The organism is Ochrobactrum sp. 19YEA23 (assembly GCF_029909865.1).
Taxonomy (GTDB): domain Bacteria; phylum Pseudomonadota; class Alphaproteobacteria; order Rhizobiales; family Rhizobiaceae; genus Brucella; species Brucella gambitense.
This window is the reverse complement of record NZ_JASAMQ010000002.1, coordinates 228845-286515: the sequence shown is the minus strand read 5'-3', so window position 1 is coordinate 286515 and position 57671 is coordinate 228845. Positions and strand designations below refer to the sequence as shown.

Sequence of the window (57671 nt, the reverse complement as noted above, 5' to 3'; positions counted from 1 at the left end):
ATGCGGCCATAGCCGAGGATAAGCAGGTTCTTGCCGGATATTTCCCGCTGTTGCAGCTTGTTGCGCCAGTCCCACTGGCCTGGCTCGCGCACGGCGCGGTCAGCGCGGAGCGCCCGTTTGGCCCCGGCCAGAAGCTGCATCATTGCGTGTTCGGCGACCGACACCGAATTGACGTCGCCGACGATGGTGAGTGCGATGCCGCGCGCATTCAGCGCCCCAAGATCGACGGCGTCATAGCCGACGCCGTGGCGCGACACCACCTTGAGATGCTCGGCCCGCGCGATGGTAGCAGCGGAAAGCGGCTGCGTGCGCAGCACCATCGCATCCGCCCTGGCGATCAGTGGCGCATAGGAGGCTTCCGACACTTCCTCGACGTAATCGACGGTGAAATCCCGGCTTTTCAACTGCTCTAGCAGCGCCTCGCCGGACGGGTGAAGTTTTCCCGCCACCAGAAGATGCGGCATCAATAGGCTCCTTCCGTCGCCTTTGTGAGGGTCGCGCCGGTTAGTTCGCGCCATCTCGCGACGGAGGCGGCAGCGGCGGCGGCGAGCAGGCGCGTGTCGCCGGAGACGGTGGTGAGATCGAAACCCCATTCTACTGCGCGGGCGGCATATTCGGCCGTTCCGCAATGCAGGCAGGCGCGGATATCATTCTTTCTGCAGACGGCGACAATATGCTGGATTAGTTCAATCATTTCCGGCTCCTCTCGATCGAAACCGGGCGGCAGACGACCTTCCTGCGTGCCGAGTGTCAGATCGGCCGGGCCTACGTAGATGCCATCGAGGCCCGGCGTCGCGGCGATCTCCTCTAGATTGTCTACGCCCTCGCGGGTTTCGATCATGGCGAGCGCCACGACCTCGTCATTGGCAGCCACGCCATAGCTTCCATAGGCGAAGGCGGCACGGGTGGGGCCGAAACTGCGCTGGCCCTTCGGCGGATAGCGCATATAGCTGACGAATTCCGCAGCCTCCGCTGCCGAATTGATCATCGGGCAGATGATCCCCTGCGCCCCGGCGTCGAGCGCCTTCATAATGACGCCGGGCTCGCGCCATGGCGCGCGCGCCATGACCGTGACGCCCGAAGCGCGCATGGCCTGCAGCATCGGCAACGCCGAATTATAATCGAGCGCACCATGCTGCATGTCGATGGTGATGGAATCATAGCCCTGCGCCGCCATGATTTCGGCGGTGAAAGGATTGCCGATGGAAAGCCAGCCATTCATGGCTGGCTGGCCCTCGGACCAGAGTTTCTTGAGCCTGTTGGTGAACATGCGGCCTCCTCAGAACACGATCTGCGCTAGTTTGGTATCGAGATAGTCCTGTATCCCCTCCAATCCCCCTTCGCGCCCCATGCCGGAATGATTGGTCCCCCCGAAGGGCGCTTCAGAAGCGGCGAGCGCGAAGCTGTTGATCCCGACCATGCCCGCCTTGAGCGCGGCAACGGTGCGCCGGGCGCGATCCGGCGAGCGGGTGAAGGCGTAGGCCGATAAGCCCATATAGGACGCGTTGGCACGGGCCAACGCCTCTTCTTCGCTCTTGAAGCGGGTGATTGCGGCGATGGGGCCGAAATTTTCCTCCGCGAATACTTTCATGTCATCGGTCACGTCGGTGAGAACTGTCGGTTCGAAAAAATATCCGGCGTTGAACTGGGCCGGGCGCTTGCCACCATGGGCGAGCGTCGCCCCGGCGGCGATAGCGCTCGCGACGATGGCGTCGATTTCCGCGAGCCGGTTGGCGTTGATTAGCGGCCCCATGCCGGTTTCGGGATCGAGTCCGTCGCCGAGCCGGATCTTCTTTGTTCGTTCGACGAAGCCTTCGACGAAGGTGTCATGCAGGCTCTCATGAATGAAGAAGCGGTCCGGCGTGACGCATACCTGCCCGCAGTTGGCGAATTTGGTCGGCACGGCGAGATCGAGCGCCGTTTCCAGATCGGCGTCGTCATAGACGATCAGTGGCGCGTTGCCGCCGAGCTCCATCGAGACTTTTTTGACCGTATCCGCGGCGTCACGAATCATCTGCTGGCCGATGCGGGTCGAGCCCGTCAGCGACACTTTACGTACGCGGTTGTCCGCCATGATCGGCGCATAGGTCGAGCCCGTGTCGCCGACCACCAGATTAAAAGCGCCGTCAGGCAGGCCCGCCGTACGCAGGCAATCCACCATGACCATGGCGACGCCCGGCGTCTGCGACGAGGGGCGCAGCACGACGGAACACCCGGCGGCGAGCGCTGGCGCGAGCTTTCGCGCCGGCAGCGCCGCCGGAAAGTTCCAGGCGGTGAAGGCGCCGACGACGCCGAGCGGTTCATGCGTGACCTCGAAGCGCCCGCCCGCCACGCGGCTGTCGACGATACGGCCATAGATGCGCCGTGCCTCCTCCGCATACCAGCGGAACTGGTCGCAGGCGAGGCCCCATTCGCGTCCCGCCTGCGCCGCTGGTTTACCGGTTTCGGCGGTTATCATTCGCACGGCTTCGTCCGTGCGGCGGATCATTTCGTCGGCGGCCTTGTGCAGCGCGTCGGCGCGCGCGAAGCCGCCCATGGCGCGCAACGGCTGCAAACCCGCGGTGGCGGCGTCGAGCGCTCTGCGGGTGTCTTCGAGCGTCGCCAGCGGCACGGAGCCGAGCGGCTTTTCGGTGACTGGCGAAACGACCTCTCCCAAGGCCGAACCTTTCGACCAATGGCCGCCAATAAAGAGTCCAAAATTCGTATACATGATCTATCCAATATCGCGGGTGGGAATGGTGCGTCCTTCGGTCAGAGAGCGGATCGCCGCTTCGGCCAGAATGAGTGCCTGCCTGCCGTCCTCGAAGCTGACTTCCGGTTGACTGCCCTGTTCGACGGCGTCGACAAAGGCGCTGATCTCGGCGGCGAACGCTTCGGCGTAGCGGTCGATGAAGAAGTTCATCAGTGCCGGCTTGCGGTCGGTGAAATCCGCGCCGTATAGGCTGAGTTTGGTGAGGGTGCGGTTTTCCGAAATCGCCATGCCGCCGCTGCCGAACGCCTCGACGCGCTGGTCGTATCCGTAAACGGCTTGGCGAGAATTATTGATAATGCACTGCCTGCCGGACGCGGTTTTCAGCAACACCGTGACCGTATCGTAATCATTGCAGTTTTCCATCAAAGCTGGATCAACCAGCCTAGAACCGGTAGCGAAGACCTCCTCGATTTCCTCGCCCAGAATAAAGCGCGCCATATCGAAATCGTGGATAGTCATGTCGCGGAAGATGCCGCCCGACACCTCGATATAGGCCGCGGGAGCCATGCCGGGATCGCGCGAGGTGATAAAGACCTGATGTACGTCGCCGATCTGGCCGTTTTCGATGGCCTGGCGCACAGCGCGGTGGCCGCTGTCGAACCGGCGCACGAAACCAAGCATGATCGGCAGTTTGCTGCCCGAGATCGCTTTCGCACAGGCGTTGACGCGGGTGAGCGACAGGTCGATCGGCTTTTCGCACAGGACAGGCTTGCCAGCGGCGACGGCCTGCTCGATAAGGTCCGCGTGGGTGGCCGTGGACGTGGCGATCAGCACCGCGTCGACGGCGTCGGAGGCGAAGATCGCCTCAGCCGAATCGAACAACGGAACGCCGAATTTCTGAGCTATTTCCTGCGCAGCCGGGACATGCAGGTCAAAAACGCCTGCCAATCCGGCGCGCGGATGCGCTGCGATATTTTCGGCGTGCATCCGTCCAATGCGGCCGACGCCGAGCACTGCAATATTGAGCATGAAGTCTCCTCCCGGAATTTTGTGCAATAATCATTGCAAGATTGTTGCATTGTCAATATGTATTCCGTAATCTTCAGAAATACCCATCCGCAGGAGGAGGCGAGATGACCAGAAACACAGTGCGTCTGACCATGGCTCAGGCTCTTGTCCGTTACCTTTGCAACCAGTTCACCGAGATTGACGGTGTGCACGTGCCGCTGTTTGCCGGCGTATTCGGTATTTTCGGCCATGGCAACGTGACGTGCCTTTCGGAAGCGCTGGAGCCGGTTCAGGACCAACTGCCGACATGGCGCGGCCAGAACGAGCAATCTATGGCCCTGGCCGCCATCGGCTTCGCCAAGGCGAAGCGCCGCCGACAGATCATGATCGCGGCGACCTCCATCGGGCCAGGCGCGGCCAATATGGTGACGGCAGCGGGCGTGGCCATGGCCAACCGCCTGCCGGTGCTACTTCTGGCCGGCGATACTTTCGCCAACCGCCTGCCGGACCCGGTCCTGCAGCAGGTCGAGCACTTCGGCGACCCGACGATCACGGTCAACGACGCTTTCAAGACAGTCGTGCGCTATTGGGACCGCATCACCTTACCGGAGCAGATCATCCATTCGTTGCCCCATGCGATTGCGACCATGCTTGATCCCGCCGATTGCGGGCCGGCCTTTATCGGTCTGGCGCAGGACACGCAGGAAATCGCCTTTGATTATCCCGAAATCTTCTTCAAGCCGAAAGTCTGGAAAATCCCGCGACCGCGCCCCGATCGTGACGCGGTCACAGCGGCTGTGGAGCTGCTCAAATCGGCCAAACGCCCGCTGATCATTTCGGGCGGTGGCGTGCGCTATTCGCTGGCCGAAAACGAAGTGGCCGACTTCGCGCTGAAGCGGGGGATCCCAGTCGTCGAAACCATCGCCGGCAAGGGTGCGATGACGCACGAGCATCCCGCGCATGCGGGGCCGCTCGGCATCGTCGGTTCGACCTCGGCCAACGCGCTCGCCAAAGAGGCGGACGTCATTCTAGCCATCGGCACGCGCTTGCAGGATTTCACCACCGGCTCATGGACCGCCTTCGCCGAGGCCGCGCAATTTATTTCGGTCAACGCGGCGCGCTTCGATGCGGTCAAGCACCGGGCATTGTCCGTAGTCGGAGATGCGCTGGAGACAGTGCGGGAACTGGACGCGGGACTTGGCGATTACAAGGCTGACGCCGGCCTGATGAAGCAGGCCAAGACGCTGTTCGCCGACTGGAACAAGGTGCTCGACGAGCACCAGATGCGCACTAACGCGCCAGTGCCGTCATATGCGCAAGTGGTTGGTGTGCTCAACGCGGTGGCGAAGCCGGAAGATACCCTGATCGCGGCGGCGGGCGGCACACCCGGCGAGGTGGTCAAGGGCTGGCGGGTCAAGAATCCAAACACGTTCGATTGCGAATTCGGCTTTTCCTGCATGGGGTATGAGATTTCGGCGGGCTGGGGCTGTGCCATGGCGCAAGAGGGCCCAGGAGCAACCGGCGGCACGCCGATCGTCATGCTGGGCGACGGCACCTATATGATGATGAATTCCGATATCTATTCGGCAGCGCTCACCGGCCACAAGATGATCGTGGTGGTGTGCGACAATGGTGGCTATGCGGTGATCAATCGATTGCAGCAGGCTAAGGGCGTGCCGGGCTTCAACAATCTCCTGACCGATTGCCGCGTACAAAATCGCCAGAATCCGCTTCATGTCGATTTCGTCAAGCACGCCGAGGCCATGGGCGCTCAGGCTCGCAAGGCCGACAGTCTCGCCGACCTGGAGGAGGCGATGAAATGGGCGCAGGGCAATGACGGAGTGACCGTCATTTCCATCGTGTCCGACGCATGGAAATGGGTGCCGGGCGACGCCGACTGGGATGTAGGCGTGCCCGCTGTCTCAACCTTCGAGAAGGTTCGCGCCGCCCGCAAGGCACAGGAAAAAATTCGTGAAGCGCAGCGGACAGGTGTTTGATATGAAAGCCAAACTGGGGATCGCCCCGATAGCCTGGTGGAACGACGATCTGCCGGAACTCTCGGATGATGTGAGTTTGGAAGAATGCCTGCGTCAGGCCTCCATTGCCGGTTTCACCGGCATGGAGACGGGACGCCGCTTTCCGATGGATATGGGGGAGCTCGGGCCGGTTCTGGATAAATACGGAATTTCCGTCTGCGGCGGCTGGTTTTCAGGCCAGTTGCTCGACGGCGATATTGAGGCGGAGAAAGACCGTATCTCCCAGCAAATGGCGTTCTTCATCGCCGCGCGCGCGCCCTGTATCGTCTATGGTGAGACGGCGCGGTCAATTCAGGGCGTGCGCTCTGCGCCGCTTGCAACCAAACCAAAGCTGGACGAGGCCGAAATGGCGGCTTATGGGCGCAAGATGTCGGATTTTGCCGACTGGTGCGCCAGGCAGGGCATGCCGATTTCCTATCACCACCATATGGCGGCAGCAGTCGAGACGGAAGTCGAACTTGACCTGTTCATGAAGCATTCGTCAGTGCCGCTGTTGTTCGACGCCGGGCATATGGCTTTCGCTGGCGGCGACGTCATGCGCGTGATCGACAATCATCACGAGCGCATCAGCCATGTTCACACCAAGGACATACGCTGCGCGGTGGTGGACGGGCTCGACCGAACCCGGGAAAGCTTTCTCGACGCCGTCATCAAGGGCGCGTTCACGGTTCCAGGCGATGGTGATTTGGACTTTGAAGCCATCGTTGGGGCTTTGATGGGCAAGAATTATGAGGGATGGTTCGTCGTCGAAGCGGAGCAGAATCCGGTTGCCAATCCGCCATTGGAGATGGCGCGTAAGGGTCACATGGAGTTGCAGCGCGTTATGGCGGCGGCGGGATATGAGGTTGTAAAATGAATAGGATCGAAGGAAAGGTCGTCGTTGTCACCGGTGGCACGCAGGGACTTGGCGCGGCTGTTGCCCGGCTCTTCTCGCAGGCCGGCGCGGCGGGTATCGCCATTATCGGGCGCGGCGTCGAAAAGGGACAGGCGGTCGCAAAAGAGATCGCCGAAGGCACTGGTGTTCCTGTCGAGATGATTGCAGCCGATCTGGCTGATATCAACGATGTGCGCGGCATCGTTCCCGCCGTTGACGAGCGGTTTCGTCGGGTAGACATTCTGGTCAACGCCGCTGGCCTGACCGATCGCGGCAATCTGCTCAACACCACACCCGAACTTTTCGACCGCATGTTCGCGGTTAATACGCGCGCGCCATTCTTTTTGATGCAGGATGCTGCCAAGGTCATGATCCGCGAAGGGATCGAGGGCCGCATTGTGAATATTGGTTCGATGTCTGGATTGGTTGGACAGCCATTTCTTGCTCCCTACGCCGGTTCCAAGGGCGCGCTGGCCACGCTGACGCGCCATGCCGGCTTCGCCCTGATGCGCCACCGCATCCATGTCAACCAGTTGGATATCGGCTGGATGAACTCGGACCATGAGCGTGCGCTGATGCTGTCGGAAACCGGCGACCCGGATTTCATCGACCGTGCGGCCACGCAAAAGCCGTTCGGTCGTATTCTCGATCCTGCCGAGGTCGCCCGCGCTGTCCTTTGGATGGCGTCGGACGATAGTGGCATGATGACCGGCGCAGTGGTTCCCTTCGACCAATCGGTCCATGGCGGTTACGACGACGCGCCGGTTCCCGCCAGCAAGCTGGAGGCATGATGATGCGCACCATTAAGGGCCCCGGCGTCTATCTGGCGCAGTTCGCGGCGGACGACGCTCCCTACAATACGCTTCCTGGACTGGCGAGATGGGCCGCGGACAAGGGTTTTAAGGGCGTGCAGATTCCCACATGGGACACGCGCCTGATCGATATGAAAAAGGCGGCAGAAAGCGACGCCTATTGCGACGAGATCAAGGGCATGCTTGCCGATTTCGACTTGCAGATCACCGAATTGGCATCGCATATCACCGGGCAGCTTGTCGCTGTGCATCCGGCGCACGACACGATCATGGACAGTTTTGCACCTGAGCATGTACGGGGCGCTCCGGCGGCACGGCGCGCGTGGGCGGAAGAACAATTGCGCTTTGCCGCCCGGGCCTCGAAGCGGCTCGGCATTGACCGGCACGTCACCTTTTCCGGCGCGCTGCTCTGGCCTTATCTCTATCCCTATCCGCAATGGCCCGAAGGGCTGATCAAGGAAGGTTTCGATGAACTGGCGAAACGCTGGACGCCGATCCTGAATGACTTCGACGCACATGGCGTCGACGTCTGCTACGAGATTCATCCGAGCGAGGACCTGCATGACGGCCATAGCTGGGAGTTGTTCCTCGACAAGGTTAAGGAGCATCCCCGCGCTAATTTGATGTATGATCCGTCGCACCTCGTTTTGCAGGCGCTGGATTATCTGGCATTCATCGATCATTACCACGACCGGATCAAGACGTTTCACGTCAAGGACGCGGAGTTCCGCCCCGATGGAAAGTCGGGCGCTTACGGCGGTTATCAGCCTTGGTCGAAGCGGGCGGGCCGGTTCCGTAGTCCTGGCGACGGTCAGGTCGATTTCGGCGCGATCTTCACGAAGCTGACGACCTACGGTTTCGACGGCTGGGCTGTACTGGAATGGGAATGCTTCGTCAAAAACCCCGAGGACGGCGCCGCTGAAGGCGCGAAATTCATCGCCGATCACATCATCCGCGTCTCCGACCGCGCCTTCGATGATTTCGTCAAATCAGGTGCCAATCGCAGCGCGAACCGGGCTATGCTCGGATTGGAGGAAAAATGAGTAATCATCGAGTTTTGCGTCTTGGCATGATCGGTGGAGGGCAGGGGGCCTATATCGGCAACATTCACCGACTGGCATCGCGGCTGGACGGCCAGTGGCAACTGACTGCCGGAGCCTTCGACGTTGATCCCGGCCGGGGACGTGAATTCGCAATCGCCGAAGGGCTTGATCCGGTGCGCAGCTATGGAACCTATCAGGAACTAATCTCCGGCGAGACGACGAGGGACGGCCGGGTGGACGCAGTTGCCATCTGCACGCCGAATTTCACGCATTACCCGATTGCCAAAGCGCTGATTGAAGCGGGCTTCGACGTCATCTGCGAAAAGCCGTTGACGGCGACGTTGGACGACGCCATGTCACTGGAAAAGCTCGCGCGCGAAAGTGGGCGCTTTGTCGGTGTGACCTATACCTATTCCGGCTATCCGATGGTGCACGAGGCTCGCGTGCGGGTGGCACGCGGCGAGATCGGCGACATCCGCACGGTGCAGGTGGAATATCCGCTGGAATGGATGGCGACGGCCATTGAAAAACAAGGAAACGCGCAGGCCGCATGGCGTACAGACCCTAAGAAGAATGGCCGCGGTGGCTCAATCGGTGACATTGGTACCCATGCCTATCATCTCGCAGGCTTCGTAACCGGGTTAAAGCTACAATCGCTGACGGCGGATCTCGCAACCTTCGTCGAGGGCCGCGCGCTGGACGACAATGCCCATGTGATGATGCGCTATGAAGGCGGTGCGCGCGGACTCCTATGGTCGTCGCAGGTTGCGCTCGGCAATTCGAACGGCGTACGTCTGCGCGTGTTCGGATCGAAGGGATCCTTTGCCTGGTTTCAGGAGCAGCCCAACGAACTCGTCTATTCGCCGCTCGACGGTCGCGTTCAAGTTATCAAACGCGGCGCTGACGATTTGTCTGAAGACGCTAAATTGCGCAGTCGTACACCTCCTGGTCATCCGGAGGGGTATCTGGAAGCCTTCGCCAATCTGTATGCGGGCTTCGCCGAAGCAATCCTGGCGAGGAGGGAAGGCCGAGAGCCCTCCCTGCTTGGTCAAAATCTGCCGCTTGCTTATGATGGGCTGAAGGGTGTCGCCTTTGTAGAGGCCGTGGTCGATAGCAGTGAAGCCAAGGATTGTCACTGGATCACGCCAGTTGCGATTTAAGAGGATGGACTGATGGGTATCAAGCGATGTTCGATCTGAACGATGCACGTTTCAAGCCGCTCTGGTTGCGGGTAGTGTTGGTTGCCATTTGCTTTGGCTGGGCTGCATTTGAATTGGTTAGCAGCAGCCCGGGATGGGCCGCCATCTTTGCTGTGATAGGTGCATGGGCCGTCTGGGGTTTCTTCATTAATTTCCATCCGGATGGGAAGAATGCGCCGGAATAGCGAGATCGTATCAAGGCAGCAAACACACGATAGAATGCGCCAATACGGGTATATTTGAGTTATTATCTGCAACCTCCGCTGCGTGAATGACTGCAATCTTGAGGTGATTTTTCTCCGAAGGTCGGGTGTCGATTTGTGCGACTTAACGTCAGGGACCGGATCAGTGAATAAGGTTTCCACCTGAGCTCTATCGATGGACTTGCTAAGCACCGAGCCGCAAAGGATCGGTGCTCAGCCGTTCGGGGATGCTTTAATATCTCACTCAAAATCGATCGGCAGCACATCCGCCGGGATGTTCTGATAACTGACAGGGCGCAGGAAGCGACGGATGGACATGGTTCCGACGCTGGTTGCGCCGAAATTCGTGCTGGCCGGGTAGGGGCCGCCATGAACCATCGAATCAACCACTTCCACTCCGGTCGGGAAACCGTTGGCCAAAACGCGTCCGGCCTTGCGCTCCAGAACCGGCAGAAGCTTGCGCGCGTCTGCGGCGTCGTCCTTGTCCATATGCAAGGTAGCGGTCAGCTGGCCTTCAAAGCCCTTGGCCAGATGCACCATGTCATCGACTGACTTGACGCGAACGACAACGCCGAGCGGACCGAATACTTCCTCACCAATGGTGTGGTCGCCAAGGAAAGCTTCACCAGTCGTCTCATAGAGATTGGGTGAGGCTTCGCGGCCCTTGCTTTCGGTGGTCAGCACGGGCTTGACGGAGTTGCGGCTGTCGAAATGTGCCTTACCGTCCTGATAGGCCTTGGCGATACCATCGGTGAGCATGACCTGCGGCGCAACCTTTTCCAGAGCGTTGCGGGTTGACTGCACAAAGCTGTCGGCTTCCGAACCATCGATAACCACGGCGATGCCCGGATTGGTGCAGAACTGACCGGCACCCATGGTCAACGATCCAGCCCAGCCTTCGCCGAGCGACGAGGCGCGTGCCTTCATGGCTTCCGGCAGCAGGAACATCGGATTGACCGAGCCAAGCTCGCCGAAGAAAGGAATCGGTTCCGGACGCTGTGCGCACAGATTGAACAGAGCGCGACCACCGCCGAGCGAACCGGTAAAGCCGACTGCCTTGATGAGCGGATGCGTGACGAGTGCTTCGCCGACCTTGCGGTCACCGCCCTGAATGAGGCTGAACACGCCCTTCGGCATGCCGGTCTTGGCGATGGCGGCCTGAATGGCGTCAGCGACGATTTCGCCGGTGCCGGGATGGGCGGAGTGGCCCTTCACAACCACCGGGCAGCCTGCGGCAAGGGCGGCTGCGGTGTCACCGCCCGCGGTCGAGAAAGCGAGCGGAAAGTTGGAGGCGCCGAAAACGGCGACTGGGCCGATCGGGCGCTGCATCAGGCGGATTTCCGGACGCGCTGCAGGCTTGCGGTCGGGCAGGGCCTCATCAACGCGACGGTCGAGATAATCGGCCTTGCGAATATGGTTGGCAAAAAGACGCAGCTGGCCGGTGGTGCGTCCGCGCTCGCCTTCAAGACGGCCGGTCGGCAGGCCGGTTTCCTGCGTGCCGATTTCTGTGATGGCCGCGGCACGGGCTTCAATTTCGTCGGCAATGGCTTCAAGGAAGAGGGCGCGTTCTTCGCGGCTTGTATAACCATAGGTCCAGAAAGCGTCTTCCGCTGCTTCACAGGCGCGCGCTACCAGAGCGGGCGTGCCAACCGCGAATTCATGCGATGGACCTGTTGCCGGTGTTGAAGCGAACGTTGTCTCCCCCGCAACCCACTCGCCAGCTATCAGGTGTTGTCCATGGGGTGTCCAGCTCATCTCAATTCCTTTCCGTAGTAATCACCGCATTGCGATCTGTATTTTCACATCCGTCGGATGAGCCATATCCGCCCGCTTGAATGCTTCAACGCTATCCTTGAAGTCATATGTCGCAGAGATCAATGGCTTCACATCAATCTTGCCTTCTCCCAATAATGCAATTGCGCGTTCATAGACATTTGCGTAGCGAAAGACCGTGACGAGGCGGATTTCCTTGACCTGCAATGAGACGATATCGATAGGTACCGCTTTTTCAGGCATGCCCACACAAGCCAATGTACCCCCTGGACGAATGCAATCGGCAATGCCATCAAATGCTTTGGCAGCGCCTGAGCATTCATAGACAATATCGACGCCCCAGCCATCGGTCAGACATCGAACCTGGTCCCTCATGGAACCATCACCTGCATGAAGTGGCTGGATGCCTGTATAGCAAGCAGCAATATCGAGCTTTTGTGACGCAGGATCGAAGATCAAGACGCGCGAACACCCGGCGGACAATGCGCTCAGTGCCACAAGAATGCCGATCGGGCCCGCTCCGAGGACAAGAGCGACATCGCCAGCCGCCACGCCGGTTTTATGAACCGCCTGCAGGCCCACCGCCAAAGGTTCGATCATTGCGCCTTCGGCGAAAGAGACATTGTCGGGCAGTTTATAAGTCAAGTTAGCTGGGTGCACGACGTCTGGTGTCAGACATCCGTGAACCGGCGGAGTGGCCCAGAAAGTGAGGGACGGATCAAGATTATAAAGTCCGATGCGGCTCGGCCGGCTCGCAAAATCAGGGACGCCCGGCTCAACGCAGACCCGGTCGCCCACCGTAAGATTGTGAACATTTGCACCACAGGCAATGACAGTGCCAGCTCCCTCATGGCCGAGGATCATCGGTTTCTTAACGATGAATGGACCGATGCTGCCATGCCGATAATAGTGAACATCGCTGCCACATATGCCAACGACATCCATCGCGATGCGCACATCGCAATCGCCAAGCGTCAAATCGATATCGATATCGCGCAAAGCCAGTTCGCGTGTCTTTTCCAGAACAAGTGCGAGAGCCATGTTGATCCTAGATACTTGTATAGCCTGCGTCTGCAGTGACAATCGAGCCAGTCATCAGGCTTGAGGCGTCTGAGGCAAGGAACTGGACGATGGAGGCGATCTCCTCCGGTTTGCCCATGCGACCAGTGGGGGTCAGGTCGAGCCAGCGCTCAACCAGCCCAGGCTGATTTTCAAGTCCATGCAGCAATGGTGTTTCGATATAGGTTGGCGCAACCGCATTCACCCTGACACCTCTTTTGGCCCATTCGACTGCGAGTGAGCGTGTGAGGTGGTGTACCCCGGCTTTCGAGGCGTTGTAGTGGCATTGTGGCTGCGGTACATTAACGATATGTGCCGACATCGAACCGATATTGATGATTGAACCCTTGCCTTTCTCTAACATTCGACGACCAAAGGCTCGACAGGTGCGGAATACGCCGCTGAGATTGACCTCAATGACACGATCCCATTGATCGTCCGTCATGTCTTCAGCGGCGACATTGTTGACGATACCTGCATTGCAGACGAGCACGTCAAGTGGCTGTATGTCATTCGCCAGCGCGTTCAACTGAACGCTGTCAGTAACATCGAGCTGCCGGGCGCTTGCAGACCCACCGATTTCTCTTGCGGTGGTCTCGGCGCGTGACAGATCAATATCGGTGCAGACCACCGTCGCCCCGGTTTGCGCCAGGGCTTGCGCACATGCTGCACCTATTCCCTGACCGGCCCCTGTTACCAGTGCCAGCCGACCGCTCAAATCCATTCTTGCACGATAGGACATTTTTGTTCTGCCGTTCCTAAATCAAACCGCGTTTGGCCATGTCTCGCATCAGCGAGCGCATACCGTAAGCCCATGGACGCGCCTTGTCCGACGTCGTGACGACATTGCGCAAGGTTCCAAGTGTTGGCGTCGAAATCTCGACGACGTCACCTTCTTTGTGGGTGAAGCCGCTGCCTTTTTCCGCACGATCCTGCGTGGGAGCAAACATGGTTCCCAGAAATAGCAGGAATCCATCAGGATATTGATGGCTGGCATTGATGGTCTGTGCGACCAGATCGGCAGGTCTCCGGCTGATCTCGGCCATATTGGAGCGCCCTGACATTTCAAAGCCGTCTTCTCCTTTGACGGACATTTCAAGTGTTGTATTCTCAATGTCACCGAGCGTAAATCCAGCGTCAAACAGGCGGATGAACGGGCCGATGGCGCAGGAAGCATTATTATCCTTGGCCTTGCCGAGGAGGAGCGCTGATCGACCTTCAACGTCGCGCAGATTGACGTCATTTCCAAGTGTAGCGCCACGTATATTGCCGTTTTTGTCTACCGCGAGCACGATTTCGGGTTCGGGGTTGTTCCACTTCGAAATCCGGTTGACGCCGACTTGCGCGCCATGGCCAACGGCAGACATGGGCTGCGATTTGGTGAAGACCTCAGCGTCAGGTCCAATACCCACTTCAAGATATTGCGACCAAAGCCCTTCTTTCTCCAAGGCAGTCTTTACCTCAACGGCCTGCTCAGAGCCAGCGCGTATGTTGGACAGGCTTCCGCCGATCAGTTCACCGATGCGCTTGCGGATCGCGTCGGCTTTTGCCGGGTCGCCTGACGTCCGCTCATCGATGACGCGCTCGATCATGCTTTGCGCAAAAGTGACCCCACATGCCTTAAGCGCCTGGAAATCACAAGGGGCAAGCCATGAATGGCGAGGTGATCCGTAACCAGTTTCGTACGGAGAAAGAACGAAATCATCAGGCTTGCCGAGCTTTTCGCCCTGTAGACCATCAAAGCGTACTGCGGGATCATTGTCGAGGAAGTCGCTAACTGAGATCACCGAGTTTGTGACATCAATCACTTCACCATCGCGAATGATGACGACACTGGGCGCTGACAGATCGGCGCGCCATACACGCCCGACCAAGCGGGCCTTTTCATGAGAATCGGGAAGCATGCTTCTCCTCCTTTTATGTAGTAAAACTATTAAGCTTGTTACCGCTTCGTCAAGGTGTAATCAGCCTTTGCTGCCGACAGTCTTGCCGGTTTGACCGAAAACCACGGCGAATCTCGTCGAAAAGTAGCTGTGTTCGTTTGTTTTTGTCGCTTAAACTGATTTCCTGCCGCCGACTACCTTTTTCGGATTGGCAAACCAGATGCAACGAGATATGTAGTTATGCTATATCAACGATCCTTGTGAACGTTGACGGCTCGGAATTGGGTGGAGAAAATCATGACCGATGCGATCCTATCGCGGCTTGATGGCAAGCTGTTCATCGACGGAAAATTCATAGAAGGACGCGGCGCGCGTATCGACGTCGAGAATCCGGCGCGTGGCGAAGTCATTGGGCAGATTGCGGCAACGACGCCCGAAGAAATCGAGCAGGCAGTCGCCAGCGCGCGGGTTGCATTTCGTTCTTGGTCCAAGGTTCCGGCCAGGGAGCGGTCACAAGCTCTCCACAGGCTCGGCGACCTGATATCCGCCGATGCCCCGCGCATGGCCCAGATCATGACGCTGGAACAGGGCAAACCGCTCAATGAAGCCAAAGGCGAAATCCTCAAACTGGCCGAAGCCTGCCACTTTTATGGCGAGGAGGCGGTGCGCGTCCTGGGCGAAATCGTACCCAACGATCAGAACGGTTATCAAAGCCAGGTCATCCGCGAACCGATCGGCGTGGTCGGTGCAATTACACCCTGGAATTATCCTGCTGAGCTTGTTGGGTGGAAACTTTGCGCAAGCCTTGCTGCTGGTTGCACGATCATCATCAAGCCGGCAGAAATCACACCCTTTACCGCCCTGGCCATTGCTGAAAAGGTGACGGAGGCCAAGATCCCAGCGGGCGTCGTCAATGTCTTAACCGGCAAGGGCTCGCTCGTTGGCCAGGCACTCGTCGAGCATCCTGACGTTGACAAGATCGCCTTTACCGGTTCAAGCGCGGTTGGCCTTCATATCCAGAAGTCCTGCCCAACCGTAAAGCGCCTTTCATTGGAGCTTGGTGGCAATTGTCCGCTCATCATAGCCGCCAGCGCCGACATTGATGCGGCAGTGAAGGGGGCCGTGCGCCGTTCCTTCCGCAATATGGGGCAGATTTGCATTGCAATTAATCGTATCTATGTGGCGCGCCCGCTGTACGAGACTTTTCTCGAAAAATTCGCGGTTGCCGCCAACGCATTGACCATCGGCGACGGTCTGCTCGAACCGGCCGCCGATATCGGGTCCATGGCTTCGCTTGCGCCCCTTGAAAAAACGCACGAGCACCTGGCCGATGCATTGCAAAAAGGTGCAAGGCTCCTCGCCGGCGGCAAGGCGCCGGAAGGTGAAAAATTTGCCAGGGGATTCTTCTTTTGTCCAACCATTGTCGCCGACTGTACTCATGAAATGAAGGTCATGAGTGAGGAAACCTTTGGTCCGCTTGTCGGTGTGGCGCCTTTCGACGGGCTGGAAGAAGCCGCGGCCCTAGCAAATGATACGCCTTATGGGCTTGCCTCTTATGTCTATGCGCGCGACTTGCAGGAAATCTATCAGCTTTCAAACGACCTCGATTACGGTAATGTCGCCGTCAACAACGTCGACGCGGGCATCATGAACGCGCCTTACGGCGGTCGTAAGCAAAGTGGCATCGGCTATGAGCATGGCCGGGAAGGCTTGCTGGAATATTTCAATTTCAAGCATATCCGCCTGCATCACGGCGTCGGAGCCTGACTTCATGACAACCGCACTTCTAGGTATCGACATCGGAACGTCGGGTTGCAAAGCGCTGCTAGTGTCCGTCGAAGGCGATATTCTGGCCTCCAGCACCGCCACCTACGCGCTGTCGCAGCCTCGTGCCGGTTGGACCGAACAAGATCCCGCCCTTTGGATCGAGGGTGCGCGCAAGGCAGTGGCAAGCGTGATGGCGCAATACCCGGAGATTGAACTTCTCTGTGTCGGCCTTTCAGGGCAGATGCATGGCCTTACACCGCTCGACCAAAATAGAAAAATTCTGCGTCCGGCAATCTTGTGGAACGATCAACGCAACGCCGCTGAAGTGGAGGAAATCACAACAAAGGCTGGCGGGCTGGATGCTCTGATCGGCCAGACAAGCAATCGCATGCTGGTCGGTTATACCGGGGGCAAAATCGTCTGGATGAAAAATCATGAGCCGGATTTGTTTGCAAAACTGCATCATGTGCTCAACCCCAAAGATTATCTGCGTCTGGTTTTGACGGGAGAACTTGCAACGGAAGTATCGGATGCGTCTGGCACCGGGCTTTTCGATGTGCGACAGCGCAAATGGGCATCGGGGCTGATCGAGACGCTCGATATTGACCCTTCTTTCTTACCCGACTGCCATGAATCTCATGAGATTTCCGGTCGCATCAACGCTTCTGGCGCAGCACTATTCGGGCTTCCGGCAGGGGTACCAGTGGCGGGCGGCGGCGGTGACAGTGTCATTCAAACCATTGGTTCAGGCGTCATCGAACCCGGTCAGTTGCAAACAACAATCGGTACTGCTGGGATTCTGGCAGCGGCCCTGGATAAGCCCGTTCCAAGCGCGGACGGTCGCATCCAAATGTTCTGCAATGTCGCTCCTGCCAAATGGCATGCCATGGGCGTATCACTGAATGCAGGCGGAGCAATGGGCTGGTTCCGGTCAATCCTTGCCGATACCGGGCATGGTGACGATCTTACCTTCGATGCGGTAGCAAAAGCTGCTGCCTCCAGCACACCAGGTGCGCGCGGACTATTATTCCTGCCTTATCTCAACGGTGAACGTTGTCCGCATCCAGATCCCGCAGCACGCGGCGCTATCATCGGTCTCACAGCACGCCACACACTTGCCGATGTTTCACGCAGTGTCATGGAAGGTGTTGTTCACGCCTTTTATGACATGCATGCGCTGATGAAATCTATGGGGATCGAAGGGCGGGTGATTAAGGCATCTGGCGGTGGCGCCCGATCACTATTGTGGCGACAAATTCAGGCCGACATGTTCGGTTGTGATGTGGTGACGACAGAAGGTGCTGCGGAAGGCGGGGCTTTTGGCGCGGCACTGGTGGCGGGAGTGGGAGTGGGCGTCTGGAAGGACGCGACTGAGGCAGCTGGCATCTTGCGCGAATTGACGTGTCAGAAGGCTGATCGTGCTGATAGTGCCGTCTATCACAAGGCACATGAAATCTATCGAGGGCTTTATCCTGCACTCTCCCGGAGCTTCCACGCTCTAGGCGATCCCGTTTTTGCTGACTGACTGTCGAACACGCCCAACCAAAGGATTTTTCGAATTATGAAACAATATTCAGCTTTGATCTTCGATCTGGATGGAACGCTGATCGATAGTGCTCCGGACATCACCGCAGCGGTGAATGTCTATATGGTGTCCAAGGGCTGGCCAGCACTATCCGTCGACTATGTCGAAACCTTTATCGGCAATGGTCCACGCCGCCTGTTGAAGGACATATTCATTGATCAGGGTCTGCCCTTTGACGATGCAACGGTGGATGCTGCGGTTCAAAGCTATATTGAAAACTATCATCGCAACCCAGCCGAGAAGACACGTTTCTTCAGCCACGTTCGCGAAGATTTGCAAAGCCTGCATGCTGCCGGTTTTAGGTTGGGCATCTGCACCAACAAGCCCCACGCCTTAACTCAGGAAATTTTGAAAATCCTCGAGCTCGATCGCCTCATTGAGGTGGCGCTTGGTGCAGACGCGGTGCCAGCCTGCAAGCCAGATCCTGGCCATCTGCGCGCCGTTGTCGAGCGCATGAATCTTAACGGTGCCAACTGGGCCTATGTCGGCGACACCAATGTCGACAAGGCAACGGCGGAGGGCGCGGGGGCCACTTTCTTCGTCGTGCCGTGGGGCGGTGGAGCGGATGTAAATGTCGAGCCGCATCAACGACTTGCGCGTATCGCCGATCTCATGGAGTATCGCTCTCATTAAATAGTGGGACGACGAAGGAACCAATTTCATGACGGTCAGCCTGTTACAGCGCATATTCCATGAAACAGACGGAATGGGGGCCGCCGAACGGCGTATCGCCGAATTTGTGAGCACGTCTCCAGGCGAGGTCATTCATATGAGCATGGCCAAATTGTCCGAGCGCTGTTCGGTCAGTGATCCGACCATCATGCGCTTTTGCCGCCGATTCGGTTTCGATGGCTATCAGGATTTCAAGCTGCATCTGGCACAAAGCCTCGTTCCTTCTGCACCCTTCGCCTATGAACAGATCATCCCCAATGACGGCATAGAAAATATTGTCCGCAAGACCTGTCGCAATTCCCTCAACGCCATCCAGCGTGCTCTGGAGGATCTCATTCCCCAGCAGGTTGAACAGGCTGCCCTGCTTTTGCGCGATGCCGCATGGACAGGTATCTACGCCAGCGGTATTTCCGAAGTCACAGCGATTGATGCCGAACACAAGTTCCAGCGCCTCGGGATGCGGTGTGCGGCGGTCATGGGGCGCAAGAAGCAGTGGATGCATGTCGAAGGTTCGCGACCGCACGAAGTCGCGCTGATCTTTTCGCAGTCTGGTCACACCAAGCAGATGGTGGAGCTGGCCATTGCAGCAAGAGCAGGGGGCGCGCGTGTCGTATCGATCACCGCAGCCGAAAGTCCGCTTGCCCGTGTCACGGACGCGCTGATTGCCGTTCGTCCCTACGATCAGACCGAGTTGATGACACCGCTCGCATCGCGCCTCAATCATCATCTCGTCGTCAACATGCTCGTCACGGCAATTGCAGTGTCGAGCGGCAGCGAATTCCCCGATCAACTGCCAGCTCTCGATTCCTGGCTGACAGACAAGATACGGGACTAATGATCTAAACAACCGCCGCAGTCGTCCACAACGGCTCCGGCCAATCGGCAGGAAAGACAAATGTCCGCAGAGCAAAATGAAGCCAAGAAAGTCGCAGGTCGCCGGGTCATTGAGGAATTTGTGCGAGACGGCATGAAGCTTGGCCTTGGATCGGGAACCACCTCGCATTTCTTTGTGCGTGAGCTAGGGAAATATGTGGCTGATGGCATGAAGCTGACCTGCACCACGACGTCACGTTCGACGATTGACGTCGCGCGGGAAGTGGGTATCGCCATTACGGATCCAAACGAAATTGGCGAGATCGATCTCACCATCGATGGGCCGGACGAGATCGACCGCCAGTTCAACATGATCAAGGGCGGCGGTGCGTGCCTCTTGTGGGAAAAGATCATCGCCCATGCATCAAAGCAGATGATTACAGTTTGCGATGAAACAAAAATCGTCGACACGCTCGGGGCCTTTCCTCTCCCCGTGGAGGTTGTGCAGTTTGCGTGGAAACAGACTGAACGGATGGTGAATCGCATTTTGCACGAGCATGGTATTACTGCCCAGATCGCCCGCCGTATGCGTGACGGTCAGCCTGTGGTAACCGATAGCGGCAATTTCATCCTTGATTGCAAATGTGGCGCGATCACCAAACCGGCTCCCCTCGAAACTGAACTCAACCGTATACCCGGCGTCGTCGAAAATGGCCTGTTTACAAGAGAATCCGCCGGTATGGTGGTAGGTTGTTTCGACGGCACGTCCTACGTCAAGTTGCGATAATCTAGTAAAACTTCAAATGGACTGATGTGGCTGGATCTTATCTGGGCTCCAGTTAATCCTAATTTGCGCTGAAAATTGGCATAAGATGACGATTCTTCGGTCTAGGAGGTGCCGTTTAACCTGAATTTTTCTGAATCAGCTTGACAAGCTTGTTGCACATGTAGTGAAACTATATCAACGCACTTTGGGAGGTGAATATGGGTATCGATCTTAAACTCAACCGGCGCCACGTTCTAGTAGGGGGGCTCGCACTTGGAGCGGCGGCATTTGCCGGCCGCGAGGCATTCGCGCAAGACCGCGTCTTTCTGCCGTTCAGCAACAAAAGTCTTGACTACTATTTTTTCGTTATCGAGGAAGAGGCGGTAAAGCGTGCTGTCGAAAGCCGCAAATGGTCGTTCCAGGCAACCAATGCCAATTTCGACAATACAAAGCAGCTCGAACAATGGCAGAGCCTGATGCTGTCCCAGCCTGTCGGTCTGGTTGCCGATCCGATTGATAGCCAGGCGATCGTCAGCGCGATCCGCCGCTACAATCAGAAAAAGATACCCGTCGCCATCATCGATACGCCTGCAGATGGCGGGGATGTCGCTATCACCGTCAGCTTCGACAACTATCAGGGCGGTGTCATGGCCGCACGCGAGATCATCGATCGGTTGACCAAAAAGCACGGTAGCCCGCGCGGCAAGGTCCTCAATTGCTATGGAGCACTTGCGAGCGTCGCCTGGCGTCAACGCAAGGAAGGAATGGACGCCGAATTCGCCAAGTATCCTGACATAACCTATATCAGCCGACCCACCGAAGGTCAGCTTGATCAAATGCTTTCCGTAACGTTGTCGACGCTTTCCGAACATCCCGATCTTGATGCCGTTCATGCTCCCAGCGACTCGCCCGCACGCGGCATCACAACTGCCCTGCAGCAAAAGAATCGCTGGAAAAAGGTCGGTGAGGAAGGCCACGTGATTTTCGTCACCATCGATGGCGAGCCTGTTGCAGTCAGAGGCATTCAGGACGGTTACATGGACGCCTGCGTGTCCCAAGACCCTATTGCCTATGGTGAGATTGCCGTGGAACTCTTGGAAAAGCACGCAATGAAGGGCGAGGAAGTGCCGCTTGGCGCGTATGAAAATAAGAAATATTTTTGGGAGAAGGGCGAGATCGTCAAGGGTGATACCGGTCCAACCCTCATCATTCCACCTTTCGTCATTAATGGCGACAATGCTGCCGACAAGCGCCACTGGGGCTACGTCGCAGAAAAGGAATGGGGCGTTCCTTATACCTGATCGTGACATACGACGCCCGCGCAACAAGGGTGGGCGTCGTTTCGCATGTGATTGGCGTGCGGTCGCAGGCGGCGGAGGAGTATCATGACAAATATCCAGACAAATGGGCGCGAAAAGGATGCTGGCAAAAGCAACATTGCCTTGCGTGTCGACAACGTTACCAAACGATATGGAACCTTTACGGCGTTGCGCTCCGTTAGCCTCGATATTAATCGCGGCAGTATCCACGGACTGCTCGGCGAAAACGGCGCCGGCAAAAGCACGCTAGTTGGTATCATCTCTGGGCAGCGCGCACCCAGTAGCGGAACGATCTATCTCGATGATAAACCGGTGCAGGGCGCAGACGTTAAGGCCATGGAAGAAGCCGGCGTGTTTCTGGTCACGCAAGAGCCTATGATTATCGATCACATCTCTGCCGCCGAGAATCTGATGCTAGGCATTTGGCCTTCCCGAGGCGGCTTTGTGCGTTGGAAGAAGCTGAAGACAGATGCCGCACGAATGTTGAAAGATTCGGGAATTGATCCAGCCGTCAATGCCGGCAGGCTCAACGCTGTTGCAAGACGCAAGCTCAATATCCTGCGCGCCATGTTCTCAGGCGGTAAAGTCATCATCCTCGATGAACCGACTGCCGCCCTTACCGTTCCCGACCGCAGGCAACTGTTCGATTTCATGCGTCAGTTGAAGAGCGAAGGCGTCACCTTCATTTTCATCTCGCATTATAATGACGAGATTCTCGAAATCTGCGATGCGGTTTCCGTCCTGCGCGACGGCTTTCTTGCCGGTGGCAGCCAGGATGTGCAGGCGATGACGTCCGAGCAACTATCCGAACTGGTGCTTGGGCGCGGCCTCGACCTGTTTCAGCGCGAGCGCAAAATCTTCGGTTCTCAAACGTCGGCAATCAGTCTGCGCGGTGTTATCGCCCATCATGTCGATCTCGATGAACTTGATATCCGGCCAGGCGAGATCGTTGGTTTTACCGGCTTGCCAGGTGCCGGCGCAAAAGAACTTGCGCGGGTGATATTCGGCCTCAACCGTGCGAAGGCTGGAACGATCAGTTTTGACGGTGGACCACAGGAAAGTCTACCGCAGCATCCAAAGGCAGCTTTCAGCAAGGGTGTCGCCTATCTGTCCGACGATCGGCGCAAGGATGGCGTTGTTGGCCATTTATCGATCGCTGAAAACATCGCACTTTCCTCACTTGATCGGCGTGCGTTCCTGGGTTTTGTCAAACGCGACCAGGAAGCGCGTCTTTGCGGCGGATATTTCTCCAGTATGGGTATCAAGGCGCAAAGCGCTGCCGCAGCAGTCGATACGTTGAGCGGCGGTAACCAGCAGAAAGTATGCCTCGGTCGTGTTCTTGCGACACAACCAAGGCTTCTTATCCTCGACGAGCCGACACGTGGTATCGATGTCGGCGTCAAGCAGGACGTTTTGCGCATCATCGATGAACTCAGCAACAAGGGCGTCAGCGTTATCATTGTCTCGACCGATACGGACGAATTGGTGCGCGCAGTCGACCGTGTCTGCGTATTCCGCCAAGGCTCCATCGAGGAGATCGTGACCGGCGACGACATCACCACCGACAATCTGCGCCGCCTTTCACAGGCGTGAGCGCAACATCGGTAAAGGAATAAAAGAAATGAGCACTGTCATGACAGCCACTGCGGCCAAAGAGGTCAAACCTAACGAAAAAGCGACACATAAAATCGTCGGCTGGGTTCTGCACAATGTGGTGTGGATCTGGCTGGTGGCGCTAGTCCTAGGTTTCGGGCTGTTCAATGAGTTCTTTCTGACCGTGATGAACATGCAAAACATCACGGTGCAGGCGACGGTTCTCGGAATGCTGGGACTGGCCGTAGCCCTCCCGCTGCTCGTAGCGGAGATTGACCTGTCGATCCCGGCTAATCTCGGATTTTCGTCTGCAATTGGAGCACTGGCCTATTCCAATCTCGGAATGCCCTGGTTTCCCGCTATGCTGGTTGGTGTCGCGGTTGCAACGCTCATTGGCTTCTTCAATGGCCTTTGTATCACCAAGCTGCGAATGGTCTCGCTCATCCAGACGCTATCGATGATGATCATCCTGCAAGGCGCGCTCCTGGCGCTGACGCAAGGCAAGACCCTGACAAATCTGTCCGACGGATATGTGTGGATCGGTCAGGCATCGGTTGCCGGATGGCCCGTTATGCCGTTGATTTTCGTTGTCGCTCTGATCGCGATCGGCGTCCTGCTACGCATGACGATTCTTGGACGCTCCATCTACGCAGTTGGCGGTAACCCGCAGGCATCCAATTCGGCAGGTATTCGCGTGGACCGTATCAAGATTATTGCCTATACGATCTCCGGCTTCCTTGCAGGTGTGGCTGGATTCCTACTTGCCTCCTGGCAGATGGCAATCACGTCGAACCAGGGCTCCAGCTATCTTCTTTATGCGATCGCCGCACCGATCATCGGTGGCGTCAGCGTCTTCGGTGGACGGGGAAACGTGGTTGGAATTCTTGGAGGCGTTCTGCTTCTTACAGTCATTCAGGTCGGACTGGCGATCATCAATATACCCTCCTTTTATGTCGGCATGATTGGCGGCTTCATGATCTTCATCGCTGTTGCCATCGATGCAATCAGGGTGCGCTACTTCGCTTGACCGGCCTCGATACTGCCTGCAGGAACTAAACAAACATGCCTGATCTCGTCGCAAAACTCCGCCATATCGTCGGTCGTCGCCATGTCTTGATCCGCGATACGCAAACCCGACGCTTTCGCCAGGGATATCGGTATGGTGGAGGCAAGGCTCTTGCAGTCGTGCGTCCGGGCACGCTTCTGGAGATGTGGCATGTGCTTGAAGCATGCCACAAGGCGGGAACGATTATCATTTGTCAGGCCGCAAATACCGGACTGACCGGCGGTTCCACGCCGGTACCAGAAGGCTACGATCGGAAAGTTGTCATCATCAATACGATGCGCCTGCGCCGCCTTGATCTTATCGCCGAAGGCGCGCAAGTCATTTCGCAACCCGGCGTCACTCTTGATCAGCTTGAAAAGTCACTGCGTCCCATCGGAAGAGAGCCGCATTCGGTGATTGGCTCTAGTTGTATCGGTGCTTCAGTTACTGGTGGAATATGCAATAATTCTGGCGGGTCACTGATAAGACGTGGACCAGCCTATACGCAACTTGCCCTGTTCGCCCGAATTGATGCCAATGGCGATTTAAAACTGGTCAATCATCTGGGCATCGATCTGGGGAAAACAGCTGAGGAAATACTGAGCAGACTGGATAAAGGTGATATTCCCGCTGCCAACGTAGACCAGTCTTCGAATCTTTGTGCCTCGGATCACGAATATTGCAATCATGTGCGCGATATTTCGGCCACCACGCCGGCGCGTTACAATGCCGATCCACGTAGGCTCTATGAGGCCTCGGGATCGGCGGGCAAGCTTGCAGTATTTGCATTGCGGATCGACACATTCCAAGCCGACGACAAGACACAGGTTTTCTACATCGGTTCCAACGATCCAGGAGAATTGGAAAGCATTCGTCGCGATATGCTTTCAAACTTTGAAAATCTCCCCGTCGCGGGCGAATATATGCATCGCTCAGCTTATGATCTGTCACGACGCTATGGCAAGGACCTCTTCCTATTCCTTCAAGCCTTTGGCACAGATAAGATCCCCTTGGCTTTCAGTATCAAAAGCCGTTTTGACGGCATAACCGAAAAGCTTCGTGTCGGCAGTGCAATTAGCGATCGCCTTTTGCAATTCGTAACCGGTCTATTGCCCGATCATCTGCCAACCAGGCTCAACAGTTTCCGAGATGGTTACGAACATCATCTGCTTTTGAAAATGGGAAACGAGGGTATCGATGAAGCGCGCCGCTATCTGGCCGAACGCTTTCCAACCACACATGGAAATTATTTCGAGTGCACCGACGAAGAAGGCAAGGCGGCTTTCCTCAATCGGTTTGCTGTCGGCGGGTCGGTAGTTCGGTATCGCGCTGTTCATGCAAAGACAGTGGAAGATATCGTAGCCCTCGATATTGCCTTGCCGCGCAACGCGCTCGACTGGTTCGAACGTCTGCCTGCCGAAATCGAAAAGAAAATCGATGTCACCATGTACTGCGGCCACTTCTTCTGCCACGTTCTGCATCAAGAATATCTGGTCAAGAAGGGGCAGGATTGCGAGGCTTTGAAAAAGGACATTCTTGCCCTGCTGGAGCAACGCGGAGCGAAGTACCCCGCTGAACATAATGTGGGGCATGTGTACGAGGCTGAGGAATGCCTCAAGCAGTTTTATCGGGACCTGGACCCCACCAACGCCTTCAATCCGGGGATAGGCCAAACAAGCCGTCTCTTAAATTGGCAGGAAGCCGGACATCATTCGCGCTGTTAGTCAGTTTGTTGAATGAAACGGTAAATCCGTGCCAATTGGTCGAATGCTTTCCTTTAAGAAAAGCAAATTCCTGATGCGGGTATTTTCGGTTTCACAACACCTGTCTTTAAGCGAAGAATGCAAGGCGACGTCCCATGCTGTCTAGACGATCGGCGGCCGCTGGAGAATAGTAGCATTTTTGCAGTCGAATTATGACTGCGCGCCCATCACGGTTAAACGAACAGGAGAATTCGTTACGATTCTTGACTGGCAATCAAGGCGGTGGACCACTGCTGTGCAGAGTCACCGCAAAAAATCTAAGACGATTTCTACGTTCGTTGGCTCGAATTTTCTGGTTACATTGCAAGTTGTTAGCGCAAAATGCTGCCGCGAAACAGCGCTAGTCGTACGACCTATAATGCAAATTTGATTGTGCAATCTAAAGCGAAAAATGACACCTATTGCAGAGTGTTTCCAGAAGTTTCGACCCCTTTCCGGACGTTAGAATCCGAGGCTTTCTGACAGGCCGTTATCGTGCGTTGTTATCTTTCTTGTCGGTCTTATGCAGGTTTCTTCTACTAACTGCGCGCCGCGCGGAAAGGCAGTTTAACACAAATGCATTATATATATTCATTTGGGCAGCAATATCGCTCAGTCTGAGCTAATTTCATGAATGGTCGCGTGCAGAGCAACGATCTACGCTCATCAAAGATGCATAATGCATTATCTGTTGACATCAAAGGCGAACCGTATTTAGATTTCAACAAGTCATCCATTTAAACGATTTGGGAGGATCGAGGTATGGCTGGTATCAAGTCAGTGCTTGGCGCTGCCTCAGCATTCTTTTTAACGATGGTGTTGCCGGGCGCGGCCCAGAATATTGGCATCGATGAAGCAAACAAGGTCGTAACAGTGGGTGCATTCACCCCTGTAACGGGGCCAGTTCCATTTTATTCAATTCTGACGCACGCGGCAGATGCTCATTTTCAGCATGTCAATGAAACGGGTGGCGTCGAGGGCTGGAAGATAAAATACGTCACACAGGATGACGGCTATGAACCCGCGCGTTCCGCCGCAGTAACCCGCCAAATGGTGGAAGGCGAGGGTATTTTCGCTCTGGCGGCGTCTGTGGGAACTGCGACCAATGCCGCTGTTTTGCCATACGCCGCCGAAGTTGGTCTGTCGCTTGTCGGTCCCATTGGCGGTGCTTCGGCTTTTTATGTGAATGACAAAGTGTTCCCGCTTTTGCCAGACTATGGTTGGTCGGCGGCGATGAATGTCGACTATGCAGTCAATGATCTCGGTAAAAAGAAGATCGCTCTTCTTTGGGAAAATGACGAGCTTGGTAAATCCGGCAAACGCGGATTCGACCTTTATATGAAAGAACATGGTCTGGAAGCCGTAGAGTCTGTACCGTTCGATGTGAAGACGACGAGCTTTGCCGCACATATCCGTCGCGTTGAACAGGCGGGTGCCGATGCCGTGGTGCTTTTCGGTTCAAATGCGAACCTTGCCGCCGCATTGAAGGCAGCCGATCAGGTCGGTTTCGAAACGGCCTGGTTTGCGCCGTTCTTCACAGCCGACCCGTCCACCTACAAGCTCGCCGGCAAGCTGCTCGATGGTGTTTATTTCTCGTCCTGGCTGTTGCCGGTGACCAGCGATGAGCCGACGGTTGCTGCATATCGCGACGCAGTGGGCAAATACTATCCAAAAGATCCGCAAGGGGTTTTCGGCCTCAATGGCTGGAGCAATGCGTCGCTGTTCACCGAAGGGTTTCGCGCGCTGGTTAAAAGTGGCAAGCCTTTGACCCGTGAAAACCTGACGCTGGCGATGGAGAGCCTCAATAATGTGACGGTGGGTGGCGCCAAGGGCGTGAGCTTTATCAAGGGCGATCATCGCGGCACCCGCGCGGAGGGTATCATTCAGGCGCAGGACGGTAAATTTGTTCTGGTGCGTGATTTCAAGCCCTATCCAAAGGTCGTCTTTGAGGCCAAAACTAACTGACATGACGCGTGCCGTCTCTGGAGGATGGGGAGACATGCGTAAGAGATAGAGCGGTTCCAACGACGACGCGTTAATCGGAACCGCTCTAGAAAATGAAAATGGGAAGGGTAGGAGCATGCAGAAAATTCCGCTGAGCGGTCCGGCGCAGTTGCAAGGCCAGGTGGCCATTGTAACGGGCGGTGCGGGGGCGATAGGCCGAGCCACGGTTATGGCGCTGGCTGAAAGTGGGGCCACAGTGGTCGCGACCGATCTCGCTGAGAGCGCTGATTACGGGCATCCATCGATTGATTATCGCAAGTTGGATGTGACCTCGCGGGAGGCTTCGTCTGCACTCGTTCGCGACCTTAAAGCTCAGTACGGTCGGGTGGATATTCTGATCCTTTGTGCCGGAACCATTTCGAACCGTTCGCTTGCCGATGCCAGTGACGATGAATGGCATTCGATCCTCAACGTCAATCTTTTGGGCGTCGCCAACCCGCTGCGGGAAGTCCTTCCGCTGATGGAGGAGCAAGCCTATGGCAAGGTTGTGGCGCTGGGGTCCATTGCCGCCAAGATTGGGGGTGTCGCGTCAGGTCCGGCTTACATCGCCGCAAAATCCGGTGTCCACGGCGTTATCAAATGGGTTGCCAAGAGTTTCGCCTCAAAGGGTATCTATGCCAATGTCGTAGCGCCCGGTCCCGTCGAGACACCGATGTGGGAAACCGTAACGCAAAAGATCGCGCCATCCGCCAATGGAAATGTCCCGCTCGGTCGTTTTGGTCATCCCGACGATATCGCCCAATCGATCGTCTTTCTTGCGTCGCCGCAGTCGAACTGGATCACTGGTACGGTCCTCGACGTGAATGGCGGCATGTTGATGGATTAAGATCATGAGCACGGAAACGATCGGTTTCATCGGACTTGGCGTCATGGGCGGGCCAATGTGCCGCAACTTGGCTACAAAGCATAAGGGCCGTGTGCTGGCGCAGGATTTGTCAGCGGAAGCCTTGGCAGCGCTCTCGGACACCAAGGCCGAGGCGGCAAGTTTCGAAGATCTGGCCAAAACGGCCAGTCTCGTCTGCCTTTCCCTGCCCGGCGGGCCGCAGGTGGAGGCGGTGACGGCTCGTCTCGTCGAAGCCGGATTGCGTGCAGGCGCGGTTGTCGTCGATCTTTCCACGACGCCGGTTGCCGTCGCACGTAAAGTGGGTGCGGCGTTAGCGACGCACGGAATTCACTTCGTTGACGCCCCGGTGGCACGCACGCGTGAGGCTGCGCAACGGGGCGAGTTGTCGATCATGGTCGGCGCTTCGCCAGAGAATTTCGCCCGGATCGAGCCGGTTCTGCGCTATATGGCGACCGACATCACCCATGGCGGCGACATCGGTGCAGGCCAGGTTCTCAAGCTTGTCAATAACATGCTGGTTTTCGAGAATGTGGTGACGATTGCCGAAATGCTGGTATTGGGCGAAAAAGCGGGCGTTTCGCCCAAAATCCTGATTGAGGCTGTTTCCAAGGGGTCGGGGGATAGTTTTGCGCTGCGCAATCACGCGACAAAATCCATGCTGCCCCGTGATTTTCCTGACAAGGCGTTTTCGCCGGAATATGTGCTGAAAGATATCGGCTACGTCTTTGAACTGGCGGAGCAAACCGGCGTGCCGCTTCGCGCTGCCGATGTCGTGCGTCGCTATTATCAGGACGCAATAGAGCAAGGCCACGGCGGCCAATACTACCCCGGTGTCATTCGGGTGGTCGAAGCCGGGCAGACGAAGGAGCGCGACGATGCAGCTTCTTAGCGATCTGTTTCCGCTGGTCTGGTCGGGCCTGATCATGGGCTGCCTTTACGCATTGGGCGCCATGGGGCTGGTGATGATCTTCAAATGCTCCAAGGTCGTGAATTTTTCGCATGGCAATGTCGCCGGTCTCGCTGCCTTCCTGATTTATGGCCTGTCGAGCGGTGCATTGTTGAGCCTGTCATGGGGCACGTCGGTTCTGGTGACGCTTGTAGCGCTCGTGGCAGTCGCTTGTCTGGTCTATGCGCTCATTTCGCCGCTGGTCTTCAGCTCGGATCTGACCGCGACGATATCGACGCTTGGCATCGGCCTGATCGCGCAGGGCGTAACCCTCGTCGTGTTCGGCGCTGATATTGTGTCTCTTGATTTGCCGATCCCGGATTTTCGCTTCGCAATTATCGGACTGCGCATAACCGGCTATGATCTTACCGTGCTGGGCGTTGTGGCCATCACCATCGTCACGCTGTTTCTGATTATCGATCATACCAAGCTCGGCATTGCCTTCCGCGCGATTTCGGCCAATCCTTTTGCCGCAGAGGTTTGCGGCTTGAGCTTGCGCAATGTGCATCTTTTCGCCTGGGCGGTTGCTGCGGTTCTTGGGGTTATCGGCGCGTTGCTGATCGTGCCCACGACGTTCCTCAGTGTGACGACCGTTTCGGCCTTCATGTTGCAGGCCTTTGCTGCGGCAGTTCTGGGCGGGTTCAGCTCGCTGCCGGGAGCCTTGATTGGCGGCGTGCTGATCGGCGTTTTGATGAATCTCTTCAACTATTATGTCTCGCCGCAGTTCAGCTCGACATTCCTGCTTGGATTGATCCTTGTGGGGCTGAACCTGTTCCCCAATGGCGTTCTTGCCACAGCCGGTGGAGGTTCGCGTGTCTGACATTCCACTACGTGCGCAAAATAATAGCATGTCCGATATGATGCTGCTGTTTGGGGGGCGACCCGCTGCTGTGGTACTGGCGCTGGTCCTGATCGTGCTGCCACTGATTGTTGCGCCGTCCTGGCTGTTCATTCTGGGCATTTGCTATGCCAATAGTCTCGGTGTTCTTTCTGTCAGCTTTCTTGTCCGCTATGGCGGCGAAGTGTCCATCGGTCATGCCGTTTTCATGGCAGCCGGAGCCTATACGGTGGCTATTCTGGAAAAGCACTATGGGGTTTCAATCTGGATTTCGTTGCCGTTGGCCGTGATAATCGGTGCCGGGTTGGGCATGGCCTTTGCCTGGCCGTCGCGCAAGCTCTCAGGCATTTATCTTGCGGTGACGACAATGGCTCTGGCGCTGGCGTTGCCTGAAATCATCGATGCCGGTGATCGGTGGACCGGGGGCTATGAGGGGCTTTATGTGTCGCAATGGTTGCTGCCGTTCGGCACGTTGAACATGCAGCGTTATTATTTTGCCCTCGTGCTGCTGCTGGCCGGTGCTTATGTTCTGGTGCGGCTTCGCCAGTCGCGTCAAGGTATGGCGATGCTTCTGGCGCGCACTCATCCCGCTGCTGCCGATGCGTTTGGTACCAGAAAAGGCTGGGCTCGCATAAGCGCCATGGCTATCAGCGCCGCTCTGGCGTCCACCTCGGGTGCCGCACTGGCTTATGCCAGCGCCACTGTCTCGCCGAGCGGCTTTACACTCTGGTCTTCGATCTTCCTGTTGGTTGGTTCGGTGGTGAGTCTTTATGGTCTGACGCTTGGAAGAGCGCTGATCGGCGGAGCATTTTTAACGCTCATTCCGCAAATTCTTGCCAGTCAGGGCGCCTGGATTCCAGTCTTCTACGGCACTGCACTTCTGGCGGTCATCTTGATCGGATACCACGCACCGCGCATGAAAGCAGCCTTTGATCGGCGCCGCGCGGCAAGGAGGACCTGATGTCCCATATGTCCCTGATTGCCAAAGACATTCAACTTGCATTCGGTGGGATCAAGGTTCTGCAAGGTCCGAGCCTTGAGCTGAACGCCGGTGAGATTACCGGCCTTATCGGGCCAAATGGTGCGGGTAAAACCAGTCTTTTCAATTGTCTGGCCGGAGCCTATCGGCCGCAAAGCGGCTCCATCTCATTTGCCGGGGAAGAGCTTTGCAACATGCCATCGGCGGCGCGCGCCGAACGTGGCATCGTCCGCAGCTTTCAGACAGTAGCCCTCTGTCCGGATTTGACGGTCGTCGAAAACGTGATGATGGGGCTTGCCCGAAATTACAAATCGGGCTGGCTCAATGCGTTCTTGCCAATGGCGCGGGGGCATCGCGAACGAGAGGAAATGCGCGCGCAGGCCATCACAGCATTGGAGGGCTTCGGTCTCGCGCATGTTGCGGATGAGCTTCCGGCGCAATTGCCGCCCGGCAATCAACGGCTCGTGGAAATCGCCCGCGCCATTGTCGGAAAGCCAAAGGTTTTGCTGCTGGACGAACCGGCGGCGGGTCTCAACAATTCCGAAACGCGCGATCTGGCGCTCGCTCTGGAAAATCTCGTGTCGCCTGAACTCGTCATGGTCGTGGTGGAACATGATATGGATCTGGTCATGTCGCTCTGTGACCGCATCCATGTGCTGAACTTCGGTCAACTCGTCGCCAGCGGTACGCCGGATGAAGTGCGCAATGACCCGGAAGTAATCCGCATTTATCTGGGAGGCGATGATGACTGATCTGCTTTCGGCGCATGACATTTCGGTTTTCTACGGTGTTCGGGCGCAGGCGGTTGAGAAGGTTTCCTTTAACGTCGGGCCGCGCGAGGTTGTGGCTCTGCTGGGGGCAAACGGCGCGGGAAAAACCTCGGTCATGCGTGCGCTGGTCGGCCTAGTGAAAGCAAGCGGCGAGATCATCTTCGACGGCGCGCCGATTTCCGGCCTGCCCACACGCGAGCGTGTTGCACGCGGCATCGTCTATGTGCCGGAGGGTCGCGAGATTGTCGGCTCGCTGACGGTGCGTGAAAATCTAGTTCTCGGCGGCTATCAGCTTTCTTCCGGTTTGCGGAAAAGCCGCATGTCCACCGTGCTCGACCTTTTCCCGGAAATCGCCAACAAGGTGGATCGACCGGCTTGGCATCTTTCCGGTGGTGAACAGCAAATGCTGGCTATCGGGCGCGGCTTGATGGCTGGGCCGAAACTGCTGCTTCTGGACGAGCCTTCGCTTGGTCTCGCGCCGCTGCTGGTCAGGCGCGTATTCGACCGTCTGACCGCCGTTCGCAAGGAAAGCGATCTCTCTATCGTTCTGGTCGAGCAAAACCTGCAAATGACCATGCGCCTTGCCGACCGTATCTACTTTCTGCGTTCGGGCCGCATTGTCGGGCATAACCACAAGCAGGAACTGGAAAGCGAAGCCGCCCGACAGCAAGTCATCGACGCCTATCTCGGCGCAGGCCAGCATCTCGTAGCATGAGGCAATAATGATCCCTGAATATGAAATCTTCGGCATTCGGTATGGCACCAATCCCAGTCGCAAGCGCGGGCAGAACTTCATACTGGAAGCCGATCCCACGACGCCGTTGACGATGGATTTCTATTGCTGGTTTCTGCGCAGCTGTGATCGCGTGATCGTGGTCGATACGGGCATGAACCCGAAGAAGGCCGAAAAGCATGGGCATACCATGCTGGCCAATCCGCCTGAGGTGCTACGCGCTTGCGGCGTTGACCCGGAGGCGGTCGATACGGTGATCCTGACCCATCTTCATTATGACCACACGGGCCATCTGGCGGCGTTTCCGAACGCGACCTTCCATCTTCAAACCGAAGAAATGCATTATGTCACCGGTCCGTGGATGCAAAGGCACTGGTTTCGCCGCGCCTACGAGGTGGATGAAATCTGTCAGGCTGTGGGACTGTTGCATGCCGATCGCCTGAATCTGCATGGTCGCGATCACGAAATTGCGCCGGGTGTCTCGGTCCATTGGGTGGGCGGTCATTGCGCGGGGCAGGAGATCGTGCGCGTCAATACTGCCCGGGGCTGGGTCGTTCTCGCCTCCGATGCGCTTCATTATTATGAAGAATATGAACGTGGGGTCCCTTATTCGGTCGCTTTCAATCTTTCCGATATGATTGCCGGACACGAAAAAATACGCAAGCTGGCTGATAGTCCAGACCACGTCCTGCCGGCCCACGATCCGCGTGTTGCAGAGCTTTATCCCGAGGCTGCCGTCGGTCCGCAGGGGGCGGTGTTGCGGCTCGACCTCGCTCCGAAAACCTCCGCTGTCTGAATTGTTTGCATAATGCATGGTTTTTGGGGTATCTCGATCACGAAGGGCCTTTTGAAGGGGAAATCGCGTGCAATATCAGACCAAGGAAGAACTTGTTGCCGATTTCCTGCGCGAAGGAATCATTTCGGGTCGTTTCCCGCGTGGCTCCAAGCTCAAGCAGGTCGAACTGGCCGAGATGCTGGGCACGTCGATTACGCCGGTGCGGGAGGCGATGAAACTTCTCGAAGCGGAAGGTTTTGTCGATGGCAATTCACATCGCGGTGCGATTGTGGCACCGCTCGATATCCATGCGACCGAGGAAATCGTCGATTTGCGCGTGACGCTGGAGTGCAAGCTGGCGCTGAAAGCACTGCCGCTTTTGAACACAGAGGCAATCGACGAGTTGCGCAAGCTGCAAAGCCAGATCGAGGAAGCGTCGGCCAAGGGCGACCGCGAAGCCGTGCGCGTGATCAATTATCGTTTTCACGAGCGCATTTATATCGCCGCCGAATTGCCGCTGACGCTGAAATTCGTGCGCACCTTATGGGCACGATACCCGTTCGACCTGATCAACCGGTTGGACAACCGCATCGGACGGGCGAGGGACGAGCATCAGGACATGATGCAAGCCATTCTTGCGCGCGACGAGGCCGCGTTGATTACGTCGTTGCGGGTTCATATCCGTTCAGGCTGGGACGAGTTCAAGGCAAGTTACAAGTCCAGTTAACAGGACCAGTATTGCTACGCTCCCAGCCTCATGATTTTCACAGAGGAAAGGGAGTAGCGCAATGACGCTCAAGAGCATGTTGCTGGTTATGGATATGATGAACGATCTCGTTCATCCGGATGGGGCGGGTGCGAAAACCTATGTGCCCCTTATGCGGGAGCGGGACGTCTATGGCGCAACAAAACGCGCCATTGCGCGCGCTCGTGCGGCGAATGTGCCGGTCGGCTATGTCCGCGTCGGCTTTTCACCCGATTATCGTGAAGTCTCTGACCGTTCCCCCGTATTCACGGGCGCACGCAAGGCGGGCATTTTCAAGCTCGGCAGTTGGGGCACCGAAGTCTATGCCGATTTTGCGCCCGAAGCGGGCGATGCGGATATTGTGAAACATCGTGTCAGTCCGTTTTACGGCACAGCGCTTTGCCCTTTGTTGAGCGCCAAGGAAATCGGGCGTCTGGTGCTGGCCGGGGTTTCAACAAATGGCGTTGTGTCGGCTGCGGTGCGCGAGGGCCATGACCGGGACTATGAATGTGTCGTGCTTGAAGACTGTTGCGCCGGTTCGACAAGCGAAGAGCACGAATTTGCGCTGGCCGGGCTGCGCCGATTCTCGAAAATTATGACCTCCGCGGACTTCTGATACGCGATGCGTATCTCAATAGGGCGGCAATCGAAAAAAATGCATTATATTTTGATCGCCGCGTCGCCAATTTCTGAAAAATTCCCCATAATTCGCCAAAAATAGCTTAATCCGGTCATTTTAGTGATTGACGATCAAAAATATAATGCACAATATACAAACCGAGGAGAGATATTGGAAAGATCGATAGAAGCGGCAGGCCTGGCTCGCGTGCTTCGTGTCAGTCAGGCCAGGCTTTAGGAGGATAAAGTGACGACGATTGAGCTTGAAAAGAAGAATGTGGTCGAGGTTGGCGGCGCACCGGCAGAAGGCCGTATCACGGATGAATCCGTTGCGGCTGCGCGCAACATGATCGGGTTACAGCTGCGCCCGGAAGGCCCGTATCTTCAGGATGCCTCCACGGATACGTTGCGCAACTGGTGTAACGGTATCGGTGATCTCAACCCGCTTTACCGTGAACAGGAATATGGCCGTAACAGCCGTTTCGGCGGTCAGGTTGCGCATCCGATGTTCCCGATGGCTTTTGGCTGGGTCGGGCGTACCCGTTGGGGTCTGCCCGGTGTGCACGGTTTCTATGCCGGTAACGACTGGGAACTGTTCCGTCATATTCGTCCGGGCGACCGCATCTCCGCCATCGAACGTGTTGTTGGCGTTGAGGAAAAGGAATCGAAATTTTCCGGCCGTCTCGTGCTGCAATATGTCGAGGCAAGCTATTTCAACCAGCATGGCCAGCTCGTAGCACGCGCCCTTGGCACCTGCACGCGCCACGAACGCAAGGCGGCGCGCGATACCGGCAAGTACAAGGACATTCAGACCCACGAATATACGCCGGATGAATTCGCCGAGTTGGACGAAGCGATCATGCGCGAGCCGCAGAACATTCGCGGCGCCAATGTGCGTTATTGGGAAGAGGTGAAGGAAGGAGAGTCTCTCGATCCGATTGTTCGTGGCCCGCTTTCACTGATGGATACGATGGGCTTCCTCGTTGGTTGCGGTCGCGGTCACACCCATGGCGTCGTGTTCATGGCGGCCATGAAACATCCGGGCCATTTCTTCCGCAATCCGGAAGCGGGTGGCGGTATCGAATATACCGGCATCGGTCATCACCGTGAATCGACGGCCAAGGAAGTCGGTGTGCCGGGCGTTTACGACTACGGTCCGCAGCGCTCGAGCTGGATGGCAACGCTTGTCACCAACTGGATGGGCGATGCTGCCTTCCTGAAGCGTTGCCGCACCGAAATGCGCCGGTTCAACACGATGGGCGACAGCACCTGGTGCCGCGGTAAGGTTACCCGCAAGTATGTCAAGGACGGCCATGCACTGGTCGATATCGAAATCAGCGGTGAGAACCAGCGCGGTGAACTGACGACCCCGGGTCTGGCAACCGTGATCCTGCCGTCGCGCGACCCGAATATTCGCGTTCATCTCGACGGTTCGAATCTCGATCTCGGATTGCCTATCGTTCGCTAATCTTTGGAGAATACCCCCATGGTACAAGCACTTCCGCTCCATGGTATCCGGGTCGTGGAGGTTTCTTCCACGGTTGCCGGAGCCTATGCCGGACGCCTCCTTGAGGCCATGGGGGCAGAGGTTATTCTGGTTGAACCGCCCGCAGGAAGTCCACTGCGCAAGGTTCCACCATTTCTGGGCGACAATAGTGTCGGCGCTCTGTTTGCCAGCCTTTCGGCTGGCAAACGTTCCGTGATGCTTGATCTGTCCGAGCAACAGGATCAGATGGATTTCGATGCTCTTGTGGTACCGGCAAGTATTTTGATCGATGACACCCCACTGGATCGACGCCAGCAATGGGCACTCGATCAGGGCTCCATCGCGACCCGTCATCCGCATCTGGTGCATCTTTCGGTGCTGCCCTTTGGGGCAGCAGGTCCAAAATCCAACTGGAAGGGCGAGGAAGTCAATCTCTTCCATGCCGGTGGCGAAGGCTATCTGATGCCCAACGGCTTGTCGGCGAATATGTTTCCCGACCGTGCGCCGATCAAGGTGCATGGCTATTTCGCCGAACGTCAGGGCGGCGTTGCGGGGGCATTGGCGGCGCTGTCTGCGCTCTGGTCAGGGCAGGGGCAATTTGTCGATGTGGCAGTACAGGATGCCAATATTGCGGTCGGCGCCTTTGCGATCCAGCGTTATGGCGACGGCTCTCTGGAACACCGGTCAACGCGGTCTTTCCGTTATGGTGGTGTTATCGAATGCGCCGATGGTTATGTTGAGCTCTTGACGCTTGAAGAACGGCAATGGGAAGGCCTTGTCGAGTTGATGGGGCGGCCTGATTGGGCGCAACACCCCACATTGTCGGACTCTGTCGCGCGTAGCGTGCACGGTCCGGAAATCAACGGGCATATTCGGCAATGGGCCAAGGAACAGTTCGTGGAAGAGTTGGTTGCGCAGGCGCAGCGCCTGGGTGTTCCGATGGCCCGCTACAATACCCCGGCGCAGGTTGTGTCCGGAAAGCACGAGCAGGAGCGTGGCATTTTTGCTGGACTTAGCGTGGGCGGATTGAAGGATCTGCCATTGCAAACTGCACCATTTCGCTTCGGTAAAGATCCGCTGCCGCTTTCGGGAGTGGTCCCGGAACTTGGTGCCGATCAAATTTTGGCCGAACCGGAGCAATTCAGTTCAGATAAAAGGGCCAGTCTCGGCAGGAGGGCGAGCGTATGAAACCCTTGCAAGGCATCCGAATTGCGGATTTCACCGTCCACGCCGCCGGTCCGTTCTGCACGCATATGCTGTCGCAGCTCGGTGCGGAATGCATCAAGATCGAAAGCGCTGCGCGGCCGGATATTTTCCGCAAGCCACATGCCGTCTATGGCCGCTTCGGCCCGGCGACCTTTGATCAGGTGGCGTCGAACAAATTATCCGTTCGGCTCAATCTCAAACATGCCGAAGGTGTGGCGCTGGCCAAACGGCTTGTTTCCATCTCGGATATTGCAGCTGAGAGTTTTCGAGCCGGCGTGATGCAGCGCCTTGGTCTCGATTACGATGCACTCCGCGAGATCAAGCGCGATATCGTCATGGTGTCCATTTCATCATCGGGCCAGACCGGACCGGATTCGCATTTTGCGGGTTACGCGCCACTATTTGGCGCCTGGGGCGGGCTTGGTTATCTGACCGGATATCGTGACGGTCCGCCGGTCGAGATGCGCCACGTCATGGATCATTCTGTCGGGCTCAATGCAGCATTGGCTACGGTTTCCGCGCTGCACAAACGGCGTCTTACCGGCGCTGGCAGCCATATCGATGTGGCGGCGCGAGAAGTTGCGACCTCCATGATTGCAGAGAGCTTTCTGGCGGCAGCCGCTGGGCATGAACCGGGCCGTCTGGGCAATGAAGATGCAATCTGTGCGCCACATGGTATTTATGCCAGTGCTGAACATGATCGCTGGATCACGCTTGCAGTGCGTACCGACCTTGAATGGCAGGCGCTGGCGCGCGTCATGGGCAAGCCTGAACTGGCCAATACCGCTCGCTTCGCGACGCCTGAACTGCGTCATGCAGCCCGCGCGGAACTTGACGGTATCGTCGGCCAATGGCTAGCCGGTTGCGAGCCTGAATCCATTGTCGATACGCTACAGAAAAACGGCGTTGCGGCGCATATTTCATGGACCGCGCGCGATCTGGTCGAAGATCAACATCTGCGTTTTCGCAGGGCCATTGTCGATGTGCCGGAAGGCGATACGGGAACAGTCCGTGCTGCCATTGGTGCGCCCACGCGGTTTAGCCGTTCGGACAACCCTTCGATAGATCGCGGGACACCGAAGCTTGGCGAAGACGAGACATATGTTTTTGGCGAACTTCTGGGCATTTCAAGTCGCGAATATCGAAGGCTTGTGGATGACAAGGTCATTCACTGAAACGGCAGGGCGGACAGATGGATACGCGTGTAAGTGATTTTTCTGACGTAATTGGGCGCAGCGAAAGCCGAACCGCAAGGATCGGACGAGAGCGGGCGGAACAACTGGCGGCAACGATTGATCTCGCCGAGATTCCGGGCGATGGGACAGCTTTGCCGCCTGGCTGGCATTGGCTCTGGTTCAACCCTTTTGTTAAGCGCTCAGAAATCGGTCCCGACGGTCACCCGAGGAAAGGCGGTTTCCTGCCGGATGTAGGCCTCCCGCGCCGCATGTGGGCTGGAGGGCGCGTGACTTATCATGCGCCGCTCCCCTTTGAGGCGGTGGCCGAGAAGACAAGCACGATCTCCAACGTTGTAGAGAAAAATGGCAAGGCTGGTCGGTTGGTCTTCGTGACTGTTCGTCACCAGATCGACGTTGATGGGGTTCTTTGCATCGAAGAAGAACAGGACATTGTTTACCGCGAAGCGGCAAGCCGAGACGCGAAGGCTCCAACGCCAGCACCTGCACCGGAAGGCGCGCAATGGGACCGCGAGATCGTGCCTGATCCCGTTCTCCTGTTCCGCTATTCGGCCCTGACTTCCAACGGTCACCGTATTCACTACGATGTTCCTTATGCCCGCAATGAAGAACATTATCCCGGCCTAGTGGTCCATGGACCACTGACGGCGACGTTCTTGCAGAATTTCGCTGGCGAAATTCGCAAAGGCGCAAGGCTGAAGCGCTTTGCGTTTCGCGGTATGTCGCCCTTGTTCGTTTCCGCACCGTTCCGCCTACAGGCTAAATCGGGCAGCCAACCGGGCGTGGTGGAGCTTTGGGCAGTCGGTCCGAACAATGGTCTGGCCATGCAGGCGGAGGCTGAATTCGATGTCTGAACGGCGACCGTTCGAGATTGCGCGCAGCTTTCTGTTCGTGCCGGGTCATAGGCCCGAACGTTTTGCCAAAGCAGCGGCTACCAATGCTCATCAGATCATCATCGATTTGGAAGATGCTGTGGGACCCGCTGAAAAAGATGCCGCACGCGGACATGTGGTCGAATGGCTCTCACAGCGCGGAACGGGGCTGGTGCGCATCAATGCAGCCGATACGCAGTGGTTCGAGGACGATATTCGGGCATTGGCCGATGTACCGAACCTTGTGCTTGTACTACCCAAGGCAGAACCGGAAACGGTACATTCTCTCGCCGCGCTGGCACCGAAGACGCAAATCATTGCTCTGGTTGAAACCGTGGCAGGCTTGTTACATCTGAGCGCGTTGGCTCGGATGCGATCCGTTCGCCGCATTGCCTTCGGTCATCTCGATTTTGGGGCCGATGCGCGCATTCCCGGTACAGGTGGCGTTCTCGACATGGTGCGCTTTCAAATTGCGCTGCATGCGCGTGGTGCCAATCTCCCCATGCCGATCGACGGTGTCACAGTGGAGCTGACCGATGAGGCTGTGATCGCCGCCGACGTCGCGCGCGGTCGCGAACTGGGTTTCGGCGCTAAGCTTTGCATTCATCCAAAGCAGGTCGATGCGGTGAATTTTGGATTTGCACCGTCGGATACTGAGCGCGACTGGGCGGCGCGGGTGATCGCAGCGCTTGAGGCGGCGGGAGGGGCGGCCGTGCAGGTCGATGGCAAGATGATCGACAAACCGATGATGACGCGTGCAGCCGCCATATTGGCGGAAGCGGCATAAAATTTTGAACTGGTTGAATGGGGAGCTTTCCATGTCGCAAAAGGGTGTTCTATCTGGAAAACGGGTGATTGAACTTGGCTCAATGATTGCAGCGCCGTTTGCCACCCACATCCTCGATGAAATGGGGGCTGAAGTCATCAAGATCGAACCGCCGGAAGGCGAAACGACGCGCCACCTTGTGCGCGGTGGCCCGAGCGGCACTTTCATTGCATATAATCGCGGCAAACGCAGCCTCTGCCTCAATCTCCAGACAGAGGAGGGGCAGGCCGCGTTCCAGAAGCTGGTGGCCAGCGCTGATGTGGTTTTGCACAATCTGTCGCCGGGCGCGGCACGCAAACTGGGCGTGACATGGGAGGCCTGCCGGTCGCTTAATCCCGATATTATCTTTTGCCATATCCGGGGCTATGGCACCGGGCCGATGGCAGAGGAAATCGCATCAAACCCGATTGCGGAAGCGGCAACCGGCGTGATGTTTTCCAATCGTGTCAATGGCCGCCCTTCGCGACTTGGGCCGTCTTATCTCGATCAGTTTGCTGGCTGCTATGCGGTGATTGCGGTTCTTGCCGCCATGCTGGACAAAAGCGGTTCGCCAGAGCGTCGAAACATCGAGCTTGGGCTTTATGAAGCCGGCCTTCATATTGCGGCCCGGGAACTCGTCGGCGTTCAGTTGAAATCGCAATTGCTGGGGCGTGCAGAAACTGAACCATCGCCGGAGTTTTCAATTCCCGGTTATGGTGCTTATGAAACCCGCGATGGACGCTGGATTTATCTGGTGATGCTTTCCGACGAGCACTGGCGGCGCTTCTGCCGCTCGACAGGTTTCGCTCCAGATCCAGAACTGGCAACGTTACGTGATCGTCGCCGCAATCGCGAAAAAGTCGAATCTGTAGTCGCTGATGCGGTGTCGCAATTCGATTATGATGGAATCTCTGCCGCTCTCGGCAAGGAGGGTGTCGGGCATACGGAAGTCTTGTCCGCTGACCGGGTGCTGGCGGCCGCGCAGGCACGCGAGCCGCAGAAATATGCAGATATTGCTTTTGCAGATTACGCCTTCCAGTCGCCAGATTTTCCGGTGCCGGTCTGTCGGGATACTTCGCCAGTCGGCGAGCCGCCTCGCCTTGGCGATCACACGCGCGAGGTTCTGGCCGGATTGGGGTATAGCGAGGGCCAGATCGGCGCGATGTTGGATGCTGGTGCAGCCTTTGCTGCCAATCCCGACAAACCTCTATGGTCCAAAGTCGGGGCGAGCCGCACTTTATAGCATTTATATAAAATGTTATGGTTGTCTGTGATCCGGCCAGACAATCGCCTCCTTGACCATAGTCTAAGTGAATCTACAAACTGTTGACTGGCAATCAGTTTGTTGGATTGATTTATTCAAATAGCGAAAGGATCGGTCACCCGCTCAGTTTTTTCAGCAGGTTGGAACCAGAGCCGGTTCTGACAATGGGAAACAGTCGAAACGACGATTTGGGCGAGAAACTTTCGATGTGTCTGCTGGCGTGAAATTCAACGCAACATATCGGCAAGTGCGAGGCGCATCGAGTGGCTCGAAATTCCAAAAATTCCACCATAGGGTAGATCAAGGTCCAGAATAACGAACACCACGCTTGCTACCGAAGCTATAGCAATTGCGATGATGCAGAAGGATAGGGAGTTTCGCGGCGCCTGAAGGCCGAAACTCAGGAACATCATCGTTAGCCAGAACATCAATACACCTGCAAATGGTTCGGAAAGCGAGCCTTGGGTATCTTCGATAACGGTCCAGCGGGCCGCTGAGACAACGGCGAAAATGTCCTTGCACCGCGTCGCCAGTGCCTGATGTAGCGGATCCCGCGGTTGCAAAGCCGCCAATGCAATGCCGATACCGTTCATTACGCCCGTGAGGACAGGGGCTTCTCCGACGAGCGGAAACTGGGATGTGTCGGGATAGTTCACTTCAGTTGGACGTGGTTCATCAGGCCAGGTGCTGGCGATGACTGCCGCTGTGTAACCGTGCAGTTGTTGTCGTTGTTCCGACAGTTCAGGGCCGAAATCTCTCATGCAGCCATCCAGTTGCGTGAGGTTTGCGGCATAATGATTACGGTCATGAGAGGCTGTGTTATAGGAAGCCAGTTCAGAAGCGAGTAGCAGGCTCAGGACCAGTGCAACGAAGGTTACCAGAAGTGCGGTCACAATTCGTAGAAAGTCTAAGGATTCATTGCTACGGTGTGGAGCGGGAAGTCGGACCCGTAAAAACGCACCTGCTGCCGCGCTGGCAATCAGGATTATCAATAATAACAACGTCCAGACTATTTCCCGATCCACGACAGCCATCCATTGGTCATGAATAATCTCACTGGTGTATTATCGTTCCGAAGAATTAAGCCGCTATTTTTCCCACGGATAGCTTAGGTCGTCAAAACTATTCAGCATGAACAAGAGTTTTGACGCTCAATGATTTTTTAATGTCTCGCAAAAGCAAGATGGTCTGCTAGCGGCTCCATTCGGGAGGTTAGACTCCCGCACTCTCTGATCGGCAACCGCCCGGAAATTGTCTCCTTCTAGGCAATAGAAAACAAAGCTTTGTACTCAACGGGGATTGAGGTATGATTTATTCATACCTATTTGGATCGGGTAAAACAGGTGCGAAATGGCTAACATCGAAAAACGTACGATTAGTCTGCCTAGTGAACAGGCAGCATTTATCGACTCAAAGATCAAGACGGGTGACTACGCTTCGGTCAGCGAGGTTGTCCGTGCGGGTATCCGGGCCCTGCGTGAACGGGACGCGGCCATCGAACGCTGGCTGAAAAACGATGTAGCAGCTTCTTATGATGCAATGACGTCCGACCCATCTCGGGCAGTATCAGTTGATTCCGCTCTGGACTCAATTCGTCAACGGCATGCCAAGCGTAAGAAAGATCTCAAGTGATAAGTAGGACAGTAGTTCTATCACCCGAAGCGGAGATGGACCTTTTGGCCCTTTATGACTGGATCGCGGAAAATGCTTCTCCGGATACCGCGCTTGGCTATATTGAAAGATTGACCAAATACGTGCGTGGCTTTGAATGCGCTTCTGAGCGGGGAACATTGCGGAACGATATTCGTGAGGGGCTACGAACGGTCGGGTTCGAACGTCGAGTTACGATTGCTTTCAATGTTACTGAGAGCCAAGTGATCGTGTTGGGCTTCTATTATGGCGGTCAGAATTGGCAAGACACCCTGTCAGAGCATTGAAAAGAAAATAATTTTTTCGCAGCGCAGTGGGTCTTCCTGATCATTAAGCAGTTTTATAAGTGGAAGCGAGAGACTGCCAGAGAACCATAGGTTCTGTCTCTTCAAAGAGAACGATCTACTTTCCAGCGATGGGTGTGTTTCTGACTGACAATCAGCGTTCCGTTGCAGGACATTTTTGTAACAGAACCTCTACCCTTCTGGTCGAGCGAGGATCGCGCCTCCTGAACTGAGCGCGATTGCTTCGGAGCGTCGCTGAACGAACATGCGGAAGCGACGGTTTCCACGCAGGTAGAATTCGTGCAAGCTATTCAGATAAGAGTGGTATAATGCATTTCAACGCGCAATAAGGCGCGTTCGATCGTTGAAGATCGGATTTCACCATGAAAAATGCCCAATGGATAAATTCCGCTTTTGGCGGAGCGATAGTTGGTGCGATTGCAACAATGGCTGTTGGCTTTACCTTCGGCGGCTGGGTCACTGGAGGGACGTCAGAACGTCTAATCGCGTCCAATAAGTCTGACGGTGTGGCACTCGCGCTTACACCATACTGCCTGGAAAAATCGAAGAATGATCCCGAGGCCGTAAAGGTGATGGCCGAATACAAAGCCGCACCGGCCTATTCGCGCCGCACGCTTATCGAAAAATCCGGCTGGGCCACGCCGTTGGGAGCGGAACAACCGAATGCTGCGCTCGCCACAGCATGTAGCAATGCGCTTGCTAAAGCGCTTTAGCGCGAATGCAAGCGTGCATTAACAGGAGGCTGAAATGAAAAAGGAGCGTTCATCCACATCGTCTGAACACAATCAACCTGTACGTCCGCGCCATGAAGAGGATCAGGCTGCCAGTAAAGGCGACCTTAGAAATGCTCACCGGCAGATGAGTGAACCCTCCCGGGATTGGACCAGGCTTGCAAACATCTTGCGACGTGCGTGCGGTGGATTTTCCCGCTCGCGCACGGGACGTCATGGACCGAGAGGGGGTAAACCCGATGAGAAATGATACAACCGCGCTCGAACGGAAGGTTCTGGCTCACGAACAGATACTTCAGGTCCTTATCGGCCATCTGGCTGAGACTGAGCCCAAGTTTCTGGATCGATTGAAGGCAGTGTTTACCCGTCATCATAATCTTGGAGTAAATGAGCAGGACTATTTTGACACAGCTCAATATGCAGAGCAATTCATTCGTGAAATTGAGAAAATGCAGGAATACAAGGCAACAAGATAATCCTCGTTGGCTCATTGGAATTTAAGAAAAATTCGAAGGCAACTACTATCGCCTTTCAATCACTGCTGGAAGCATTATCGCGCTTAAATCTTGGACTTGCTTATCGCGCTCCGCACACGACGCTTGTATCGGTCTATTCGGCGACATAAACGGATAGTCAATTAAAGGCTCCACTCCAAGAGCGCAGAGCCCAGTTTCGTCGAACAGAGCATATTGCCAACCCAAAAATGCGGAGTGTTGGTTGGTGGCCATTATTCGAATAAAAAACGTGTGCCGACTGCCAATCGAACCAAGCGGCTCCTTTTTTATCTGCCATCCTCAAACAGGATGAGAACACCGTCGTTTATGGTTCTTCTATTAAACCTGACAGCCTCATAGAAACGCCCGGGAGCACTTCAGCTCACCATCAATTGCTCCGGCAAACGATAAGACAGGGAATGTAATGATTGTAAACGTTGGAGCCGCAAGGCGCGAATGGGCAGATACGGCTACGATTTATAACGAAGCACTCAAAGAATCTCATACAGAAGCTACATCTGATGGAGGGCTGCAGATCACTTTCGTAGCGTGCGCCATTCATGGTCGAGAGCGTGGTTCATCCCAGTATCGATATACCGTCATCCTTACATCAAGCGAGTTGGCGATCCTAACTGCACAAACTAAACTTGATTGAGCGAGACTATGAGCCTCGAAGGAGCCGGCCACTAATTGGTATAAACGTTAAACGCTGGACTGATAGCAGGCTCAGTTCTTGCCGCATCATTCCTGACTGGCAATCAGGTGGTTGTGCCGACAGCTCATTATGCCCCGTTTAGCACATTTTTTGGCCGGACCGGACTTTCTGCTTCCGGTCCCATTCAAGACCGTGTCACCCGTTCGAGCTCATCAAAACGGCCGATCAAGCGGATGGCGTTATATTCTTTTTAACTGTGAAAGGGCTCATAAAGAGCAGCGCCAGCTTTGAGGGCCGCTAGCTTGAGCCGCTTGTCTCGGGTCCAAAGTGATGTGCGCTGATCAAGTAGGACAGAAGCGAGCAAGTGAGCATCCGTGTAGCCAATACCCATGCCAAAAACGTTATGCCTCTCAATGAGAGTCATAACCTCGTCGTGGGTTGCTACGATAGTCTCACGCTGTGCGCGGAGAAAAGTTAACACAGCGGTCCTGTCGCGTAGGCTGCCCAAAGCAAGTTCGCCAATGACTGCCGGATGGCAAAGCAGAAGATCGTTACCAATAATTTTTACAAGATCGTTATCACCTCGGCGGAAATGATCAATCCAAATGGAAGTATCTGCTAATATCACTTATTCACTGAGCTCCGACGGCGGGGGGCGGCTTCAGCGTCCGGCATGGTGCCTCCAAGAGCGATAAGCCGTTTACCAGTCTCGACGCGCACGAGTGCTTCTAACGCTTGGCGGACCAAAGCGGCTGTCTCCTTTGTGCCCGTCAGGGATCTGGCTTTTTCCAAGAGATTATCATCAAGATTAATGGTTGAACGCATAAAACTACCTCCTGCAGTTGAGTCAATTTATCACCAAATGGTGCTAATTTCAACACCTAGGTTGTCACTCAGATTAACATGACGTGGCTATCGTAAGTTGTTATGGGGAGGCTCGGCATTCTCACACTTCTGACTGGCAATCAGCACATCTACCTCTGGCACGGGCAGCGGTTTATCCTTAGTCAAGGCGTAGAGGGGGCTTCCGCTGAGCATCAGGCGAAGGCAAAAAACCTTCATCTATGTCGTTCTTTCGATCGGCGGCTCAAATAAAGCGCTACGCCGAGTGATAAAATGAAGAGAAAACAGCTGATTTTGAAGGGTTGTAGCCGAGAGATACCATAAGAGTATGAAGCAAGAACTGGGCCTATTGTCTGCCCAATACCTTGAGCTAGAATATTAAGGCCAGCCGCTTTTCCCTGCGTGCCGGGGGCATTGTCCAAGCTGAGCCCTGCCATATTCCCTGGTAACATCAGACCCAAACCGATGCCCAGGATGAGCAATGAACAAAAAAATATTCCGTAACTGGTGGCTGAGATATTTAATAGGACGGATATAATAGAAATCAGCGCGCCAGCGGCCAGTAGGGTTGATGGTTTTAAAGTCAGAAAACGCAACAAGACTATTTGTGTTAAAACCATCACAATTGCAGTACAGAGAAATCCTGCGCCCGATCTTGCGATTGAGACATCAACAGTGAATCCCAAGGTGTCTTGCATTCTGATGGCTGTTACCTGTTGAAGAATGCTATATCCTGCGAACGATACCATCGTGATGGCCATATATGGCCAAGATATATTGAATGCTTTGCCAAGGTTTTCCGTGTTCTCGGGGTTTTTAATGTGTTGAACTTTGGGAACGTCGATTTTATTGACTGCAACTAATGCACACGTCAGCACTAGTGCCACAAATCCGAACGCTGTTGCAGGGTGGTTGGGAGCCACACCAAATGTAACGGCCGCGCCGGCAACGCCACCTAGTCCCGTCGTGGCCCCAAGCAACCCCATTGCTCTGGTTCGATCCGAGCGTTCGGTCGTATCAGCAATATAACCTTGGGCTGCGGGAAACATTCCGCCCACCAGCAAAACCTGTAAGCCCCGAAATCCGGCAATTGAGATCAACGCAACGCCGACTGAAAACATACCGCTCAGGCGTAAGTGAATGACACAAGCAATGGCGGCAAGAGCTATCGCGCTTACTCCAATGGCGAGACTAAGAACAGGCCGTCGTCCCAGTCGGTCGCTCAAATGCCCCCAAAAAGGCGCTGATATCATCAATAGCAGAGCTGACAGACTCACGATCAAGCCAGCCTGGAGATCGGTGAAGCCCAAACTTCGCGCGAGTGGTGGCATTACGAGAAGAAACAGCGATTGTCCCGCTACGAAGGCGGCTACTGAGCAAAGTAAGGGTAACCGCGGCATGATGTGCATGAGGTAGATTTACCGTGAAGTATCCAAATTAAAGAGAGAATTATTTCTAGTTTAATCCTCTTGTTCCGCGTGATTGGATATTTCTTTTGCATTCTTGATAAAGATATTTCTGTAATTATATTCAATCCAGCCGTTTTTGGAAAACTTGTTGAGCGTTGCGTTGACCTGTTGCCTCGATGCATTTGCCATGATGCCTAGATCATGTTGGGACAGCGGAATAGACTCATTTCCAAGCCATGCAGTTCGGTGAATAACGGAGGCGATACGGCGCGATGCATTACGCTTTTGCAGGTCGTGTACAATGCGCACCAGAACGTCGACCGTCAAAACGGTGTTAACGCACACAGCGCGAATAAAGGCCGAATCCTTCCTGGCCATCTGTTCCATTGCTTCCAACGGGATATGCATCATCCAGGCAGCACTCAACGCCCGCAATTCTGCGCGTCTTGGTTGCCCCGTCAAAAAAGGACCTTCACCCGTCCAGGCTCCTGCAACACCGAGGTGAACGAGACGGGGCGTCGCGCTGTCCGAGGCTGTATTGATGGAGACACTGCCTGCCACAAGACCGTACATTCCGCCAAGAGGGTCTCCCACCCTAAAAATGGCTTGTCCGGGCTCGTAGCTGATGACCACGGCTTTTTCGAAAATTTCCCGCCTGAAGGGTTCAGGCATGTAAGAAAGCCAGCCATTGGCGCTCATCACCTGCTCGGCGTATTCACGTGTCACTTCTTGCATATGTTTCTATGGAACTGGTTGAAAGATCCGTTCTGCTTTTCAGCTTATCTATATTAAGAAATTATAAGCAAGAAATATATGTAGATTTAATAAACGACCAATGAATTGTCCGGATTCGGACAGTCTCTCTTTTGAAAGCATGCATAATATTCTTGCTGCAACGGGACGTGAGCAGCAAGAGAGTGTCGCTGTCGAAGGTTGGGGAATGACGGACAAGATTCGGGGTGTGGTGGTTGGCAAAGCCGCGGTAATGAGTGCGACAATTTTGGCAGCTTTCATGGCGAGTACAGCCACAAGTGAGGCGCAGTCTTCTGCTGATGATCTTTCGCAGAAACTGGCCAACCCGCTTGCCAATCTGATCAGCGTGCCGCTTCAAGGCAACTACGATTTCAAGGCTGGCGCCAAGCGCGATGGTTTTGCCTTCACACTGAATGTTCAACCCGTAATTCCGTTTAGCGTGAATGAAGACTGGAATCTGATAACGCGTACGATTATCCCAATCGCTTATAGAGATTATATGCCGGGCGGGAGTGTAACCGGGCTCGGCGATATTAATGCCAGTTTCTTCTTTTCACCGAAAGAGCCCGCGAATGGTCTGATTTGGGGGGCTGGTCCTGTTTTCCTTCTGCCCACAGCCACAGACGACTATCTGGGTACCGGGAAATTCGGGCTGGGGCCAACAGCCGTTGCGCTCGTCCAGCAGGATAAATGGACGGTCGGTGGTCTTGCCAATCATATCTGGTCGGTTGCCGGTGATGGTGACAGGCAAGAAGTCAGTGTTAGTTTGTTGCAGCCTTTCGTGTCCTATAATTTTGGTCATGGTACGTCAGCCTCGGTCAGCGTGGATTCAACCTATGATTGGGAGGCTTCCCAATGGACTGTGCCTGTCAACTTCGGTGTTACGCAAGTATTTCAGGTCGGCTCACAGGCGATGAGTTTCCAGGTCGGTGGCCGATATTACGCGGAAGCCCCAAGTGGTGGTCCGGATTGGGGGCTGCGCACGACCCTGACCTTCCTGTTTCCAAAATAGCTCTCAAAATCCGCTTATTGCAGGGCGTTTTGACGACTTATCGACACAACTCAAATCCTAAGGTCGAGTGATGAATATGATCGGCAAGTTTGCTTTCCCTCTCCTTCTTCTGGGGGCAGGAATATCTGTAGCACACGCGGCTGACGCGGTTCTTCCGGTCATTGTCCCGGAAGCAAAACCGGTCGAGAATTCCGAATGGCGTTTTGCAGCGAGCCCCTATTTCTGGGCAGCCGGGATTTCCGGGGATGTCGGCCAATTCGGATTACCGGCAGTTCATCTCAAGTCTGAATTCGGCGATATCCTCAACGATCTCGATTTTTCCTTCATGGGTGTCGCGGAAGCGCGGAATGATCGTTACAGCTTTTTTGGCGATATTATCTATACGAAGACCACAACGGATTCGGGAACCCCACGGGGTTTCTTCGCGCGCGATGTCAGCCTAACATCGCAAACCTTCACGGGCCTTTTCGGCGCGGGATACTCCATATTCACAGATGGAAAAAGCAATTTCGATGCTGTTGCCGGTGCCCGTATCTGGTACGCAAAAACGGAACTCAGCTTTTCTGGCGGGTTGCTTGATGGTGTCGAACGCAGCGACAGCGCGACCTGGGTCGATGGCATGGCAGGTTTCCGAGGCCGTTATTTTCTGTCGGACAATGTGTATCTGAGTGGCTGGGGCTTGATTGGAGCAGGTCAGGCGAAGCTCGATTGGGATGTTGCAGCCGGTATTGGCTACCAGTTTAACGAGAATATTTCTGCTGTTGCTGGCTATCGTGCCCTCGGCGTCGATTATGACCATGACGATTTTGTGTTCGATGTTGTTCAGCAGGGGCCGATCCTGGGATTGGCACTTCGCTTCTAAGCCTTGCTGTTCAATCTGTGTCCTACCAAGCTAAATCAAGATGAGGTTGGAAATGCGTTTCGATAGCTGTAACTCGTGGCAGAAAAACCCTAAGGGTAGAATCCTGGCATTTGGCATTGTGGCCCTGGCCGCAACAACGTTGATGCCCCCCCTGCCTGTAAGGGCGGCCGAGCCGGTTCAGGTCAACAGCGACAATTTCGTCCGGGCCGAGAGCGACCTGTATTTTTCAGCAGTGGTTGCGGCCGGTCGTTTCGGCAAATTCGGCCACGACCGCGAGATGACGCCGCTGGATAAGCAGGCGATCATCCGCATGAACCGTGACACACTCTATTCGTCAGCCGTGTTCGATCTTGACGCCGGACCTGTGACGGTGACACTGCCTGAGACTGGCGGGCGTTTCATGTCTATGCAGGTTTTCGATCAGAATCATTATACCCACGGTGTTTATTATAAACCCGGCACTTACACGTTTACCCGTGAAGAGTTCGGAACGCGTTATGTCTTTCCTGGTATCCGCATTCTTGCGAATCCAGAGGATGCCAAAGACCTGGCGGCAGTGCACGAATTGCAGGACAAGATCACGGCTCAACAGCCGGGCGGCCCCGGCAAGTTTGAAATCCCCAATTGGGATAGCGCCAGCCGTGACAAGACCCGATCCATCATTCTGCAATTGGGCGATGCGCTGCCGGATACGCGCGGCATGTTCGGAGCCAAAGACAAGGTTGATCCGGTTCGTCATTTCATCGGCTCGGCCATGGCTTGGGGCGGCAATCCGGAGGAAGATGCGCTGTATCTGAACCGTACGGTGGCCAAGAATGATGGCAAGACGGTTTATGGCGTCAAGGTCGCTCATGTGCCCGTCAAGGGCTTCTGGTCAATCAGTATCTATGATGCAAAGGGCTTTTTCAGCCAGAATAAGTCGAACGCCTACACAGTCAACAATCTCACCGCGGTTAAGGATGCAGACGGCGGCGTGACGGTTCAATTCGGAGGTTGCGACGGCAAGGTTGCCAATTGTTTGCCGACACCTGAGGGATGGAACTACATGGTTCGCCTGTATCGCCCGGAGGCGAACATTCTGGATGGAAGCTGGAAATTTCCTCTAGCGGAGGAAATGAAATGAAGCGAAGGACTTTTCTTGCCGGCACTGCTGCGCTGATGGCACTGCCAACATTGCCGTCCTTCGCACAGGACGACATCAGGGCCTCAGCCCGTGAGGCTTACATCTACACCTATCCGATGGTGAAGAATTATCTCACCATGTACCAGTATGCGCTCGAGCCCGGCGGTGGCCAGTACAAGGGACCTTTCAACACAATGGTCAGTATTGCCCGGGTCTATACACCCGAGGACACAGCGATCATTACGCCGAACTCGGACACGCCATATTCCTTCATTGTCTTCGATCTGCGGGCCGAGCCTGTTGTGGTGACAATGCCGTCGATTGCGAAGGATCGGTATTACTCCCTGCAACTGGTCGATCTTTACACCAACAATGTCGATTATCCGGGTACGCGGGTCGATGGTAATGACGGTGGCGACTTTCTGATCACGGGTCCTGGTTGGAAGGGCGATGTACCGAAAGGTATCAAGCGTGTTATCGAAATGCCGACCATGCTCGCCATCGGCATTGTCAGGACACAGCTCTTCTCGGCGACTGACCTCGACAAGGTGAAGGAGATTCAGGCAGGCTACAAGGCGGCAGTTTTGTCTGCTTATGCCGGCACCCCGAAACCCGATGCGCTTCCATCAATCGCCTGGCTGCCGATATCCGACGAAAAGATGGTATCGGATTATTGGGCGCTTGCTGCCTTCCTGCTCCAGTTCGCCCCACCATATCCGGGAGATGAGCCGCAGCGTGAGAATCTCGCCAGTCTCGGCATCCGACAGGGGGAAACGTGGCCGGGCGCAAACACGCCTGCCGCTACGGTGGCCCTGATGAATGAGGTGGTGGTAGCGACGGAAAAGGAAATTCGCGAGGAAGCCGGCCGCCTGACCGATTCATCCAAACTATTCGGTACGCCCGAATTCATGAAGGGCAAGTACATGGTTCGTGCCGCAGCCGCGCAAGGCGGAATTTACGGCAACACGGTACAGGAAGCTCTTTATGTCATTTACGCCCTCGACGGGAAGATGACGCCGCTGAACGGTCAGACTGGTAATTATACTTTGACGTTCTCGCCGGAAACATTGCCGCCCGTCGATGCATTCTGGTCGATAACCATGTATGATAGAGCCAAGCAGTTACTCGTCAAAAACCCTATCGATCGCTACCTTATTAATTCGGCGATGCTCGGTAATCTCCAGAAGAATGACAGTGGGGAAATAGTTCTCTATCTACAGCACGAAAGTCCAGGATCTAAATTGGAAGCGAATTGGCTTCCTACTCCTGGCGAACCATTTTACGCTGTCATGCGACTATATTTGCCCAAAGCTGACGCGATTAGGGGGCGTTGGAAGCCGCCAGCGATCAGTAAAACTTAGGAAATAACATTGCAGCACCGGTGCTTTTTTAGACCGGTGCTGCATTGATATCTCTATTTTTTAGCATACCGCATTGAAAATATTATTCATGATTTCCGCCTGGGACGATAAGCGGCCAGACGGCAAAATCACCAATCCCAAGTATATCAAATCAATTCCGCAAAAGCTTTTTGTGCATCACGTCTGACTTTGATAAAGCAGTCGTGTTCTTGACTGGCAATCAGATGGTACTATGAGTGGCCAGTGGGAATTCTTGTCCCACGACAGGTTCTTGACGCTGGGCCGTAACTTAGTAGGAGGGAAACGGCAGTAGCCTATAATATCAACGAATGCGCAGAAGATGGTCTTCAGACAGGGAAATCGCAACCAAGTCCATCACGGCGCATATTGCTGGGACTTTGCGCAGATCGTTATGAACTGTAAGTCAAGTCTGTTTTCGAACCAAATGTTCCAGGCTATGTCGACGCTGCAACCGTCAGCACATGGTTTGAAAAGCAGGGTGAAGAAGTAAGCGATCATAGGGGCCACACAACATGGGGGCGCAATTCAGGCGCAAACTTCATCGAAAGCTTAGTGCTGATGCGATCACAACCTAGACAGTTCTCTCCTTGTCGGGACGACTAAACGGTCGTGCTCTTACTGAGCACTCGACGGTCGTCGCTCAGTTTCAGGCTACGGCAGTAATTCGGACGCTGCGGTTCAATATGTGCCTTGCATGCTGGATAAACAAAACGAAGCTTTGAGGTTTTTTGCAATCCGAGCGCCGCCTTTGCTGTCAGTTCGGATTTTCCGAGACGACTCGAAGTTACGCGCACTATCTGGCGCGTCGTTTTCCATCGAATTGACACATGATGGAACTTTCTGGCAACTTCCCTGGAGATGCGGAGGGGGTTCTATGGCTGAGGAGATCGGATTGAAAAACGCGACGAGGGTCGGCAAAACACAGCAAACATCACGTGATAGTCGCTACCCTCGAGATGTCATCGGTATCATTGTCGATATGCAATCGGGCTTTTCGAAATCCAATCAGCGGATTGCGGCGGGCATCCTTGGAGAACCGCATCGCTTTGTCGAGCTGCCAATCGAAGAGTTGACCAATTGGCTCGATGTTTCTGCGCCGACGATTACCAGATTTGCGCGTACCGTCGGTTGCGAAGGGCTGAAGGATCTCAAACTGAAAATCATGGGCTCCGTTCGCGTCGGTCGTCGATATATGGAGCCGGATACTCCGCCGAACTCGGTAGGGGAAATAGCCGAACGTGTCAGCCAGCGGGCGCAAAAGACCATTTCGGATATGCATCACGCGCTGGATCTCGATCGAGCCGAACGGATCATCAAAATGATCAGTCGCTGCCATACGCTTTATGCTTTCGGCAGTGGCGGCGTGTCGTCATGGCTTATCGGTGAGTTACAAAACCGCTTTTTCAGGCTCGGTATCCGAGTTGTTCCGAGTGACGATCATACGATGCAGTTGATGCTGGCTTCCACCGTGGAACGAGACGACGCATTGTTGTGTTGTTCGTTGACTGGCGACAACAGAGAGCTTGAGCGCGTGGTCACTGTTGCGCAAGGCTATGGCGCGAAAGCTATAGCCCTGTGTCCTTCGGATAGTCTCATAGCCAAAGCAGTCGATCTGCATCTCGCTGTCGATAACCCTCCCGACGAGGATATTCTGTCGCCAGCAACCATGCGTTACGCCTACCTCATGTGTATCGATGTCATTGCTTATGGAGTCGCCATCGAGCGGAACGAGATTGGTCGTGAAAAAATGCGGCGCATCAAGCAGCAACTCGCCAATGTCCGGGGAAGCGATCGAACGCAGCCTTTGTGTGATTGATAATCAACCGTCTGCTGAAATTTTATTTTTGGATCAAAATTTTGCTGATTTAATAAGCATAAGGGCATGCGAAACCAAAAAAATGACATAAAAATGAAAAAAATATTGGACAGGGAATAATTTTCACGCATAGTGCTTGCATAAACATAAATTGAAGTACCACAATGGCATGCAACGCTCGCAGAGCGTTTAGTATAGTGTTGTCCTTCGGTTCGATTGTCTCGAACCTTTAAAATCAAAAATAAATAAATGGGGAACTGGCATGAATAAATCGCTGGAGCGATACTTGCTGTCCAGAAGACAGGTGCTAACTGGCATGGCCGGCATGGCCGCGACGGGAATGCTTGGCCGCAGGGCGATGGCCGCGCCATCGACAGCCATGGCGTTTATCGGCTGGCAATACCAGCCGCAGATCGTGGCAGAAAACGTCGAAACCTTTAAAAAGCTTTACGACGAAAATGTTGCCTATGAGCTCGTAACCGGGGATTACCATCCTGTTGTAGAGACCAAGCTGACCGGCGGCCAGCACATGGACATGCTCTATTCCGAAGAAAACTATATCGCGCGCTGGCATGCAGCTGAATGGATCCGCGATCTGGATTCGCTCCCCGACATGGCAGATATCAAGGCAGGTATGTTTCCGGTGAGCGTCCAGTCGCTGTCACTGCCGAATGGCGGTCCAATGTGCGGTTTGCCCTATTATGCCGGATACAACACCTTTCTCTACAATGAAGAGCATTTGTCCAAGGCCAAGGCAGAGGTGCCCAAGACCTGGGACGAGGTGCTGGAGGTTAGCCGCAAGCTGAAGGCGGACGGCATCAGCGACGCGCCATTCCATGGCATGTGGCAACAGCAATGGTCGGATTTGTCATGGAACATCTTCGCCTGCTGGTATTCGGAAGGCGCTAAAGTCTTCGATGAAAATGGCGATTTCGTCGATGAGCCCGCCTTGCGAAAAGTTCTTGAGTTTTTCCAGGAGGTCTACAAGGAAAAGCTCGTTGTGGAAGACATCATGACTTTGCCGGGCGAAGGCGTTCCCAGTTACGCCTCCGGTCGCCATACTTTCATGGTCGTGCATGACTACAACCACAAGGTCGTTAACGATCCGGCTGTTTCCAAGATTGCGGGTAAGGTTCGCAATGCAATGATGCCCGGCGCGACACAATCGACCATGGCATGGACGGCGGCCTATCTGATGGGCGCACAACCCGTAGACGAACAGCGTGTTTGGAACCTGTTGCAGTTTTTTGGCGGCAAGGCATCCGACGGCCAGTATCACGTCATCAAGCGGTGGGCGCTCGAATTCGGTCTGGGATCCGCTTATCGCGAGGTCATGGCCGATCCGGAAATCGTTGAGAGTTTCTCCAAGTGGCGCGACCTTGATATATCCGCCAAGCAGCTCGGCATGGCGACGTCACGCGCTATCGGTAAGGCGATCTGGTTCCCGGAATGGGATATGTTCATGATGCAGCAGTTGCAGGAATATATCCGCTCGGGTAGTTCGACTGATGCTTTGGTCACAGCGCTCGCCGCAAAGGCCTCGGAACTCAAGACACAGTATCAGTAAGGGCGTTGGCCGGTAGTGTTCCGGCCTCCTCCGTCCATCCCTTTCCGTTTCCCAGTCAGGCGCAATTGCCGTGTTCCGGCTCTTCAGCGTGACGAAGAATGTGAGGTCGCGATGACACTTACGATAGACAGCCACTCTTCGCGAATGCTGACAAAAAACCGGCGCCCTCGGCTTCCGGCATTCGCTTATCTTTCTATCACGCCAACACTTGTCCTGATGATCCTCATCGTCGGGATTCCGCTTATCTATAGCTTTTATCTCTCCTTCGTGAGCGTGAACCCCATTACGAAAAAGTGGGTATTCGTTGGCCTTGGAAATTACACACGCATCTTTTCCAACGGCGATTTCTGGGCCTCCCTGGGCCGAACGCTTTATTTTTCCCTATTGTCCGTCGCTGGCACCACGATTGTCGGAACTACCATGGCGTTGGTTCTGAACAGGCATTTTACGGGCCGGGGCTTCTTGCGCAGCGTTGTTCTTATTCCCTGGGCCATGGCGCCAGTGACGATCGGCGTTTTGTGGTCGTTCGTCTATGCGGGCAATTTCGGCCTGTTGAACGGTCTGCTCAATGATGTCGGCTTGGGACATCTGGCACGTCCATGGTTCGGCGACGGCTTTCGTGCGCTCAATCTTGTCACTTTGACACAGATATGGAACCAGGCACCGCTCATGACGCTCATGCTGCTTTCGAGCCTGCAATCGATGCCATCCAACCTGCATCGGGCTGCGGAGCTGGACGGGGCAGGTCCGTTGACACGGTTTTTCGCAATCACCTTGCCATGGCTAAAATCCACATTGCTGTTCGCAATGATTGTAGCCACCATCAATGCCCTGATGACCTTCGATATCATCTGGATTATGACGCGTGGCGGTCCTGGTGCCGCAACGACAACCTTGTCCTGGCTTGGCTATCTCCAGTCCTTCCAATTTTTGAAATTCGGAGAAGGCGCGGCACTTCTTTACCTGCTGATGATGCTGAGCCTCTTGCTGGCACTCGTCTATTTCGCCTTCCTCTCCCCGAAGAAGCAGAAACCGTCATCGTCGGAAGCCGTGACCAGCGCCTTGTCATCGGCGCCGCGCGCCAAAGCCTCCATGGTCACACTGCCT

55 protein-coding genes (2 of these 55 running past the window's edge) are annotated in these 57671 nt (G+C 55.5%); 42 read left to right on the top strand and 13 right to left on the bottom strand.

From position 1 onward, the window contains the following. The 4 genes in view from QBD01_RS07945 to iolG are tightly spaced (at most 9 nt apart) and all read right to left on the bottom strand, a layout consistent with a single transcriptional unit that may run on beyond the window. Positions 1-464 carry the 5' portion of a hydroxyacid dehydrogenase gene (locus QBD01_RS07945; protein ID WP_171319102.1) on the bottom strand. 505 nt of this gene lie to the left of the window's left edge, so the window shows 464 of its 969 coding nt (coding positions 1-464); it begins with the start codon at positions 462-464; its stop codon lies beyond the left edge, outside the window. Further along, positions 464-1270 (bottom strand): HpcH/HpaI aldolase/citrate lyase family protein, encoded by an 807-nt coding sequence (locus tag QBD01_RS07940; RefSeq protein WP_171319103.1) that lies wholly within the window; start codon positions 1268-1270, stop codon positions 464-466. Before QBD01_RS07940 ends, QBD01_RS07945 begins: the two co-directional genes overlap by 1 nt. A gap of 9 nt (positions 1271-1279) precedes the next feature. Then, on the bottom strand, positions 1280-2710 hold the full coding sequence (locus tag QBD01_RS07935; protein WP_171319104.1) for an NAD-dependent succinate-semialdehyde dehydrogenase: 1431 nt from the start codon (positions 2708-2710) through the stop codon (positions 1280-1282). Positions 2711-2713: 3 nt separating this feature from the next. Beyond that, positions 2714-3721 carry an inositol 2-dehydrogenase gene (gene iolG / locus QBD01_RS07930; protein WP_171319105.1) on the bottom strand — a complete coding sequence of 336 codons (1008 nt, stop codon included), beginning with the start codon at positions 3719-3721 and terminating at the stop codon, positions 2714-2716. Between the two features lie 104 nt (positions 3722-3825). On the opposite strand from iolG, the gene iolD reads away from it, so the two are divergent. Genes iolD through QBD01_RS07900 form a run of 6 tightly spaced genes read left to right on the top strand, consistent with a single transcriptional unit; the run spans position 3826 to position 9849 of the window. Beyond that, a complete protein-coding gene (iolD, locus tag QBD01_RS07925) occupies positions 3826-5697 on the top strand; it encodes a 3D-(3,5/4)-trihydroxycyclohexane-1,2-dione acylhydrolase (decyclizing) (RefSeq protein ID WP_171319106.1) in 1872 nt (623 codons plus the stop codon). A gap of 1 nt (position 5698) precedes the next feature. Next, positions 5699-6592, top strand: coding sequence for a myo-inosose-2 dehydratase (gene iolE / locus QBD01_RS07920; RefSeq protein WP_171319107.1), 894 nt, complete (start codon positions 5699-5701; stop codon positions 6590-6592). Continuing rightward, the gene (locus QBD01_RS07915; protein ID WP_171319108.1) at positions 6589-7401 is read left to right on the top strand and encodes an SDR family oxidoreductase; all 813 of its coding nucleotides are present in this window, start codon (positions 6589-6591) and stop codon (positions 7399-7401) included. Before iolE ends, QBD01_RS07915 begins: the two co-directional genes overlap by 4 nt. 2 nt (positions 7402-7403) lie before the next feature. Beyond that, a complete protein-coding gene (locus QBD01_RS07910; protein ID WP_171319218.1) occupies positions 7404-8465 on the top strand; it encodes a sugar phosphate isomerase/epimerase in 1062 nt (353 codons plus the stop codon). Further along, the gene (locus tag QBD01_RS07905) at positions 8462-9625 is read left to right on the top strand and encodes a Gfo/Idh/MocA family protein (protein ID WP_235942972.1); all 1164 of its coding nucleotides are present in this window, start codon (positions 8462-8464) and stop codon (positions 9623-9625) included. Before QBD01_RS07910 ends, QBD01_RS07905 begins: the two co-directional genes overlap by 4 nt. A gap of 26 nt (positions 9626-9651) precedes the next feature. Beyond that, on the top strand, positions 9652-9849 hold the full coding sequence (locus tag QBD01_RS07900; RefSeq protein WP_094515312.1) for a hypothetical protein: 198 nt from the start codon (positions 9652-9654) through the stop codon (positions 9847-9849). 258 nt (positions 9850-10107) lie between these two features. Here the strand turns inward: QBD01_RS07900 and QBD01_RS07895 are convergent, their stop codons facing one another. From QBD01_RS07895 to QBD01_RS07880, 4 genes are read right to left on the bottom strand one after another with little or no spacing between them, the layout of a single operon-like run. Further along, positions 10108-11622, bottom strand: coding sequence for an aldehyde dehydrogenase (NADP(+)) (locus QBD01_RS07895; protein ID WP_280992346.1), 1515 nt, complete (start codon positions 11620-11622; stop codon positions 10108-10110). A gap of 21 nt (positions 11623-11643) precedes the next feature. Beyond that, on the bottom strand, positions 11644-12681 hold the full coding sequence (locus QBD01_RS07890) for an NAD(P)-dependent alcohol dehydrogenase (RefSeq protein WP_171319110.1): 1038 nt from the start codon (positions 12679-12681) through the stop codon (positions 11644-11646). A 7-nt stretch (positions 12682-12688) separates the two neighbouring features. Beyond that, the gene (locus QBD01_RS07885; protein ID WP_171319111.1) at positions 12689-13441 is read right to left on the bottom strand and encodes an SDR family NAD(P)-dependent oxidoreductase; all 753 of its coding nucleotides are present in this window, start codon (positions 13439-13441) and stop codon (positions 12689-12691) included. Between the two features lie 16 nt (positions 13442-13457). Beyond that, on the bottom strand, positions 13458-14603 hold the full coding sequence (locus QBD01_RS07880) for a fumarylacetoacetate hydrolase family protein (protein ID WP_280992345.1): 1146 nt from the start codon (positions 14601-14603) through the stop codon (positions 13458-13460). Between the two features lie 276 nt (positions 14604-14879). Here QBD01_RS07880 and QBD01_RS07875 point away from each other — a divergent pair, with 276 nt between their 5' ends. From QBD01_RS07875 to QBD01_RS07755, 25 genes are all read left to right on the top strand, one after another. After that, positions 14880-16349, top strand: a complete 1470-nt coding sequence (locus tag QBD01_RS07875) for an NAD-dependent succinate-semialdehyde dehydrogenase (protein ID WP_280992344.1) — start codon at positions 14880-14882, stop codon at positions 16347-16349. A 4-nt stretch (positions 16350-16353) separates the two neighbouring features. Beyond that, the gene (gene xylB, locus QBD01_RS07870) at positions 16354-17874 is read left to right on the top strand and encodes a xylulokinase (RefSeq protein WP_280992343.1); all 1521 of its coding nucleotides are present in this window, start codon (positions 16354-16356) and stop codon (positions 17872-17874) included. 36 nt (positions 17875-17910) lie between these two features. Further along, entirely contained in the window at positions 17911-18567 is a 657-nt protein-coding gene (locus tag QBD01_RS07865) for an HAD-IA family hydrolase (RefSeq protein WP_152849216.1), read from the top strand. Between the two features lie 28 nt (positions 18568-18595). Beyond that, positions 18596-19441 (top strand): MurR/RpiR family transcriptional regulator, encoded by an 846-nt coding sequence (locus QBD01_RS07860; protein ID WP_078341184.1) that lies wholly within the window; start codon positions 18596-18598, stop codon positions 19439-19441. A gap of 60 nt (positions 19442-19501) precedes the next feature. Further along, a complete protein-coding gene (gene rpiA, locus QBD01_RS07855; protein ID WP_094515305.1) occupies positions 19502-20206 on the top strand; it encodes a ribose 5-phosphate isomerase A in 705 nt (234 codons plus the stop codon). 197 nt (positions 20207-20403) lie between these two features. Continuing rightward, a complete protein-coding gene (locus tag QBD01_RS07850) occupies positions 20404-21486 on the top strand; it encodes a sugar ABC transporter substrate-binding protein (protein ID WP_078341186.1) in 1083 nt (360 codons plus the stop codon). An 84-nt stretch (positions 21487-21570) separates the two neighbouring features. Beyond that, entirely contained in the window at positions 21571-23097 is a 1527-nt protein-coding gene (locus QBD01_RS07845) for a sugar ABC transporter ATP-binding protein (RefSeq protein ID WP_280992342.1), read from the top strand. A gap of 28 nt (positions 23098-23125) precedes the next feature. Next, positions 23126-24124 (top strand): ABC transporter permease, encoded by a 999-nt coding sequence (locus QBD01_RS07840; protein ID WP_078341188.1) that lies wholly within the window; start codon positions 23126-23128, stop codon positions 24122-24124. 35 nt (positions 24125-24159) lie between these two features. Further along, positions 24160-25866, top strand: coding sequence for a D-lactate dehydrogenase (gene dld, locus QBD01_RS07835; protein WP_280992341.1), 1707 nt, complete (start codon positions 24160-24162; stop codon positions 25864-25866). 780 nt (positions 25867-26646) lie between these two features. Further along, complete coding sequence (locus QBD01_RS07830; protein WP_280992340.1) at positions 26647-27849, top strand: ABC transporter substrate-binding protein; 1203 nt, start codon at positions 26647-26649, stop codon at positions 27847-27849. Positions 27850-27964: 115 nt separating this feature from the next. Beyond that, positions 27965-28714, top strand: coding sequence for an SDR family oxidoreductase (locus QBD01_RS07825; protein ID WP_280992339.1), 750 nt, complete (start codon positions 27965-27967; stop codon positions 28712-28714). 4 nt (positions 28715-28718) lie between these two features. Beyond that, positions 28719-29621, top strand: a complete 903-nt coding sequence (locus QBD01_RS07820) for an NAD(P)-dependent oxidoreductase (protein ID WP_280992338.1) — start codon at positions 28719-28721, stop codon at positions 29619-29621. Beyond that, positions 29608-30498 (top strand): branched-chain amino acid ABC transporter permease, encoded by an 891-nt coding sequence (locus QBD01_RS07815; protein WP_280992337.1) that lies wholly within the window; start codon positions 29608-29610, stop codon positions 30496-30498. Before QBD01_RS07820 ends, QBD01_RS07815 begins: the two co-directional genes overlap by 14 nt. Then, the gene (locus QBD01_RS07810) at positions 30491-31477 is read left to right on the top strand and encodes a branched-chain amino acid ABC transporter permease (RefSeq protein ID WP_280992336.1); all 987 of its coding nucleotides are present in this window, start codon (positions 30491-30493) and stop codon (positions 31475-31477) included. Before QBD01_RS07815 ends, QBD01_RS07810 begins: the two co-directional genes overlap by 8 nt. Further along, positions 31477-32247, top strand: coding sequence for an ABC transporter ATP-binding protein (locus QBD01_RS07805; protein ID WP_280992335.1), 771 nt, complete (start codon positions 31477-31479; stop codon positions 32245-32247). Before QBD01_RS07810 ends, QBD01_RS07805 begins: the two co-directional genes overlap by 1 nt. Next, entirely contained in the window at positions 32237-32980 is a 744-nt protein-coding gene (locus tag QBD01_RS07800) for an ABC transporter ATP-binding protein (RefSeq protein WP_280992334.1), read from the top strand. The genes QBD01_RS07805 and QBD01_RS07800 overlap by 11 nt, the downstream gene beginning before the upstream one ends. A 7-nt stretch (positions 32981-32987) precedes the next feature. Then, positions 32988-33794, top strand: a complete 807-nt coding sequence (locus QBD01_RS07795; RefSeq protein WP_280992333.1) for an N-acyl homoserine lactonase family protein — start codon at positions 32988-32990, stop codon at positions 33792-33794. A gap of 67 nt (positions 33795-33861) precedes the next feature. Next, a complete protein-coding gene (locus QBD01_RS07790; protein ID WP_140025771.1) occupies positions 33862-34500 on the top strand; it encodes a GntR family transcriptional regulator in 639 nt (212 codons plus the stop codon). A 61-nt stretch (positions 34501-34561) separates the two neighbouring features. Next, positions 34562-35134 (top strand): cysteine hydrolase, encoded by a 573-nt coding sequence (locus tag QBD01_RS07785; protein WP_280992332.1) that lies wholly within the window; start codon positions 34562-34564, stop codon positions 35132-35134. A 249-nt stretch (positions 35135-35383) separates the two neighbouring features. Next, complete coding sequence (locus QBD01_RS07780) at positions 35384-36604, top strand: MaoC family dehydratase N-terminal domain-containing protein (protein ID WP_280992331.1); 1221 nt, start codon at positions 35384-35386, stop codon at positions 36602-36604. A gap of 18 nt (positions 36605-36622) precedes the next feature. Beyond that, complete coding sequence (locus tag QBD01_RS07775) at positions 36623-37810, top strand: CoA transferase (RefSeq protein WP_280992330.1); 1188 nt, start codon at positions 36623-36625, stop codon at positions 37808-37810. Further along, positions 37807-39003: a CoA transferase gene (locus tag QBD01_RS07770; RefSeq protein WP_280992329.1), complete on the top strand. Its 1197-nt coding sequence runs from the start codon at positions 37807-37809 to the stop codon at positions 39001-39003. Before QBD01_RS07775 ends, QBD01_RS07770 begins: the two co-directional genes overlap by 4 nt. Positions 39004-39020: 17 nt before the next feature. Further along, on the top strand, positions 39021-39875 hold the full coding sequence (locus QBD01_RS07765) for an acyl-CoA dehydrogenase (protein WP_280992328.1): 855 nt from the start codon (positions 39021-39023) through the stop codon (positions 39873-39875). Beyond that, the gene (locus tag QBD01_RS07760) at positions 39868-40680 is read left to right on the top strand and encodes a CoA ester lyase (protein ID WP_280992327.1); all 813 of its coding nucleotides are present in this window, start codon (positions 39868-39870) and stop codon (positions 40678-40680) included. Before QBD01_RS07765 ends, QBD01_RS07760 begins: the two co-directional genes overlap by 8 nt. Positions 40681-40711: 31 nt before the next feature. Continuing rightward, complete coding sequence (locus QBD01_RS07755) at positions 40712-41941, top strand: CaiB/BaiF CoA-transferase family protein (RefSeq protein ID WP_280992326.1); 1230 nt, start codon at positions 40712-40714, stop codon at positions 41939-41941. 248 nt (positions 41942-42189) lie between these two features. Here QBD01_RS07755 and QBD01_RS07750 read toward each other — a convergent pair whose 3' ends face one another. After that, positions 42190-42996 (bottom strand): hypothetical protein, encoded by an 807-nt coding sequence (locus tag QBD01_RS07750; RefSeq protein ID WP_280992325.1) that lies wholly within the window; start codon positions 42994-42996, stop codon positions 42190-42192. Between the two features lie 316 nt (positions 42997-43312). On the opposite strand from QBD01_RS07750, the gene QBD01_RS07745 reads away from it, so the two are divergent. The 4 genes from QBD01_RS07745 to QBD01_RS07730 all read left to right on the top strand — a co-directional run bounded on the left by QBD01_RS07745 (position 43313) and on the right by QBD01_RS07730 (position 45124). Beyond that, positions 43313-43594, top strand: coding sequence for a type II toxin-antitoxin system ParD family antitoxin (locus QBD01_RS07745; RefSeq protein WP_025091185.1), 282 nt, complete (start codon positions 43313-43315; stop codon positions 43592-43594). Next, positions 43591-43899, top strand: a complete 309-nt coding sequence (locus QBD01_RS07740; RefSeq protein ID WP_280992324.1) for a type II toxin-antitoxin system RelE/ParE family toxin — start codon at positions 43591-43593, stop codon at positions 43897-43899. Before QBD01_RS07745 ends, QBD01_RS07740 begins: the two co-directional genes overlap by 4 nt. Before the next feature lie 380 nt (positions 43900-44279). Continuing rightward, positions 44280-44630: a hypothetical protein gene (locus QBD01_RS07735; RefSeq protein WP_280992323.1), complete on the top strand. Its 351-nt coding sequence runs from the start codon at positions 44280-44282 to the stop codon at positions 44628-44630. 257 nt (positions 44631-44887) lie between these two features. Then, complete coding sequence (locus tag QBD01_RS07730) at positions 44888-45124, top strand: hypothetical protein (RefSeq protein WP_094543862.1); 237 nt, start codon at positions 44888-44890, stop codon at positions 45122-45124. 923 nt (positions 45125-46047) lie between these two features. On the opposite strand, the gene QBD01_RS07725 is transcribed toward QBD01_RS07730, so the two are convergent. The 4 genes from QBD01_RS07725 to QBD01_RS07710 form a co-directional block, all read right to left on the bottom strand. Continuing rightward, positions 46048-46425, bottom strand: coding sequence for a type II toxin-antitoxin system VapC family toxin (locus tag QBD01_RS07725; protein ID WP_280992322.1), 378 nt, complete (start codon positions 46423-46425; stop codon positions 46048-46050). After that, complete coding sequence (locus QBD01_RS07720) at positions 46422-46622, bottom strand: type II toxin-antitoxin system VapB family antitoxin (protein ID WP_010660355.1); 201 nt, start codon at positions 46620-46622, stop codon at positions 46422-46424. The genes QBD01_RS07725 and QBD01_RS07720 overlap by 4 nt, the downstream gene beginning before the upstream one ends. Before the next feature lie 233 nt (positions 46623-46855). Further along, positions 46856-48040, bottom strand: coding sequence for an MFS transporter (locus QBD01_RS07715; RefSeq protein ID WP_280992510.1), 1185 nt, complete (start codon positions 48038-48040; stop codon positions 46856-46858). Between the two features lie 60 nt (positions 48041-48100). Then, entirely contained in the window at positions 48101-48784 is a 684-nt protein-coding gene (locus tag QBD01_RS07710; protein WP_280992321.1) for a Crp/Fnr family transcriptional regulator, read from the bottom strand. Positions 48785-48989: 205 nt separating this feature from the next. On the opposite strand from QBD01_RS07710, the gene QBD01_RS07705 reads away from it, so the two are divergent. The 7 genes from QBD01_RS07705 to QBD01_RS07675 all read left to right on the top strand — a co-directional run. Next, positions 48990-49814 carry a transporter gene (locus QBD01_RS07705; protein ID WP_280992320.1) on the top strand — a complete coding sequence of 275 codons (825 nt, stop codon included), beginning with the start codon at positions 48990-48992 and terminating at the stop codon, positions 49812-49814. Between the two features lie 76 nt (positions 49815-49890). Continuing rightward, on the top strand, positions 49891-50676 hold the full coding sequence (locus QBD01_RS07700; protein WP_280992319.1) for a hypothetical protein: 786 nt from the start codon (positions 49891-49893) through the stop codon (positions 50674-50676). 52 nt (positions 50677-50728) lie between these two features. Beyond that, positions 50729-51799 (top strand): DUF1254 domain-containing protein, encoded by a 1071-nt coding sequence (locus QBD01_RS07695; RefSeq protein ID WP_280992318.1) that lies wholly within the window; start codon positions 50729-50731, stop codon positions 51797-51799. Beyond that, complete coding sequence (locus QBD01_RS07690) at positions 51796-53160, top strand: DUF1254 domain-containing protein (RefSeq protein WP_280992317.1); 1365 nt, start codon at positions 51796-51798, stop codon at positions 53158-53160. Before QBD01_RS07695 ends, QBD01_RS07690 begins: the two co-directional genes overlap by 4 nt. Before the next feature lie 895 nt (positions 53161-54055). Continuing rightward, on the top strand, positions 54056-54997 hold the full coding sequence (locus tag QBD01_RS07685) for a MurR/RpiR family transcriptional regulator (protein ID WP_280992316.1): 942 nt from the start codon (positions 54056-54058) through the stop codon (positions 54995-54997). Between the two features lie 262 nt (positions 54998-55259). Continuing rightward, entirely contained in the window at positions 55260-56564 is a 1305-nt protein-coding gene (locus tag QBD01_RS07680) for an ABC transporter substrate-binding protein (protein ID WP_280992315.1), read from the top strand. Between the two features lie 420 nt (positions 56565-56984). Beyond that, on the top strand, positions 56985-57671 hold the 5' portion of the coding sequence (locus tag QBD01_RS07675) for an ABC transporter permease subunit (protein WP_392391335.1). It continues 894 nt past the right edge of the window; only the first 687 of its 1581 coding nucleotides appear in the window; it begins with the start codon at positions 56985-56987; the stop codon falls past the right edge of the window.

Bases quoted from the DNA above. Each gene is read 5' to 3' on its own strand.
- QBD01_RS07940 (WP_171319103.1), bottom strand. From the start codon at position 1,270: ATGTTCACCAACAGGCTCAAGAAACTCTGGTCCGAGGGCCAGCCAGCC.
- QBD01_RS07935 (WP_171319104.1), bottom strand. From the start codon at position 2,710: ATGTATACGAATTTTGGACTCTTTATTGGCGGCCATTGGTCGAAAGGT.
- iolG (WP_171319105.1), bottom strand. From the start codon at position 3,721: ATGCTCAATATTGCAGTGCTCGGCGTCGGCCGCATTGGACGGATGCAC.
- iolD (WP_171319106.1), top strand. From the start codon at position 3,826: ATGACCAGAAACACAGTGCGTCTGACCATGGCTCAGGCTCTTGTCCGT.
- iolE (WP_171319107.1), top strand. From the start codon at position 5,699: ATGAAAGCCAAACTGGGGATCGCCCCGATAGCCTGGTGGAACGACGAT.
- QBD01_RS07915 (WP_171319108.1), top strand. From the start codon at position 6,589: ATGAATAGGATCGAAGGAAAGGTCGTCGTTGTCACCGGTGGCACGCAG.
- QBD01_RS07910 (WP_171319218.1), top strand. From the start codon at position 7,404: ATGCGCACCATTAAGGGCCCCGGCGTCTATCTGGCGCAGTTCGCGGCG.
- QBD01_RS07905 (WP_235942972.1), top strand. From the start codon at position 8,462: ATGAGTAATCATCGAGTTTTGCGTCTTGGCATGATCGGTGGAGGGCAG.
- QBD01_RS07900 (WP_094515312.1), top strand. From the start codon at position 9,652: ATGTTCGATCTGAACGATGCACGTTTCAAGCCGCTCTGGTTGCGGGTA.
- QBD01_RS07895 (WP_280992346.1), bottom strand. From the start codon at position 11,622: ATGAGCTGGACACCCCATGGACAACACCTGATAGCTGGCGAGTGGGTT.
- QBD01_RS07890 (WP_171319110.1), bottom strand. From the start codon at position 12,681: ATGGCTCTCGCACTTGTTCTGGAAAAGACACGCGAACTGGCTTTGCGC.
- QBD01_RS07885 (WP_171319111.1), bottom strand. From the start codon at position 13,441: ATGTCCTATCGTGCAAGAATGGATTTGAGCGGTCGGCTGGCACTGGTA.
- QBD01_RS07880 (WP_280992345.1), bottom strand. From the start codon at position 14,603: ATGCTTCCCGATTCTCATGAAAAGGCCCGCTTGGTCGGGCGTGTATGG.
- QBD01_RS07875 (WP_280992344.1), top strand. From the start codon at position 14,880: ATGACCGATGCGATCCTATCGCGGCTTGATGGCAAGCTGTTCATCGAC.
- xylB (WP_280992343.1), top strand. From the start codon at position 16,354: ATGACAACCGCACTTCTAGGTATCGACATCGGAACGTCGGGTTGCAAA.
- QBD01_RS07865 (WP_152849216.1), top strand. From the start codon at position 17,911: ATGAAACAATATTCAGCTTTGATCTTCGATCTGGATGGAACGCTGATC.
- QBD01_RS07860 (WP_078341184.1), top strand. From the start codon at position 18,596: ATGACGGTCAGCCTGTTACAGCGCATATTCCATGAAACAGACGGAATG.
- rpiA (WP_094515305.1), top strand. From the start codon at position 19,502: ATGTCCGCAGAGCAAAATGAAGCCAAGAAAGTCGCAGGTCGCCGGGTC.
- QBD01_RS07850 (WP_078341186.1), top strand. From the start codon at position 20,404: ATGGGTATCGATCTTAAACTCAACCGGCGCCACGTTCTAGTAGGGGGG.
- QBD01_RS07845 (WP_280992342.1), top strand. From the start codon at position 21,571: ATGACAAATATCCAGACAAATGGGCGCGAAAAGGATGCTGGCAAAAGC.
- QBD01_RS07840 (WP_078341188.1), top strand. From the start codon at position 23,126: ATGAGCACTGTCATGACAGCCACTGCGGCCAAAGAGGTCAAACCTAAC.
- dld (WP_280992341.1), top strand. From the start codon at position 24,160: ATGCCTGATCTCGTCGCAAAACTCCGCCATATCGTCGGTCGTCGCCAT.
- QBD01_RS07830 (WP_280992340.1), top strand. From the start codon at position 26,647: ATGGCTGGTATCAAGTCAGTGCTTGGCGCTGCCTCAGCATTCTTTTTA.
- QBD01_RS07825 (WP_280992339.1), top strand. From the start codon at position 27,965: ATGCAGAAAATTCCGCTGAGCGGTCCGGCGCAGTTGCAAGGCCAGGTG.
- QBD01_RS07820 (WP_280992338.1), top strand. From the start codon at position 28,719: ATGAGCACGGAAACGATCGGTTTCATCGGACTTGGCGTCATGGGCGGG.
- QBD01_RS07815 (WP_280992337.1), top strand. From the start codon at position 29,608: ATGCAGCTTCTTAGCGATCTGTTTCCGCTGGTCTGGTCGGGCCTGATC.
- QBD01_RS07805 (WP_280992335.1), top strand. From the start codon at position 31,477: ATGTCCCATATGTCCCTGATTGCCAAAGACATTCAACTTGCATTCGGT.
- QBD01_RS07800 (WP_280992334.1), top strand. From the start codon at position 32,237: ATGATGACTGATCTGCTTTCGGCGCATGACATTTCGGTTTTCTACGGT.
- QBD01_RS07795 (WP_280992333.1), top strand. From the start codon at position 32,988: ATGATCCCTGAATATGAAATCTTCGGCATTCGGTATGGCACCAATCCC.
- QBD01_RS07785 (WP_280992332.1), top strand. From the start codon at position 34,562: ATGACGCTCAAGAGCATGTTGCTGGTTATGGATATGATGAACGATCTC.
- QBD01_RS07775 (WP_280992330.1), top strand. From the start codon at position 36,623: ATGGTACAAGCACTTCCGCTCCATGGTATCCGGGTCGTGGAGGTTTCT.
- QBD01_RS07770 (WP_280992329.1), top strand. From the start codon at position 37,807: ATGAAACCCTTGCAAGGCATCCGAATTGCGGATTTCACCGTCCACGCC.
- QBD01_RS07765 (WP_280992328.1), top strand. From the start codon at position 39,021: ATGGATACGCGTGTAAGTGATTTTTCTGACGTAATTGGGCGCAGCGAA.
- QBD01_RS07760 (WP_280992327.1), top strand. From the start codon at position 39,868: ATGTCTGAACGGCGACCGTTCGAGATTGCGCGCAGCTTTCTGTTCGTG.
- QBD01_RS07755 (WP_280992326.1), top strand. From the start codon at position 40,712: ATGTCGCAAAAGGGTGTTCTATCTGGAAAACGGGTGATTGAACTTGGC.
- QBD01_RS07750 (WP_280992325.1), bottom strand. From the start codon at position 42,996: ATGGCTGTCGTGGATCGGGAAATAGTCTGGACGTTGTTATTATTGATA.
- QBD01_RS07745 (WP_025091185.1), top strand. From the start codon at position 43,313: ATGGCTAACATCGAAAAACGTACGATTAGTCTGCCTAGTGAACAGGCA.
- QBD01_RS07735 (WP_280992323.1), top strand. From the start codon at position 44,280: ATGAAAAATGCCCAATGGATAAATTCCGCTTTTGGCGGAGCGATAGTT.
- QBD01_RS07730 (WP_094543862.1), top strand. From the start codon at position 44,888: ATGAGAAATGATACAACCGCGCTCGAACGGAAGGTTCTGGCTCACGAA.
- QBD01_RS07720 (WP_010660355.1), bottom strand. From the start codon at position 46,622: ATGCGTTCAACCATTAATCTTGATGATAATCTCTTGGAAAAAGCCAGA.
- QBD01_RS07715 (WP_280992510.1), bottom strand. From the start codon at position 48,040: ATGCCGCGGTTACCCTTACTTTGCTCAGTAGCCGCCTTCGTAGCGGGA.
- QBD01_RS07710 (WP_280992321.1), bottom strand. From the start codon at position 48,784: ATGCAAGAAGTGACACGTGAATACGCCGAGCAGGTGATGAGCGCCAAT.
- QBD01_RS07705 (WP_280992320.1), top strand. From the start codon at position 48,990: ATGACGGACAAGATTCGGGGTGTGGTGGTTGGCAAAGCCGCGGTAATG.
- QBD01_RS07700 (WP_280992319.1), top strand. From the start codon at position 49,891: ATGATCGGCAAGTTTGCTTTCCCTCTCCTTCTTCTGGGGGCAGGAATA.
- QBD01_RS07695 (WP_280992318.1), top strand. From the start codon at position 50,729: ATGCGTTTCGATAGCTGTAACTCGTGGCAGAAAAACCCTAAGGGTAGA.
- QBD01_RS07690 (WP_280992317.1), top strand. From the start codon at position 51,796: ATGAAGCGAAGGACTTTTCTTGCCGGCACTGCTGCGCTGATGGCACTG.
- QBD01_RS07685 (WP_280992316.1), top strand. From the start codon at position 54,056: ATGGCTGAGGAGATCGGATTGAAAAACGCGACGAGGGTCGGCAAAACA.
- QBD01_RS07680 (WP_280992315.1), top strand. From the start codon at position 55,260: ATGAATAAATCGCTGGAGCGATACTTGCTGTCCAGAAGACAGGTGCTA.